General features: G+C 52.2%; 52 protein-coding genes (1 of these 52 cut by a window edge). 23 read left to right on the top strand and 29 right to left on the bottom strand.

The features are described 5' to 3' along the window. Positions 1 to 614, top strand: the 3' portion of a protein-coding gene (locus SIB79_RS11080) for a Crp/Fnr family transcriptional regulator (RefSeq protein WP_063404567.1). Its footprint begins 82 nt before the window's first position; 614 of the gene's 696 nt are visible here — the last part of the coding sequence; the start codon falls outside the window, past its left edge; the stop codon is at positions 612 to 614. Positions 615 to 792: 178 nt separating this feature from the next. On the opposite strand, the gene speA is transcribed toward SIB79_RS11080, so the two are convergent. Beyond that, positions 793 to 2739 carry a biosynthetic arginine decarboxylase gene (gene speA / locus SIB79_RS11075; protein WP_063404569.1) on the bottom strand — a complete coding sequence of 649 codons (1947 nt, stop codon included), beginning with the start codon at positions 2737 to 2739 and terminating at the stop codon, positions 793 to 795. Between the two features lie 660 nt (positions 2740 to 3399). Here speA and ndk point away from each other — a divergent pair. The 3 genes from ndk (at position 3400) to SIB79_RS11060 (ending at position 6298) form a co-directional block, all read left to right on the top strand. Continuing rightward, on the top strand, positions 3400 to 3858 hold the full coding sequence (gene ndk, locus SIB79_RS11070) for a nucleoside-diphosphate kinase (RefSeq protein ID WP_063405348.1): 459 nt from the start codon (positions 3400 to 3402) through the stop codon (positions 3856 to 3858). Between the two features lie 64 nt (positions 3859 to 3922). Continuing rightward, a complete protein-coding gene (locus SIB79_RS11065) occupies positions 3923 to 4108 on the top strand; it encodes a hypothetical protein (protein ID WP_413681106.1) in 186 nt (61 codons plus the stop codon). 738 nt (positions 4109 to 4846) lie between these two features. Beyond that, on the top strand, positions 4847 to 6298 hold the full coding sequence (locus tag SIB79_RS11060; protein WP_081215699.1) for a cyclic nucleotide-binding domain-containing protein: 1452 nt from the start codon (positions 4847 to 4849) through the stop codon (positions 6296 to 6298). A gap of 32 nt (positions 6299 to 6330) precedes the next feature. Here SIB79_RS11060 and SIB79_RS11055 read toward each other — a convergent pair whose 3' ends face one another. Continuing rightward, a complete protein-coding gene (locus tag SIB79_RS11055; protein WP_063404573.1) occupies positions 6331 to 7434 on the bottom strand; it encodes an FAD-dependent oxidoreductase in 1104 nt (367 codons plus the stop codon). Positions 7435 to 7554: 120 nt separating this feature from the next. On the opposite strand from SIB79_RS11055, the gene gatB reads away from it, so the two are divergent. Both gatB and SIB79_RS11045 read left to right on the top strand, forming a co-directional pair. After that, on the top strand, positions 7555 to 9045 hold the full coding sequence (gene gatB / locus SIB79_RS11050) for an Asp-tRNA(Asn)/Glu-tRNA(Gln) amidotransferase subunit GatB (RefSeq protein WP_063404575.1): 1491 nt from the start codon (positions 7555 to 7557) through the stop codon (positions 9043 to 9045). Beyond that, complete coding sequence (locus SIB79_RS11045; protein ID WP_063404577.1) at positions 9042 to 9872, top strand: prolyl hydroxylase family protein; 831 nt, start codon at positions 9042 to 9044, stop codon at positions 9870 to 9872. The genes gatB and SIB79_RS11045 overlap by 4 nt, the downstream gene beginning before the upstream one ends. On the opposite strand, the gene coaE is transcribed toward SIB79_RS11045, so the two are convergent. Continuing rightward, a complete protein-coding gene (coaE, locus tag SIB79_RS11040; protein ID WP_063404579.1) occupies positions 9832 to 10494 on the bottom strand; it encodes a dephospho-CoA kinase in 663 nt (220 codons plus the stop codon). The two genes, SIB79_RS11045 and coaE, sit on opposite strands and share 41 nt — an antisense overlap. Between coaE and argJ the strand changes: the two genes are divergently transcribed. From argJ to SIB79_RS11015, 5 genes are all read left to right on the top strand, one after another. Further along, positions 10493 to 11776, top strand: a complete 1284-nt coding sequence (gene argJ, locus SIB79_RS11035; RefSeq protein WP_081215719.1) for a bifunctional glutamate N-acetyltransferase/amino-acid acetyltransferase ArgJ — start codon at positions 10493 to 10495, stop codon at positions 11774 to 11776. The two genes, coaE and argJ, sit on opposite strands and share 2 nt — an antisense overlap. A gap of 894 nt (positions 11777 to 12670) precedes the next feature. Next, positions 12671 to 12907: a Nif11-like leader peptide family natural product precursor gene (locus SIB79_RS11030; RefSeq protein ID WP_063404583.1), complete on the top strand. Its 237-nt coding sequence runs from the start codon at positions 12671 to 12673 to the stop codon at positions 12905 to 12907. A 284-nt stretch (positions 12908 to 13191) separates the two neighbouring features. After that, entirely contained in the window at positions 13192 to 13611 is a 420-nt protein-coding gene (locus SIB79_RS11025) for a DNA methyltransferase (RefSeq protein WP_236072698.1), read from the top strand. After that, positions 13611 to 13883, top strand: coding sequence for a hypothetical protein (locus SIB79_RS11020; RefSeq protein WP_063404586.1), 273 nt, complete (start codon positions 13611 to 13613; stop codon positions 13881 to 13883). Before SIB79_RS11025 ends, SIB79_RS11020 begins: the two co-directional genes overlap by 1 nt. Positions 13884 to 14103: 220 nt before the next feature. Next, entirely contained in the window at positions 14104 to 14328 is a 225-nt protein-coding gene (locus SIB79_RS11015) for a hypothetical protein (RefSeq protein WP_063404590.1), read from the top strand. A gap of 374 nt (positions 14329 to 14702) precedes the next feature. Here SIB79_RS11015 and SIB79_RS11010 read toward each other — a convergent pair whose 3' ends face one another. After that, on the bottom strand, positions 14703 to 15020 hold the full coding sequence (locus SIB79_RS11010) for a hypothetical protein (RefSeq protein WP_063404592.1): 318 nt from the start codon (positions 15018 to 15020) through the stop codon (positions 14703 to 14705). Positions 15021 to 15644: 624 nt separating this feature from the next. On the opposite strand from SIB79_RS11010, the gene SIB79_RS11005 reads away from it, so the two are divergent. Together SIB79_RS11005 and SIB79_RS11000 are read left to right on the top strand one after the other, a co-directional pair. Continuing rightward, entirely contained in the window at positions 15645 to 15824 is a 180-nt protein-coding gene (locus SIB79_RS11005; protein ID WP_063405354.1) for a hypothetical protein, read from the top strand. 114 nt (positions 15825 to 15938) lie between these two features. Further along, on the top strand, positions 15939 to 16094 hold the full coding sequence (locus SIB79_RS11000) for a hypothetical protein (protein ID WP_155724695.1): 156 nt from the start codon (positions 15939 to 15941) through the stop codon (positions 16092 to 16094). Between the two features lie 1632 nt (positions 16095 to 17726). Here the strand turns inward: SIB79_RS11000 and SIB79_RS10995 are convergent. The 3 genes from SIB79_RS10995 to SIB79_RS10985 all read right to left on the bottom strand — a co-directional run bounded on the left by SIB79_RS10995 (position 17727) and on the right by SIB79_RS10985 (position 22540). Further along, a complete protein-coding gene (locus SIB79_RS10995) occupies positions 17727 to 19208 on the bottom strand; it encodes a protein adenylyltransferase SelO (RefSeq protein ID WP_063404594.1) in 1482 nt (493 codons plus the stop codon). Between the two features lie 782 nt (positions 19209 to 19990). Beyond that, positions 19991 to 20164, bottom strand: a complete 174-nt coding sequence (locus tag SIB79_RS10990; RefSeq protein WP_155724696.1) for a hypothetical protein — start codon at positions 20162 to 20164, stop codon at positions 19991 to 19993. Positions 20165 to 20209: 45 nt separating this feature from the next. After that, on the bottom strand, positions 20210 to 22540 hold the full coding sequence (locus tag SIB79_RS10985) for a RelA/SpoT family protein (RefSeq protein ID WP_063404596.1): 2331 nt from the start codon (positions 22538 to 22540) through the stop codon (positions 20210 to 20212). 55 nt (positions 22541 to 22595) lie between these two features. Here SIB79_RS10985 and SIB79_RS10980 point away from each other — a divergent pair, with 55 nt between their 5' ends. Next, positions 22596 to 24212, top strand: a complete 1617-nt coding sequence (locus SIB79_RS10980; RefSeq protein WP_063405356.1) for an ABC transporter ATP-binding protein — start codon at positions 22596 to 22598, stop codon at positions 24210 to 24212. Positions 24213 to 25012: 800 nt separating this feature from the next. Further along, entirely contained in the window at positions 25013 to 26635 is a 1623-nt protein-coding gene (locus tag SIB79_RS10975; protein ID WP_063404598.1) for a cellulose binding domain-containing protein, read from the top strand. A 724-nt stretch (positions 26636 to 27359) separates the two neighbouring features. On the opposite strand, the gene SIB79_RS10970 is transcribed toward SIB79_RS10975, so the two are convergent. From SIB79_RS10970 to SIB79_RS10960, 3 genes are read right to left on the bottom strand one after another with little or no spacing between them, the layout of a single operon-like run. Beyond that, positions 27360 to 28334, bottom strand: a complete 975-nt coding sequence (locus SIB79_RS10970) for an RluA family pseudouridine synthase (protein ID WP_063404600.1) — start codon at positions 28332 to 28334, stop codon at positions 27360 to 27362. Further along, the gene (gene ylqF / locus SIB79_RS10965; protein WP_063404602.1) at positions 28331 to 29200 is read right to left on the bottom strand and encodes a ribosome biogenesis GTPase YlqF; all 870 of its coding nucleotides are present in this window, start codon (positions 29198 to 29200) and stop codon (positions 28331 to 28333) included. The genes SIB79_RS10970 and ylqF overlap by 4 nt, the downstream gene beginning before the upstream one ends. Further along, the gene (locus SIB79_RS10960; RefSeq protein WP_063404604.1) at positions 29197 to 29580 is read right to left on the bottom strand and encodes a universal stress protein; all 384 of its coding nucleotides are present in this window, start codon (positions 29578 to 29580) and stop codon (positions 29197 to 29199) included. The genes ylqF and SIB79_RS10960 overlap by 4 nt, the downstream gene beginning before the upstream one ends. A gap of 134 nt (positions 29581 to 29714) precedes the next feature. Between SIB79_RS10960 and SIB79_RS10955 the strand changes: the two genes are divergently transcribed. From SIB79_RS10955 to SIB79_RS10940, 4 genes are all read left to right on the top strand, one after another. Further along, positions 29715 to 30920, top strand: a complete 1206-nt coding sequence (locus SIB79_RS10955) for a phosphoglycerate kinase (protein WP_011131470.1) — start codon at positions 29715 to 29717, stop codon at positions 30918 to 30920. Between the two features lie 343 nt (positions 30921 to 31263). After that, a complete protein-coding gene (locus SIB79_RS10950) occupies positions 31264 to 32175 on the top strand; it encodes an NAD(P)-dependent oxidoreductase (protein WP_063404606.1) in 912 nt (303 codons plus the stop codon). A 308-nt stretch (positions 32176 to 32483) separates the two neighbouring features. Further along, complete coding sequence (locus SIB79_RS10945) at positions 32484 to 33485, top strand: DUF952 domain-containing protein (protein WP_063404609.1); 1002 nt, start codon at positions 32484 to 32486, stop codon at positions 33483 to 33485. Then, positions 33482 to 34126 carry a DUF938 domain-containing protein gene (locus SIB79_RS10940; protein WP_063404611.1) on the top strand — a complete coding sequence of 215 codons (645 nt, stop codon included), beginning with the start codon at positions 33482 to 33484 and terminating at the stop codon, positions 34124 to 34126. Before SIB79_RS10945 ends, SIB79_RS10940 begins: the two co-directional genes overlap by 4 nt. Before the next feature lie 72 nt (positions 34127 to 34198). Here the strand turns inward: SIB79_RS10940 and SIB79_RS10935 are convergent, their stop codons facing one another. Further along, positions 34199 to 34882, bottom strand: a complete 684-nt coding sequence (locus tag SIB79_RS10935; RefSeq protein ID WP_063405358.1) for a hypothetical protein — start codon at positions 34880 to 34882, stop codon at positions 34199 to 34201. 119 nt (positions 34883 to 35001) lie between these two features. On the opposite strand from SIB79_RS10935, the gene murG reads away from it, so the two are divergent. Continuing rightward, positions 35002 to 36087 carry an undecaprenyldiphospho-muramoylpentapeptide beta-N-acetylglucosaminyltransferase gene (gene murG, locus SIB79_RS10930; RefSeq protein WP_063404613.1) on the top strand — a complete coding sequence of 362 codons (1086 nt, stop codon included), beginning with the start codon at positions 35002 to 35004 and terminating at the stop codon, positions 36085 to 36087. Here the strand turns inward: murG and SIB79_RS10925 are convergent. Further along, complete coding sequence (locus tag SIB79_RS10925) at positions 36068 to 37150, bottom strand: pyridoxal phosphate-dependent aminotransferase (RefSeq protein WP_063405360.1); 1083 nt, start codon at positions 37148 to 37150, stop codon at positions 36068 to 36070. The two genes, murG and SIB79_RS10925, sit on opposite strands and share 20 nt — an antisense overlap. 110 nt (positions 37151 to 37260) lie before the next feature. Between SIB79_RS10925 and SIB79_RS10920 the strand changes: the two genes are divergently transcribed. Further along, positions 37261 to 38070: a pentapeptide repeat-containing protein gene (locus SIB79_RS10920; protein ID WP_063405362.1), complete on the top strand. Its 810-nt coding sequence runs from the start codon at positions 37261 to 37263 to the stop codon at positions 38068 to 38070. 34 nt (positions 38071 to 38104) lie between these two features. On the opposite strand, the gene SIB79_RS10915 is transcribed toward SIB79_RS10920, so the two are convergent. The 6 genes from SIB79_RS10915 to rnhA form a co-directional block, all read right to left on the bottom strand. After that, complete coding sequence (locus SIB79_RS10915; RefSeq protein WP_063404616.1) at positions 38105 to 40429, bottom strand: type II and III secretion system protein; 2325 nt, start codon at positions 40427 to 40429, stop codon at positions 38105 to 38107. Positions 40430 to 40505: 76 nt separating this feature from the next. Next, positions 40506 to 41261 carry a hypothetical protein gene (locus SIB79_RS10910; RefSeq protein ID WP_063404618.1) on the bottom strand — a complete coding sequence of 252 codons (756 nt, stop codon included), beginning with the start codon at positions 41259 to 41261 and terminating at the stop codon, positions 40506 to 40508. After that, positions 41258 to 41956: a PilN domain-containing protein gene (locus tag SIB79_RS10905; RefSeq protein ID WP_063405364.1), complete on the bottom strand. Its 699-nt coding sequence runs from the start codon at positions 41954 to 41956 to the stop codon at positions 41258 to 41260. The genes SIB79_RS10910 and SIB79_RS10905 overlap by 4 nt, the downstream gene beginning before the upstream one ends. Next, positions 41956 to 42954 carry a hypothetical protein gene (locus SIB79_RS10900; RefSeq protein WP_236072731.1) on the bottom strand — a complete coding sequence of 333 codons (999 nt, stop codon included), beginning with the start codon at positions 42952 to 42954 and terminating at the stop codon, positions 41956 to 41958. Before SIB79_RS10900 ends, SIB79_RS10905 begins: the two co-directional genes overlap by 1 nt. A 38-nt stretch (positions 42955 to 42992) precedes the next feature. Further along, positions 42993 to 44171, bottom strand: a complete 1179-nt coding sequence (locus tag SIB79_RS10895; RefSeq protein ID WP_063404622.1) for a quinone-dependent dihydroorotate dehydrogenase — start codon at positions 44169 to 44171, stop codon at positions 42993 to 42995. Between the two features lie 11 nt (positions 44172 to 44182). Beyond that, entirely contained in the window at positions 44183 to 44956 is a 774-nt protein-coding gene (gene rnhA, locus SIB79_RS10890) for a ribonuclease HI (protein ID WP_063404624.1), read from the bottom strand. Positions 44957 to 45017: 61 nt separating this feature from the next. Between rnhA and SIB79_RS10885 the strand changes: the two genes are divergently transcribed. Then, positions 45018 to 45755, top strand: a complete 738-nt coding sequence (locus SIB79_RS10885; RefSeq protein ID WP_063404626.1) for a DUF3747 domain-containing protein — start codon at positions 45018 to 45020, stop codon at positions 45753 to 45755. 280 nt (positions 45756 to 46035) lie between these two features. Here SIB79_RS10885 and rplL read toward each other — a convergent pair whose 3' ends face one another. The 8 genes from rplL to gloA all read right to left on the bottom strand — a co-directional run bounded on the left by rplL (position 46036) and on the right by gloA (position 52844). Then, positions 46036 to 46428, bottom strand: a complete 393-nt coding sequence (gene rplL / locus SIB79_RS10880; RefSeq protein WP_063404628.1) for a 50S ribosomal protein L7/L12 — start codon at positions 46426 to 46428, stop codon at positions 46036 to 46038. 49 nt (positions 46429 to 46477) lie between these two features. Further along, positions 46478 to 47005, bottom strand: coding sequence for a 50S ribosomal protein L10 (rplJ, locus tag SIB79_RS10875; RefSeq protein ID WP_063404630.1), 528 nt, complete (start codon positions 47003 to 47005; stop codon positions 46478 to 46480). A gap of 236 nt (positions 47006 to 47241) precedes the next feature. Continuing rightward, the gene (gene rplA, locus SIB79_RS10870) at positions 47242 to 47949 is read right to left on the bottom strand and encodes a 50S ribosomal protein L1 (protein ID WP_063404632.1); all 708 of its coding nucleotides are present in this window, start codon (positions 47947 to 47949) and stop codon (positions 47242 to 47244) included. A gap of 85 nt (positions 47950 to 48034) precedes the next feature. Then, positions 48035 to 48460, bottom strand: a complete 426-nt coding sequence (rplK, locus tag SIB79_RS10865; protein WP_063404634.1) for a 50S ribosomal protein L11 — start codon at positions 48458 to 48460, stop codon at positions 48035 to 48037. A 109-nt stretch (positions 48461 to 48569) separates the two neighbouring features. Continuing rightward, on the bottom strand, positions 48570 to 49241 hold the full coding sequence (nusG, locus tag SIB79_RS10860) for a transcription termination/antitermination protein NusG (RefSeq protein ID WP_011131451.1): 672 nt from the start codon (positions 49239 to 49241) through the stop codon (positions 48570 to 48572). A 69-nt stretch (positions 49242 to 49310) separates the two neighbouring features. After that, positions 49311 to 49583 (bottom strand): preprotein translocase subunit SecE, encoded by a 273-nt coding sequence (gene secE, locus SIB79_RS10855; protein WP_063404636.1) that lies wholly within the window; start codon positions 49581 to 49583, stop codon positions 49311 to 49313. Between the two features lie 73 nt (positions 49584 to 49656). Next, complete coding sequence (locus tag SIB79_RS10850; RefSeq protein ID WP_063404638.1) at positions 49657 to 52437, bottom strand: ATP-dependent Clp protease ATP-binding subunit; 2781 nt, start codon at positions 52435 to 52437, stop codon at positions 49657 to 49659. Positions 52438 to 52442: 5 nt separating this feature from the next. After that, positions 52443 to 52844, bottom strand: a complete 402-nt coding sequence (gene gloA / locus SIB79_RS10845; protein ID WP_011131448.1) for a lactoylglutathione lyase — start codon at positions 52842 to 52844, stop codon at positions 52443 to 52445. 145 nt (positions 52845 to 52989) lie between these two features. Here gloA and eno point away from each other — a divergent pair, with 145 nt between their 5' ends. Further along, positions 52990 to 54285, top strand: a complete 1296-nt coding sequence (eno, locus tag SIB79_RS10840; RefSeq protein ID WP_063404640.1) for a phosphopyruvate hydratase — start codon at positions 52990 to 52992, stop codon at positions 54283 to 54285. Between the two features lie 45 nt (positions 54286 to 54330). Here the strand turns inward: eno and SIB79_RS10835 are convergent, their stop codons facing one another. From SIB79_RS10835 to SIB79_RS10825, 3 genes are all read right to left on the bottom strand, one after another. After that, positions 54331 to 56010 (bottom strand): ABC1 kinase family protein, encoded by a 1680-nt coding sequence (locus SIB79_RS10835; RefSeq protein WP_063404642.1) that lies wholly within the window; start codon positions 56008 to 56010, stop codon positions 54331 to 54333. Beyond that, positions 56010 to 56324, bottom strand: a complete 315-nt coding sequence (locus SIB79_RS10830; protein WP_063404644.1) for a hypothetical protein — start codon at positions 56322 to 56324, stop codon at positions 56010 to 56012. Before SIB79_RS10830 ends, SIB79_RS10835 begins: the two co-directional genes overlap by 1 nt. A gap of 129 nt (positions 56325 to 56453) precedes the next feature. Then, entirely contained in the window at positions 56454 to 57116 is a 663-nt protein-coding gene (locus tag SIB79_RS10825; protein ID WP_236072700.1) for a hypothetical protein, read from the bottom strand. Positions 57117 to 57671: the final 555 nt, after the last annotated feature.

The raw sequence follows: 57671 nt of genomic DNA, 5'->3' as shown, positions 1-57671 counted from the left end.
ATCGCCATCTTGAGTCCAGTCATGGTGCTGAACAGGTGTTCGTGATGGAGCAAGACTGGGGGGAGTCGGTTTTTCTGTTGTGCTCAGGCATGGCCAAAGTCCGCAGTTATACGACTGATGGCGATGAAGTTGTGATGTCAGTGCTGGGGGAGGGAGATCTGTTTGGTGAGATGGCTGCTCTTGATGAAGCACCCAGGTCTGCTGATGTTGTGGCCTTAACGCCAGTGAAACTTTTGAAGATGAGAGCGTCGCCTTTTGTGGCTTTGCTGCACAAGGAAGTGGGCTTTGCACTTGCCCTTGCTCAGCTTGAGGCATCTCGCTTGCGGGATCTCAATCAGCGTTTTGCAATCCAGACCAGTGATGCCACGACGCGCTTGCTCAATGCATTGGCTTACTTGGCTCGCAAGAGTTCTTCTGCCGATGATCCCAAATCAGCGATTCCACCTTTAGCCCAAAGGGAGTTGGGGCTCATGGCAGGTTTGTCCAGGGAGACTACCTCCCGGACATTGAGCAAGCTGCGCAGTCGTGGAACACTTGAGGAGATCGAAGGCTGCCTGCGTTTGCTGGATCTGCAGCCGCTGGTCAAACGAGGTCTGTTGCCGATTGGCTCTTAGAGCTTTTGAGTACGGTGACGGGTTGAATTGACCAGCCAGAACCGTCTTTAATTTAGGAGCCTTTGGAAAGCTTTCAGAAAAACAAGTTGCTGATCTCCATGGATGCGACTCTTCAGAACTCAATGAGTTGCTGAGATCACAGTTGCTCATGTCTCCGATATAGGAATGATGTCAAGTCCTAGCCTTGAAGGTACGTGGTCTGACGCAGGCTCGCTTCTAGATGGTCCATCAGCCGGCGCACATCGTTGATCTTTAGCTCACCTCGTTGAATCGCAAGTTCACTAGCCAAGCGCAGCCTCTCTAGCAGGAGCTCAGGGTTGTGCTCCATTGCTTCGAGCACTTCGGAATTGGTGTTGCCTCGCACAACGTGGTCTATTTGGTAGCCACCACCAGTTGTCAGCCGGATGTGCACTGCATTGGTACTGCCGAACAGGTTGTGCAGATTGCCCATCACTTCCTGGTAAGCACCGGTGAGAAACATGCCAATCATGTAAGCCTCGTTTTGGCGCAGGTTGTGAAGCTCCAACAGAGTTTTGCTTTGCCCATTCCCGATGAAGCGGTCCAGTTTGCCGTCGGAGTCGCATGTGAGGTCAGCGAAGTGCCCTAGCTGAGTTGGTTCTTCATTCAATCGATGAATCGGCATGAGCGGGAAGAGTTGTTCGATGGCCCAGGTGTCTGGGGCTGAACGGAATATTGAAAGGTTGGCGTAGTAGGTGCCAGCGAGAACAGCTCTTAAACTTTGTAAGTCGTCGGGAATTGTTTCGTTGCAAGGCAATTGGCCCATAATTGCTTCGGCGCAAGCCCATGTGAGTTGTTCTGCCAGAGCTCGCTCTGGCAGACTGATGTAACCCAAGCGGAAGGCAGCGAGGGCATCGTCTTTGAATTTAATTGCGTCGTTCCATGCTTCCTGTAGGCGCGATGTCTCAGACACATCACCCTTGTGAGTTGCCATAACTCCTGCGAGCGTCTCCCTAAGGTTGTGAATGGTGATGGGCTCCGCTCCTATTTGATTGGGTACAGCTCCTGGGACAGTTCCTGTACCAAGGACATCGAACACGAGTATTGAGAAATGACTGGCGATCGCGCGTCCGCTCTCGCTCACCAGGATAGGCAAAGTGATGCCATGGGGTTCACAGCATTCGCGCACCGTTGCGACCACATCATTGGCGTAATTTTGTAGGGAGTAGTTGGTCGATGCTGCGCTTGTGCTGCGGCTGCCGTCGTAGTCGACACCCAGACCACCCCCAACATCCAAATACCCCATGGGGGCTCCCAGCTTGGTCAGCTCTACGTAAATTTGCGCTGCCTCTTGAAGCGCGTCTTTGAGTACGGCGATGTCGTTGATTTGGCTGCCGATGTGGAAGTGCAGTAGGCGCAGATCGCTGAGGAGATCAGCTTGTCTTAAGGCTTCCACTGTGGCTAGCAGATCCGGCACTGAGAGACCGAACTTGGCTTTCTCGCCTACTGAGCTACTCCAATGACCCGTGCTGCGTGTCGTTAGCTTTGCTCGTACACCGATGAAGGGTGCTGCGCCAAGTGTTTGGCTGGAGCGGATAATCCGTTCCACTTCATCGGGTTGTTCAATCACTACCACAGGTTGGCGACCAAGCCTGCGGGCCAGGATCGCGGTTTCGATGTAGCGCTGATCTTTGTAGCCGTTACAGATCAGTAGTGCCTCTGGGTCGTTGACGAGTGAAAGAGCAATCAATAGCTCAGCCTTGCTGCCAGCCTCTAGGCCAAAGTGCCAGTGGTGACCACTTTCCACCAGTTGTTCTACGACGTGGCGCTGTTGGTTGCACTTCACCGGGAATACGCCTTGATATCGACCGGCGTATCCGTATTGGGTAATGGCCTGTTCGAAGGCGCTGTGCAGCCTCTCTAGCCGGTCTTCGAGGATGTCATCAAAGCGGATCAGCAGAGGCAAGTTGAGGTTACGGCTTTTGAGCTCCTCTACCAGTTCCACCAGATCGAGGCAGCTGCCTTGATCGCCGCGTGGCTTGACCTGTACGTGGCCGTTGGCGTTGGCTGTGAAGTAGGGCTCACCCCAGCGATCGAGGCCATAGAGGGCTGCGCTATCTGCAACGGTCCATGACTTGTTGCCCTGGCTTGGGTCGGCTGCCGACATAACGCACGCAGAAGGATTACTGCAGGGGATGCCAAGGAAATCTAGGTGTGCTTTGGCTTTGCTTCCGAATAAGGGTCTAAGCCAATGCTGCTGAGGCCAGTGGTCGTCAAGGGATTGATGGTATTAAAGAGCTGTCGGTCGTCAATTGGCCAGCCAAGTTAATCGCTGTTCGATGCATTGATAAAGATCATTGTGATTGGACCCTCCTCTTTAGAGCGGCTTGGACCTGCCTCACTCACAAGGTCATAGATGATTAGGTCGAATGATTGGATTAACTTGATCGGCCAAAAAGTGTTAGTGCTGAATAGAATAATTGCTTATGGAATAAGGCTTCCGCTCCAGTGCATCATTAGGCCATTGTCAGTTTTGTAGCCATGGCGCTTGCCTGGGATTGCAGCAGCGTGGAAAATTTTTAGGCTTGATGATTTAGTTATCCTCTCGGCAATAGGCTTTCCTGAGATATCAAGAGCCCAATGCACTGCTGTGCAGGTGAAGCACCTTTACTCCTGGTGGATTGGTCTGTTGAAAGGCCTCGATAGAGAGCAGTTCAGTTGAGGGTTAGGGCATTGCTGCGTGTCTGATTCATATCTTGGGCCATTGGTTGGCTTGCCAAGCGGTAACTCCAACAAGGACGATGGCGGCAATAACGGACTGATCAGCATGGCCATGGAACGCACCTTTGTTGCAATCAAGCCCGATGGCGTTCAGCGTGGTTTGGTGGGAGAAATTCTCGGTCGTTTTGAGCGCAAGGGCTTCAAGCTCGTGGGGCTCAAGCAGGTCACCCCCAGTCGTGAGTTGGCTGGTGAGCATTACGGTGTGCATCGTGAGCGCCCTTTCTTCGCTGGGCTTGTTGATTTCATTACCTCCGGTCCAGTGGTTGCAATGGTCTGGGAAGGTGATGGTGTGATTGCGAGCGCTCGCAAGTTGATCGGTGCCACTAAGCCTCTGGAGGCTGAGCCAGGTACCATCCGCGGAGATTTAGCTGTGAACATCGGTCGCAATGTGATCCACGGTTCGGATGGTCCAGACACGGCTCAGTTTGAGATCAACCTTTGGTTCTCTTCTGAAGAGCTCAACGCATGGACTCCTTCAGATCAAAGCTGGCGCATTGAAAGCTGAGGTTGCAAGATTTTGAGTGCCTGATTTGGAGCAAAATGATTGTGCTTTTGATCAGGCTTTGGTGATGGTTGGGACTGACATCATGCTCTTGCCGTCAGTGGGTCTATTCACTGGCTTCAGTTTGATCGCCATGACGCTTTCGAGCTCGGTTCAAGCTGCAGAGACTGCAATGGTTCAGGAGATCGATCCTCCATGGCAATTAGTTGTACATCGATTCCCAACAGGCGAAAGTGAATCAAAAGGCTACTGAGCCTCAGCAAGTCAGCACGCGAGATAGTCGTGGCCAGCTGCTGTTCAATTCCGGATCATCTGGTCGCCTTAACCGTTTTTCTAGGATGCAATTAGGAAGTTGTTGTTATTAACTTAGCCAGGGGCAGATTTTGGAGTTCGGCAAGTAAGATGGATGTACCCGTTCAGCCCGCCTGAGTGTTCGTGGCACCAATTACCTTCTGGAGGTTTCGGCCGACGGGGCTACTGAGGTTTCTTTGTTGGAGGGTGATGGGCTGTTAAACGTTGAGTAGGCCACTCCCGCCAAGAGCTTCTGGTAGGGGGAGTTTGCGACCTTATTCTGAGCAGGTTCCCCAGAATTTCGATATAAAGCTTTCTGGTTTAAATCTGCCAAGTTTTAGATCTTGTTCGGCTACCGGAATGGGATTTTGTTGCTACGACTACCGCCGTAATGGTCAATATTCGGTGGTTACGATTCCGTCGGCTACTAGTCGGCGTTCTGTTGGAATGGTTGAGCGCTGGTGGTGAACTGGCACTTTGAGGGTGTTTGACTATAGTGTTATAGAAATATTTTCATCTTGATTTGAAGTTATGTGATCCATAAAGGTTTTCATCGCAGGGCTTTAGATGGATTCGGCTTGGCTATAGGGGTCAAGCTAGAAGGCATCAGCTCTGTCTTGATCAAGGCGATGACAGCTTTTTTGCTGCCAGGTTCATTCATCATTAATAGGGTGTTGGTTAGTGCGATATCCGTAGCGGCATGAACTCTGAGTCGCTGATGTTGCTGCAAGCCATCGACGATGGCATGGACCAAGTGTTCGAGGAGCTTCGGCCTCGCCGTTTCTTGGCTGGGGAGGAGATTGTTGCTGAAGGTGCTCCGCTGTCGAGTTTGTTGCTGCTGTCTTCCGGCGTGTGTCAGCTGCGTTGGCAAGGCCTTCCAGAAGAGCAAGAACCTCGAGTGGGTCCCGGCAGCTTGCTGGGGGATGTGTCTTTTTTATTGGGCGGTACCGCTAGAGCTCAGGTGGTGGCACTTGAGCCGGTGGAATGTCTCGAGTTATCTCGTGATGCGTTGGAGCGCGTGGCGGAGGAGTCTCCAGCGCTGGCGGCCCGGATCTATCGCGCCCTTGCTGCGATCAATGCTCAGCGGTTGATTGGCCAGACTCATCAGCAGGGTTTGCTTGAGGTTGTGCTCTATGGCAAGGCTCAACGGTTGGATCCAACTATCAGCCAGGTGATTGACCGTTTCAAGCATGCAGCAGCTGCTTTTGAGGTGAACTTACGTCGCACTAGCCCTGACACTAAGGTTCAGCAGGATCTAGCAGCCGCGTTTAGTGCTGTAGTGCAGACGGTCCATGAGGCTTTCCCGGCGCGCTCAGGTGCGGAGCCTGCTACTGAGTGCGCTTCTCTGCAGCTTTTGAGAACGGAGCTGCTCCCTTATTTGCTGCTCACTCGCTCCGCGGAGCGGATGTATCGCAAACCTCGCGGGTATGCCGGAGATTTCTTGACTATTGAGTGGATGTATGCCGACCAGCCTGGTGGTGCTGGGGAGCTAGGGCGGTTTCTGGATCGCTGCTTTCTAGATGAACCGGCTGCGCAGGCAGTTAGAAACCGCCGTGGCCTGCTACAGGAGGAGTTGGAGACAGCACTGCGGCTCACCGAGGAGCGGCCTTTGCGAGTCACCAGCTTGGCTTGTGGACCTGCTGCTGAAGTCTTTGATCTTTTGATAAATCCCGAGCTTGCAAGGCAGCTGGAGTTGACCCTGGTTGATGTTGATCAGGAGGCTCTTGACCATGTGCAGTCTCGCTTGGCGCAGCAAGGGGTGGATCAATACTTCTCGCAGCCAATCAGATTGGCGCGCCGCAATTTGCTGCATCTTTGTGTCGGCCGCCAGACTTTGGATTTACCTCCTCAACATCTGATCTATTCGATCGGTCTTATTGATTACTTCGACGATCGGATTGTCACCCGTTTGCAGCGTTGGATCCATGATGCCCTGGCCCCAGGCGGTCGGTCGATTCTTGGCAATTTCCATACCAGCAACCCCACCCGCGGGCTGATGGATCATTTGCTCGACTGGCGCCTGATCCATCGAGATGAGGTCGCTATGGAATCGCTTGCCAAGAAGGCTGGTTTCGTTCCTGATCAGACCCATTTGCGCTTTGAGCCAGCGGGTGTGAACTTGTTTGCGATCTCCAGGCGCTCAGTTGAGTGATGCTCATCGCTCTATAGATGTCAGTGTTCCGCCTAAAACCGGTCCCAGCGAAAGGCGTGAAGTAGTTGCTGTTGTTTAGTGCTGAGCGGTTCATTACTTAGGCAGTTCTCCAACATCTCGGCTGTGATTGCTGCTAGCAGAACGCCGTTGCGATGATGTCCGGTCGCTAGCCAGAGTCCATCCACGGAAGAGCGACCAAGTAGGGGACCCTCGTCAGGTGTGCAAGGTCGGAAGCCCCACCAGCGCTCCATCGGTGGCCATTGGTTTGCCTGCGGTAGCAGTGAAGCAATGCCTGCTTGCAGTTGTCGTTGGCCAAAAGGGGTGAGGCCTTCTGTAAAGCCTGCATCTGGTTCGCTGGTGGCTCCCACCACGAGTAGGCCATCTTCTCGTGGCACTAAGTAAGTACCTGGGCCAAACACAATTCGCGTTAAGGCATTGCGTGGCCCTTGTAGCGAAAGCATTTGGCCTTTTACAGGGTAAATAGATAGCTCTGGGAGCAGTTGGACGCTCCAGGCACCGCAGCAGAGCACAGCTTCTTTACTAGTAAGTGTGTGTAGCTCTCCTTCAGCGTTGCGTACTCGCACTCCCTTAAAGGTATTGCCATCTTGAAGGAGTTCTTGCACGTTCACCCCTTCCTGGAAGCGAACTCCAAGGTTCACGCAGGCCGTTTCCAGGGCCCGCATTAATTGCCTTCGGTTGTCGATTTGTCCGTCTTGGCTGAAGAGCAAGCCGGCCTGCCAGTTAGGTCCAATGCCTGGTACTTCTCGCTCCAGGCCCGAACGATCGAGGGTCTCACCTAAGTAGGCGGTGGGATAGAGATCTCGCTGCGTTGCCGTGGCGAAGGGCACTACGATCCCGCAGGGTCGTAAACCGCAACAGAGGCCGCTGTCGGCTTCGATTTGCTCTACCCAGGAGGGAATGCTCTTCAGGCTCAGTTGTCCTAGTTGCAGCTGCTCTTTGCAGAGTCCTTCTGCGTGGGGAGCGAGCATGCCCGCTGCCACGAAACCGGCAGCCTCATTGCGGCGGCGGCTTAGTACTTCTACAGAGCGGCCGCGGCGAGCCAATTTATGTGCCACAGCTAGGCCCATCAAGCCGCCTCCCAGGATCAGAACTGATTCAGTACGCATTGCTGCCATGGTCAACTGAATGAACAGTCCAGATCAGTTCAGTGTTTCAGCCTGTTGACCCAACTTCGGCCATGTGAGGGAACCTTTCCATAGGATCAAGGACATGTACCCAGTCATTGGAGATCGGTAATGAAAGCGGCCACCAGCTCGGCTAACGGCGCATGGGAAGCCGTGATCGGTCTGGAGACACACGTGCAGCTAGGCACCAATAGCAAGATCTTCACATGCGCTTCAACGACCTTTGGCGATGACCCCAACACCCACATCGACCCTGTTGTGTGTGGTCTTCCCGGCACGTTACCGGTGCTTAATCAGATGGTGTTGGAATACGCGGTCAAGGCGGCAATGGCACTCAACCTCAATATTGCCGAGCACAGCAAGTTTGATCGCAAACAGTATTTCTATCCCGATCTACCGAAGAACTATCAGATCTCTCAATTTGATGAGCCGATTGCAGAAGAAGGCTGGATTGAGGTGGAAGTTGCGGAGAAGGGGAAGGACACTTACCTCAAGCGTATTGGCATCGAGCGTCTCCATATGGAGGAGGACGCCGGCAAGCTCGTTCATGCTGGCAGCGATCGACTCGCTGGCTCCACCCATTCCCTGGTGGACTACAACCGGGCCGGCGTGGCGTTAGCTGAGATTGTCAGTAAGCCTGATCTGCGCACTGGTCGTGAGGCGGCGGAATATGCCTCGGAGATTCGCAGGATCATGCGTTATTTAGGGGTCTCTGATGGAAATATGCAGGAAGGCTCTTTGCGTTGTGACGTCAATATCTCTGTGCGCCAAGGGGCCGACGCTCCTTTTGGCACCAAGGTTGAGATCAAAAACATGAATTCGTTTTCGGCCATCCAGAAAGCTTGTGAGTACGAGATTCAGCGCCAGATCAAGGCCTATGAGGCCGGTGAAGCAGTGGTGCAGGAAACCCGCCTTTGGGATGAGGGCAAGCAACTCACCAAGAGCATGCGCTCGAAGGAAGGCAGCAGCGATTACCGCTATTTCCCGGATCCTGATCTAGGTCCGATTGAGGTGATTGCATCTGTACGTGAGGGTTGGCGTACTGAGTTGCCAGAGTTGCCGTCGGCGAAGCGTCATCGCTATGCCGAAGAGTTTGGTTTGTCGGTGTATGACGCCAGGGTGCTCACTGATGAGTATGTGATGGCGGAATACTTCGAGGCGGCCGTGGCGGCAGGTGCCGAGGCCAAGGGAGTGGCGAATTGGATCCAGGGCGATATTGCTGCTTACGTGAATGCCAATCGTCTTTCTTATTCCACGTTGCCATTTCGACCGGAGCAGTTGGCAGAGATGGTGCAACTGATCGATGGCGGCAAGATCAGCGGCAAGATCGCTAAGGAAATCTTGCCTGAGTTGCTGGAGAAGGGCGGCTCAGCGAAGGCGATTGTTGATCAGCGCGGTCTGGGGATGATCAGTGATCCGGCGGCTATCACAACGATTGTGGAGGAACTGTTGGCGGCTCACCCTCAGGAAGTAGAGGCCTTCCGCGGCGGTAAGACCAAGCTGCAGGGTTTCTTTGTTGGGCAGCTCATGAAGAAGACTGGCGGCAAAGCCGATCCCAAGCTCGCCAATCAGATCCTCAGCAAGCAGTTGAAGGGAGGATGACTACGACCGACGCTATCCCTGAGATCTGGCGCGAGTGGTTGCTCCACAACCGCGACCGAGGTTGTGCTTGGAAGGAGTTGATTGAGCAGGCCATGGAGCAGGGTTATCAGCTGGATGCGATCAAGGCGGTGCTTTCGTCATCGGAAGTCAGCGCTGGTTCGATTAGTGATCGACCCCCGCTGGCGGGATCCTGGCTGCAATGGTTTCAGGCACCTTTGACTCAGCCGACGTCTCAGCCACGGGCTTGGCGGCTTGATACCCCATTGGCACAGGTCTATGAAATTCCTGAACTGCTGTCTCAGGACGAATGCAGGGAGGTGATCGAGGCGATTAACGACACCCTGGTGCCTTCCACGGTGACGGTTGGTAGCAGCTCCTACCGCACCAGCCGTACCTGCCATCTGTGCGAGAACCACTCTGATATCTCTGCGCTTCTGGATCAGCGGTTCGCAGATTTGCTTGGTGTCCATCCGAGCTTATCCGAGCCGATTCAAGGGCAGCGTTATGACCCTGGCGAGTACTTCAAGGAACATACCGATTGGTTCACACCAGGCACCAAGGAGTTCGACGAACACACCCGAAACGGTGGTCAGCGCACCTGGACGCTGATGATTTATCTCAATGCGGTGGATCGGGGCGGTGAGACTTGTTTCAAACGCCTTGGGCGCTGCTTTACGCCGGTGCCGGGATTGGGGCTGGCTTGGAATAACCTGCAGGCAGATGGAACGCCCAATCCTTTCACCCTGCATGAGGCGATGCCGGTTGAGGTCGGGAGCAAGTGGGTCATTACCAAGTGGTTCCGAGCTCAGATGGGGCGTAACGGCTGAGCTGCTCAGCTAGCTGCTGCAGTGTGCCTCGGTTGTCGATAACGACATCTGCTAGTGGACGCTTGCGGTCTAGTGGCCATTGAGTAGCGATGCGTTGCTCTGCTTCTTTGAGCGTTATCTCATCCCGGGCCATCAGCCGTTGATATTGCTGGGCTGGACTGCAATCCACCAACCACACTTCACTGCAGAGGTCTGTGAGCTTGGCTTCGAATAGCAGCGGCACCATCAGCACCACTACCGGCTCTGCTGAGAGATCCCCCAGAGCCACATCAAAGCGCTTTGCAACGATGGGATGAACGAGCTGCTCCAGCCAGCGGCGTTCGCTGGTATCGCTAAATACGATTCGCCCTAGGGCTGAGCGATCGAGGCTGGCTCGACTGCGTTGGCCTGCTTCACCTACTGCGCTTCCATAGCGTGCCAGCACGGCTATGGTGGCTGCGCTGCCAGGGGCTAGGGCCTCTCGGGCGTACACATCTGCATCCAGCACAGGCAGGGCGTGTTGCTCCGCGAGGTAGTGCCCAACGCTGCTTTTGCCAGTCGCAATTCCGCCAGTGAGGCCGATGCGACGTTGCGGGCCATGCCAGCGTGGCAGTGGCACCCTGCTGGAGGGCTCGGTGGTCATGGCGTTGGTGGAGGATGTATTTAGTTTGTCTCCTAGGGCCGTGAGCTCTACGCTGGATTCCCTTTGGCGCCCCATCCAAGGTGGTTTAACGGCACCTTTGGGCTTTCAGGCTTCAGGGATCACGGCTGGATTGAAGGACTCTGGCAAGCCTGATCTTGCTTTGCTGTTAGCTCCAGAAGGTGCTGTTTGTGCAGGTACGTTTACTACTTCATTGGTGCGGGCTGCCTGCGTCGATCTTTGCGCGGACCGTTTGAAGGCTTCTGCTGGCAAGGCACGGGCGGTGTTGATCAATTCTGGTCAGGCGAATGCCTGCACCGGCAACCGTGGCTTGCTCGACAGTGTTCGAGCCACTCAGGCTCTGGCCGACCGACTTGTGCTACCAGTTGACCAGGTTTTGATTTGTTCAACCGGTGTAATTGGTGTACCTATCCCCATGGATACCTTGCTTGCAGGCTTGGATCCCCTTGTGGAAGCACTGAACGATGAGGGTGGTGCTGAGGCGGCCGGCGCAATCCTTACGACCGATTTAGTAGAGAAGCAGTTTGCGCTTGAAGCTGAAGTAGGTGGTCGACGTGTACGAATTGGAGGCATGGCGAAGGGATCAGGAATGATTCATCCCGAGATGGCAACGATGCTGGGCTACCTCAGTTGTGATGCCGGTGTTTCGGTAGATGTTTGGCAGGGGATGGTGAAGCGGGTTGTTGATCGCTCCTTTAATGCGATCACGGTTGATGGTGATACCAGTACGAATGATTCGTTGTTGGCCTTTGCAGCCGGCGAGCCTCTTGAGCTTGAATACCTGGAGGCATTAGAGGTTGGGCTTATGGCGGTGGCTCAGCACCTAGCCAAGGCCATCGCACGTGATGGTGAAGGTGCAACCTGTTTGTTGGAGGTTCATGTGGAGGGTGTTGCGAGCGATGTTGAGGCCTGCTGCATCGCACGCACGATTTGTGGCTCTTCTTTGGTAAAAACGGCCGTGCATGGGTGTGATCCCAATTGGGGACGAATCGTTGCAGCTGCAGGGCGTGCTGGTGTGCCTTTTGATCCTGCATCAGTAGCCCTTTGGTTGGGCCCTCATCAGTTAATGGAATTCGGCGAACCCTTGCCTTTTTATCGGCTAGCTGCATCTCGCTATATGCAAGAGCGTGTTGACGGGAGTTATTTAAGCGATGACACAGTTCAGATTCGTTTGGTTGTGGGTGATGGATCGGGCGATGGCATAGCTTGGGGCTGCGACCTTTCGGATCAATATGTGCGCATCAACGCCGATTACACTACGTAATGCAAAAAGCTAGTGTTAGCAGCAGATTGCAGCGATCGCTTCCTTGGCGGCAGTATACTGCGGACGGGACGGACGGAGAGATTTAGAGGATGTGAGTTTTGACTAGCAACACTGGCGCCAGAGTAAGTGAAAAGTGAGAGATGTTGGAGGAAAGAGTGAGGTGGTCGAAGGAAGGAGATGTGAAGCTTACACACTCAAACCCCCCTGCTATTGCAGGGTTTTTATTTCTTTAATCACCTTGCTATTGGCTTAAACGCTATCCGATACCTGGCATTCTCTTGAGGCTACTGAATCCGATGCATTCTGGAGGCCAAGGACTTTACGTCAAAAAATAATTATTTTGGCTGTGAGAGGTCAAAAGTGTCTATAGCATTCATCATAAATTTAACAATCGAATCTCCAATAATATCAATGCCAGGTATAAAAATTATTATTAAAGGGATGATGAAAAATATTAGAGTCATCAACAATACAAATTTTAAATCTGCCTCACTTCTTAAATCGTTTTGATTTTTGATCATTTGTCCTAATCAGTAGAAAACTATGGATATCAACACTCTATAACGCTCAACGTCAAGTGCAAAGAAGTTGCCAATATCGCTGTTTTTCCAGGCTTTAATGACTATTTATCTGTCTCAAAACCAGATAGACCCAGCTGCTGGACAGCGATTTAATAGCCTGGCTGGATTAACTTAAGGATGTAGTTGGACTAACAAGCCTTAATTCCAGAGAAACTATGTTTGAAAGGGGGTGCATGCGTTGCAGTCAGGGCGTTGTCATAGCGTTATATCGCTTCAGGCATATTTGTCATAAAAGCTTGACCCCTTTCTGAAATTATCTTTTCTTGTAATTCCTTTGAAGGATAGCTATGCTAACAAGAGTTAAATATAATCAATGTCAGAAGAACAACTCAGGGCATTCATCGCTAAAGTTCAAGCAGACACCTCTCTTCAAGAGCAGCTAAAGGCAGAAGGTGCCGATCCTGTTGCTATTGCTAAAGCTGCTGGGTTCACGATTACAATAGAAGACTTAAATGCACATCGTCAAAACCTCTCTGATAGCTGGCAGGTGGCAATGGTCCAAGGAGTTCTGCGAAGGAATGGCTGGTGGCAGCGTTTTGCACCAAAATAGTGCGCGTACCCTGGCCCCTACCCACTCACTCAAAGTAAATGCTTCTGTAAGTGCTTTTTATTTTTTCAACCACCTCACTAATGGCTTAAAACGATATCCGATACCTGGCATGATCTCAAAGAATAGAAGCTAGGCAATCTCAGGTAGATTCTTACAATGCTACAGTTGTAGTAATTCCTCCAAAGTTAACTATGCTTACATAAGAATATTTACACCTATGACTGACCCTAAAGACACAACAGTCAAAGATTGGAATCAGAGAAATGAATCATAGAGACGATTGGATGGCTGACAAACGAGACAGGATTATTGAAAGTAGTAAAAGGATGGAATTCGATGAGGGATCAGTCTCTGTTGGTGTAAGAAGCCTGATTGGTAATATTCGTTTCTTGTTCAGTGTTCTTGATGAGTGTAGTTACATCAACATCAAGATAAGAGATAAGCTGATGACGGTAACTGTAACTATTCCTGATTACAATTTTGTCATCAACCCCTATCTCGAAACTGATGAATGTCTCAAACAACCAGACGGAGAGGAAGATTGGATTACTTATGACTGGTTGAAGTCATTTGGATTGGTTGAGTTGATGGATAAGGAATGGAGGAGGTTTAATGAGGAGAAAGAAAAGATAGAGAAGGTGAGGCAAAGACTTATTCAGGCAGTAGATTGGACTAATGAAGTTCCACGATCAGGAGATGACTGATGACAGAACCGCCTCTACGTTTAGTTCCGACTGAACAAATGAAGAAGTTGAGAGATTTAGAATTTGAACTTAGGTTTAATAAGTTATTGATGTGGCTTATTCTGCTCCTTGCGTTATTCTTTTTTGGTTATAAATGGGAGGCGTTGGGAATTGCTCCGATTGTCTACTTTCTGCTAGGTTGTAGTTTTAGTTGGTCTGTTGAAAGAGGAAAAGAGAAGCACAAAGAAGTTTTGAGGTTGAGGTTGATTGTCAGCCCTAGCGTCGAAAAGTAGGATAAATTATGGGACTGATAAACGGCCACCTTATATGACTTACCATTTGTTGTATTACATAGACGACCTTCCTAAGAAACTAAAAACTGAGTTGTCTTTAGAGAAGGGAGAGGAGATGTTTCACTTCTATGTGGATGATGATGATTTCAATGATGAGGTTATAGAGTTGGTTAAGGATGGAACAAATAGAGTCATTCTTCATTACGCCCCTAACTAACTTATGAGTTACCTACTCAATATCTACGATACTCCTGGACACCCTCCTACAAATCACGAGAAGATTGAAAACCTGCAGGATGGTATCCGTGTGTTTAATAAATATGTTAACGATGACGATTATAAAGGTTTCGATATGGAGTTGATAACAGAAGAATATGATGAAGTCCGATATTATGATTCAATTGAAGGAGAGGTTGAAACCTTTAACGACAAGAGACCTGAGTGATCTATGTTTACTGTTCTCTCGGGTAATACAACTGTTGTAGCCGCGATACTTGTAGGGACGATAGTTTTATGGCTCTACCTGTATAACAACCGCAACATTGATGAGGATTGATAGGATTCATGAATCAGAACTCCTTCTAAACACTCTCATCTCCATCAGCTGTTTCTTTAGATCCTTCTTCGGAGTAGGACTAGTACTAACGCCGATTACACCACCTAGACCGAGATTGATTGTTCTGGAATGGATTGAAGCTGATTGTATATGGCTGGTAACGCAGTGGTGAAGAAGAATGAAAAAGGGCGCTAACGTCGGTCAGCGCCCATACCACAAAATCTACTTGAGGGGTGTCGTGTCTTTGTTTAATCGATAACCAATTAATCTTCTGCGTTTTCAAATTGCTTTGCCAATTTGAATGCCTTTCTGATAATCAAATATGCGCCGTATAATCCAGCGATTAAGGGAAGAATAATGAATGGATTAGGACTGTAGTTGGAATAATCCTTGACGCCATCGACGTATTCAATTCCAGAACATTTTAGATAGAAGAGACTCATGAAAATGATCCCCCATCCAAGGATTGAAAGAATTCCTCCTTTTTTATCCCCCTCATAAAACCTATCTAAACCCCATCCCCAGCCAATGCCGAGTAAGACACCTCTTGTGATTGCGTTTTTTTCTTGCTTGCGAAGCATTGGTCAATTAATGGTTAAAGTTCAAACTAACTATAACTGATTCTTTCTGATAGTGTGTAAATAATCAAAATACCCTCTAGGCGCAGGGCGAAAAAGGTCAGTTTAGGTTTTAGGAAAAGTTTTGAGAGTATACCTAAGTTGCGTGCATCAAGGACCATCCGCCAGACCGCCCTTGCTTAACAGTCATCATTGCACTGCCGGATCCTGCCGAGTACTGGAGACCAGAACAGTCGCCATCAGCCGCTTGACCCAAGCAACCCTCTTGAGCTAGTACAGGCGTATTAAAGTGAAGGCTTAGATGGCACGGTTCTCAGGCAGGCAGCTATCACCCATCCCTTCTCCTGACCCAGAGGAGTGGCAGTGCATGGATGAGGGCACGCTCCAATCCTCGCGATCAGGAGCAGTGTGCATGACTTGTAATCACTTCCGCTATGCGGTCGGGAAGCAGTGCCAGACCTTATTGACCTGTCCCATTCATCAACGCTTGATTCCTCAAGGAGAGCACCTCAACAGCAAATGCCATCAATGGATCATCAGAAGGGAGCTGGAGGTTGGATGGGCACCTGAAGTTGCATAGCAGGAGGGATCGGTAGATGATCAGATGCATTGAATCAAGCACCAACCATGTCTCTGGTACCTCGCTGGGAAGTCATGACTGATGAGGCAAAGGCAATCACCAAGCGGATGGCTGTTTCTGCCTTGGTGCTGCTGCTTGCTTTTTGGCTTGTCAGAGCATTGATTCCGTGGGTGATCGTCGCGATCTGCGGTTACTGGGCATATCGGTGGTTGGCGAAGAGCAGTTAAGAAGGTTGGGATGGGATGAGTTACTTCGTGGTCATCGGTATAGGGATCACGCATCCACTCCTTGCCCAATGCACTTTTAAGTCGCTTTCGGCCTGTTGAGGGTGCTTCTGTTGAATGCTTGGCGTCGTAATGGACGTCATGCTCTTGGATGTATTGGATGAGGTGTCGCAGTTATTGCAGGCCGTGGCAATGGATACACCTCGCTATCAGGCAAGCGTGATCCAGGTGTGCCGAAAGCAACTATCAAGTCAAGGTTTTAGCAGTGTGTAAAGCTGCTTTGCGGCAGTTGTTGGAGTCTTCGGCTGACCAGGTAGCGAGTCCAGATTCCACTAACCTTTCAAGAAGTCCATCACGTCAGGCCCGAGAAGTGAATGGTTTGTCTGTACGTTGATTGCAGAGAAACAGGTCGCTCTTCTTCTCTACGTTGAGTCTCAGTATCTGTTGTAGTTGTGTTCGTAGTGCTGCTGAGTTTGTTATTGGCTTAATGTTGCATGTGGGCATGTATGGTGCCTAGCTCAGAGAGCTCTGTTTAGATAATACTTTAGAGATGCTTGCGATAAGATCTTGAGTCAATTTAAAAATATTTTCTCTGGGCCGAACCTTGATACACTTTCAATAGCGTTTGTCCGCTAACTATATACTGGTGTCTTTTTGCCATTGTGTATGGTTAGACTATTGGAGCTTAACAGACAAATGCTTGTACAACACCTATAGCTGGAACGATTTCTTTTCAGGTAATGCCACAATACTTACAGAGGCGGCAGTCGTGTTGGCTACAGTTGCTTGGCTCTGGATCCTGAGGCAGTCACCCAAAGAAAAAGATTAGTATATCTTTCGTTGGATGTGGAGCGCGCTATTGTCATCTCATCAAGGGAGTTATTCGCATTATTGACTCATGATCGTTCTATGATGTTGGGAAATAGTGTCTTTTCTCTTTTGTGTATCGCTGGTTGATCTTTCTCCAGTTTCAATGGCTGACGTGTCTTTTGCCTGTATGCGGGAGTCATGAAAACCCTATTCTGGATGACGCTGAGAGACGTGCAAGAACGGCTCAAGGATGGGGGGGATGCACGCGAAAGAGTCTTTGAAGTCTTACATGCGTCCGTGGAGATATCTGCTGGCTTTATAGAGCTCATGTGGTGATCCTATTTCGGATTGCTTCTTACAACTTATGTTTTTCTATTTGTTCAGACTGTAGAATTCTCTATTCAAGTGAAGGCTTCCTCCGCTGGTATTTTTACAGGTAAGACCCGTTGTTTCCGATTCGCAAATGGTTGAATCGAGTTTGATCCTTTGGCCATATTTAAGCACCGTGCTTTCTGAGCTCCCTTTCAACGAATCGGAAGTGTACCCAGCGTACGATTTGCCAGGATTGTCAAGGTAGAAGCTATGTCCGAAGCAACCACCATTGTCACGCCCCCATGATTTCCATGCATGATTCATGACGTCGCATCTTAGAGACTCTCCTGGGTTGCTATATACACACCAGATGTTTTTGGAAGGAGTATGAAAAAACCTCCATCTTTGCAGCTCTTGTCCGACAGCCGGTGAAGACGAAGAAATTGCGCTGATTAGGAGAATACCTGCTTGGTAGATGGCAAATTTTTTCATTTCTTGAATGAAAGGCCAAATAATTATGCGTTTAAAGTATACCTTTTTACTTTTTTGCCAATAACCTTGTCTTGGCACGCTTCTCCCCGCGGGCTTGAATTATTTTTGAGTGCTTATTCCTTCCTTCGCGTTAAGGTAGGCAGTATGCGTTTCTAGATGACTCAGATGTAGCTAACTGCAATCAGCAGCTAGAAACTCATGTTTGATCACATCAAGGCTTCTTTGGAAGCGACCAGGCAAGCATGAAACAAAGAACCACTCCTACAAGAAAATACCCCTGTGAAATTAGTGTTAATCCACACAGATTGCTTTCAACCAAGCCTGCAAGGGCTGCCAATCATCATGTTGATCGATCGCTTGCCAAAACTCCTCAATCACAGATCGAATTGGTGTTTTGACAAGATTCCAGCGCTGCAATCGCGCATTGATGGCTTGTGCCTCAGTCGGCTCAGCAGAGACAGCTTCCCGTTGCTGTGTCCACCAACGATCTCTCCAATCCAGCCAGGCATCCCTTGCAGGTTCAGCACCATCTAAGACCACTGGCAACAAAGCTTCTGGCTCTTCCGGTAACCCCTTGGTCGATATTTGAGCAGCAAGGCCTGCAAAGAAGGCGCCATAACCAACAGGCCAAGCGGCGAGGAGTGCAAGAGTTTTACGCACGGCGTCATCACCACCATCATCATGGTCATTGCGACCAGAACTACGCGGAAGACCGAGACGACGCTGCATGCAAGCTCTATACTGAGATTGGTAAATTGGAGCGAACGTCTCTAAAGACTGTTCCATTGGCTGCCGTGGCAGCAGCATTGCCAATGGTTCTTGCAGCAGGCGCAAGTTGTTGTGGCATATCCCAGGTTGTCGGCCATAGGCATAGAGGCCTGTTTGATCAAAATAAGCAGCAGTAAATCCAGGCTCCCATTGATCCAAAAAGGCGAATGGTCCGTAATCGAAACTTTCTCCCAGCAGAGACATGTTGTCGGTATTGAGAACACCATGGGTAAAACCTGCTGCCATCCACTCCGCCGTTAACCTGGCCACCCGTTCAACGAGTTCTGCGTAGAAAGCCAGCAACTGAGCTTCGATCGCGCCAGCAGCATTGCCTTCTTGAACAGGATAGGCAGCGGCAATCTGCGGATAATAGACATCAACCACATGACGCAACAAACGCTCTAGGCTCTGAGCATCCCGCAAATGCAGCAGCCGCTCACAAGTGCCAAAGCGCAGATGCGTGCGTGCCATACGCATCATCACTGAACTGCGAGTAGGAGAAGGCTCATCACCACGCCAAAGCTTTTCACCGGTTTCCACCAAGCAAAGAGTTCGGCTCGTGGTGACGCCTAAACGGTGCAGCGCCTCACTGGCGATGATCTCCCGTACACCCCCTTTGAGGGTCAGCCGACCATCCCCTCCACGGCTCCAGGGAGTTGTACCAGATCCCTTAGTGCCAAGATCCTGAAGCTGTCCAAATCGATCACGCAGTTGACCATAAAGGAAGCCACGTCCATCCCCAAGCAATGGATTGTATGTACCGAATTGATAGCCGTGATATCGCAGAGCTAATAACGGAGTACGAGCCTCAAAACAACCATAAGCCTGCTCCAGATGATGATCCTCTACGGCGTCAGGCTCAATCCCAAGCTGCCTAAGCAAGGCATCATTACGGAAACGCAATTCAGTGCGCGGAAATCGTGCGGCATCGACCACATCCCAATATTCAGAGCCCAGACTTTCAATCTGCGGCTCAAAGTTCAATGCGAGTAGCAAGTTAGTCAAGCCAACACAAAGCTGTCGTTAAAGCTTTTTCTCAAATTCATAGACAGCCCTCTTGCATTCATGGCCAATATTTTATTCCCCTGTTTAGCCCCATAGCAGCGGTTGAATGAGACCCCATCGTTGTATCGCTAAAAATACCTGCCACAGCAAGGCAGTGTAGCCTTGGCAGTCTTGATGCTAACTCAAGGCTTTTGCCTGATAGATTGTAGAGCATGATTCTAAAATCTAATTCACAAGCTCTGCTGATATAGAGGGTGCTAAGACAGTCTTCGTTGACAGGGATCGCGGAAAACTTGCTATCAATCAATTGATCTTAAATATGACTCCAGCACTAAAGAATTGGCCAGTAGCTCATCGGCAAAGCCTTGCAATTCCCCCCTGTGCTTAGGGTTGCTCTAATCGTTGGCTAGCATCGTTATCTTGTGATCATCATTGGTAGAGTCAGTGACTAAAATTGCGAACAACGCAAGATCGCTTAGCGGCCGTAGAGTTCTATTCATTAAGCGTGCATATATTCAGTAAGATAATATTGACATTGGCCATCAGAACCTGTACCCCTGGCAAGCAGGGTTGACGTGAGCGATTGCAAGAAGATCTAAGATTAAGTGGACCGATCAAAAGCATCGCTTACGACTCCATTGCTCTGATCTCATTTAGATATCAGAGCAATCGCCGTAGAGATAACAATCCCCAGGCTTCTTCATGCGCGCTGTATTACATGCAGTCATGTTTTAGGAAACAGCACGTAGAGACCACCTCTAAGCCATTAGGCAAGCAATAGATTAGCCAAGACGCTTGAGGGTCTGAAACAGCAACACAGGGGAACGGCTATGTAGAAAGGGCATGGAGCTAGACCCATAAAGGAATGGCACGATACGAAACAGTTGCTGATACAACAGAGATGCCTCACGGTAGTAGACGTATAGACAAAACTCACTCAATAAAGGCACAGCCACTAAGAGACATCCCAGTCGACTTTTGCCTGCTTATATCGTTCTCCCCTAGCTCAAGCCAGTGCGGGCGATATCGAGAACATCGGCCATCGAGCGAATCTGATCCATCATTGAGACCAGCTGAGCAGCACTGTTGAGCTCAACCCGCAAATCAATGCAGGCGGGTTTGCCATACGATGTTTTAACCCTGGCATCGCTCACATTGATGTGGTTATCTGAAAGACGCATCAGGATGTCTTTCAGAATTCCCACTCGGTCAATCACTTCAATACGCAACTGCACGGGGAATCTCTCGCCTTCGATGAAGGCACCTTGATTCCAGCGCACCGGCAATCGTCTTTCACTGGGGATCGAGCCAACATTGACGCAATCCTGCCGGTGAATCGTGATGCCGTGATTACCAAGAGCAACCGTGCCAAGGATCGCTTCTCCTGGTAGCGGGCTACAACAGCCGCCCAGGCGGTAATCAAGGCCCTCCACGCCAAGGATCGGTACGCGATCAGACGTAGGCAGCCTGGCTGGGCTTGACTCCACTTGAGCCACAAGCCGTTTCGCAACATTGATATTGCTGAGTGGTTGCTCAGGCTCGACAGTCTGAAGACGGATTTCTTCTCGCAAACGATTCAGCACTTGCTGCAAGGTCAAAGCTCCAAAACCAAGCGCCGCAAGCAAATCCTCTGTAACCGGTAAATTGCAGCGTTCTGCCACGCGAGTCATCGCTTCGCTATTGAGTAGCGCATCAAAACCATTGCGACCGAGTTCACGCTCCAACAGGTCTTTCCCCCGTTGGATCGTTTCATCACGATGGCTTCGCTTATACCACTGACGGATGCGATTACGGGCTGTGGGAGTAGCCACAAAGTTCAGCCAATCGAGGCTTGGATGCGCTGTTTTGCTGGTGAGAACTTGCACGAAATCACCGTTCTGTAATGAGGTGGACAATGGACAAAGCCGATCATTAATGCGCGCACCATGGCAATGGTTGCCAACCTCTGAATGAATCCGATAGGCGAAATCAACAACTGTTGAGTCTTTGCGCAAGCCCACTACATCGCCTTTAGGAGTGAATACAAACACCTCCTCATCAAACAAGTCTTCTTTGATCGAAGCAAGGTAGTCGTTGTGGTCATCATTGCCTCCTTCCTGTTGCCACTCGACCAGCTGACGAAGCCAATTAAACCGCTCCTTATTGGCGGCAGCTGGTGAACCACCTTCTTTGTACTCCCAATGAGCCGCAATGCCGAATTCAGACACACGATGCATCCCTGGAGTACGAATCTGCACCTCAATGGGCCGATGCTTGCCGATGACCGCCGTATGTAGCGATTGATAGCCATTGGGCTTGGCTAAACCGATGTAATCCTTGAAGCGTCCGGGAATAGGCCGGAAGGTGTCATGCACGACAGCCAAGGCGCGGTAGCAAGTCTCCACACTGGGAGCGATAATCCGCAAAGCCGCCACATCGAAGATCTCATGGAATGCCTTTTGCTGGCGTTGCATCTTGTTCCAGATGCCATAGAGATGCTTCGGTCGCCCACTGACTTCACAAGCATCAAGACCCGCAGCCGCCAGTCGTTCCGTTAACAGTTCAACCGTGGTCGCCAGACGGTTCTCCCGTTCACTGCGCTTGGTAGCCACCTCTTGCTGAATCTCTCGGAAAGCCTCAGGTTCAAGAAGCTTGAAGGCCAAATCCTCGAGTTCCCATTTGAAGCGACCAATGCCGAGGCGATTGGCTAGAGGTGCATAAATCTCGCGGGTTTCACGAGCAATGCGCTGCTGCTTATCAGCCTGCAATGAGCCAAGCGTGCGCATGTTGTGAAGCCTATCGGCCAATTTCACCAGCACCACGCGGATGTCGCTGGCCATTGCCAGAAACATTTTGCGCAAGTTCTCAGCTTGGGCCTCAGTGTGGTTCGTGAAATTAATCCCCCCCAGTTTGGTGACGCCTTCCACCAGTTCCCGTACCTCAGCGCCGAAATAATCTTCCAGTTGCTCCGGGGTTAAATCGGTGTCTTCCACCACATCGTGAAGGAAACCTGCAGCGATCACGCTGGCGCTAGCGCCGATATCTCGCAACAGATCAGCCACTGCCACGGGGTGAACGATATATGGGTCACCACTGGCTCGAAATTGCCCCTCATGCAGCTGAAAGGCCAAATCAAAAGCTGCTGCAAGCAGGGCTTCTGAATCGATTGGGCAACTCTGCCCAAGCCCAGGAGGAATGTGCTTAATACAGTCTTTCAACCATTCCGGCAAGGCAATGCCGTAGTCATCAACACTGCTGAACGGATGTGGCCTGATCTCAGGCAAACCACACACCTCTGAACCACAGTCAGCATTGGCCTGTGTTGACTTTGGGGCAGTGGTGACGTTGAGCATCCGACCCAGCGGATCAATCCATGGTATTCAGTCTCAAGACTCCGTGCTACTAACGATGCCCAGCTCTTCAGAGCAGGTACTCGAGCTCAGCCAACTGCGCATGCGCTATCCCCGCAGCGCTGATTGGACACTGGATGGACTCAGCCTAAGCATCAAGTCAGGAGAGAGGCTCGCCCTGGTGGGGCCTTCAGGCTGCGGCAAGAGCACCGTGGCCAAAGCCGTACTGCATCTACTTCCCCCTGGCAGCATTTGCCAGGGGGGGTTGCTACTGACCGGCCAAGATCCAAGACCATTGCAACAGAAGCGATTGCGGCAACTGCGTGGTGAAGCGGTAGGTCTGGTTTTTCAGGATCCAATGACCCGCCTCAATCCGTTGATGACGGTGGGAAAGCATTTGCTCGACACTCTCAACGCCCACCAACCAGAAGCTACCCCCAGCTGGCGAGAGCAGCGGGCAGAGGAACTCCTGGAGCGAGTGGGAATCGGGGCGAACCGGTTCCGCGCTTACCCCCATGAATTCAGTGGTGGCATGCGTCAGCGGCTGTCCATTGCTCTAGCAATCGCCCTTAATCCCCCTCTGGTCATCGCCGATGAGCCCACCACCAGCCTTGATGTCGCCGTGGCTGGTCAGGTTATGGCCGAACTCAGCAACCTCTGCGAGGAGCTCGGCAGTGCCCTCATGCTGATCAGCCATGACTTGGCGATGGCAGCTCGCTGGTGCGAGCGCATGGCCATTCTCGATGGGGGACGCATGGTGGAAGAGGGACGGAGCGAAGAGCTGCTTTCTCATCCCCGCTCAGCCATCGGCACTCGGCTCGTGGGTGCCGCCAGGGAGCGTGAAGGCGGAAGCACTCCAACTTGCTCGCATACCGCTGCCATCGTTCTAGAAGTCAATGCTTTGCGCTGTTGGCATGCTCTGGGAGGCTGGCCCTGGGCACCGACCTGGCTCAAAGCTGTTGATGGAGTGAGCTTCAACATCCGTGCTGGCGAGAGCCTTGGTGTGGTTGGAGCATCTGGCTGCGGCAAAAGCACACTCTGCCGGGCTCTCATGGGTCTTGCGACGATCCGGGGTGGTCAGGTGCATCTCCAAGGCCACAACCTGCTCAGCTTGCAAGGACAGCCATTAAGGCAAGCTCGTCAGGCCTTGCAGATGGTTTTTCAAGACCCCCTCGCCTGCCTCAATCCAAAAATGACGATCGCAGAAGCCATCGCCGACCCACTGCTCATCCATGGAATGACAAGTCGAGCCGAAGCAAGGCAAAACGCGCGGAAGTTACTTGAGCAGGTGGGCCTCAGCCCAGCGGAGGATTATCAAAACCGACTGCCTCGCCAGCTCTCTGGCGGTCAGCAACAACGCGTCGCCATTGCCCGAGCCCTCGCCTTAAAACCGAAGGTGCTGATTTGCGATGAGAGTGTCAGCATGCTGGATGCGGAAATCCAAGCCGAGGTGTTGGCTCTCTTGCGTCAGCTTCAGAAAGAATTGGGGCTAGCGATGCTGTTCATTACCCACGACCTCTCGGTTGCCAGTGGTTTCTGCCACAGAGTGATCGTGCTTGATCGTGGGCAAATCGTTGAGGAAGGACCCGGCGATCAGCTCCTTCAGGACCCCCAAGCAGCGATTACCCGCACACTCGTAGAAGCCTGTCCGAGACTGCCAACCGAAAAGGCTTAGAGGTATGTAAAAGACCACAAGACGACACGCTTGAGCCTTTAAGAACTCTAGTGAAATCTTAAAAATTGAACATCTATTGCGAAGTCAACATGCCTCAGAATGTATTTATCTTTGATCATTTGCCATTAAAAGCATGGCCAAAATTGCAGGAATGGATGTTAAAAGGAGGTGTTTCTTTAAGTCTAAGACTCTGACGGGCATGAGATGAAATGCCTAACCGACCCTTGGAACATTTCCTGGTCATGATAATCGCGCTTACTCAAGAGGAGGTAGGCTCTCAGCGGAATAAAACAGCAAAAGTCAAAATAAAGTCATCAAAGATTTAGCTTATATTGACGCAAAACTATCAAACAAGCAAGAGGCTAGCCTTCGAATCTTGAGCAGATGCATCCATTATGTGATAAGACTTGGGAAGAGAATCTTGCCTTGCATCTGCTCCTCAATCCTTCTCAAAATGAGCTCTTGTCTTAACTCGTGGATATAGCTTTTCCGCGAGTTATTAATGCAGAGTCTCTGTCGAGGCTTTCACCTCCTTGAATTGAAGTTTAAAATTTAAAAGCCTAGAGATGTAGCAGCTAAATCATTTCCAATCGTCCATAGGTCTCCATGAAAATAGGCGGTGATCACATGTAATGCACCCTGTAACACGTTGGAGAAAAAGCTTAACTCCTTTTATGGAAGGTTAAGGCATGGACTTCTTCAATAGACAAAATCTGAGCTCGAGAGCAAAAACCCTTCATCTGAAGGGTTGAGAAATACAAGCATCACTCGTAGACCTGAACCAACAGATCAATGAGGTCATGACATCACCATTACATGTCTCAATTGGAGGCCAACTCTGGTGGAACGGCTTTACCGCTGAACTGAAAATCACTAATAATTCAAGTGAATCTCTCGTATCCTGGAGTTATAGCTTTACGACACCCCACACCATCTCAGGGGTGCCATGGGGTGTCACCACATCAGCCGAACAATTCGCTAACGGACAAACAAAGTACACATTGATAGGAAGCGACTGGGCGCAGTTAATTCCTGCTGGAGGCTTCGTCACAGCCGGATTCAATGCACAACAAGGTAAACCAGTGGGTAACGCAGGAGCACTGACCGCTGAACTGTTGATAAGCACTGCCTCAGAGACGGCTACTAGCGTCGAATCATCGAGCCCGGTGAGCGATTCAACAGAAGTTGAAATGCAAGCACATGAACAGACCTACAACTACTCTTCTGACGATATCGACATCGCCATGAACCATGGCGATCACGAGCATATGCATATAACGGAGATCAGCAGCGACTATATCGATATCACCAGTTGGGGAAGCTTCCATGGATCGAACCATAATTCCGAGCACAATGAATTGGTGGGTGGCCGCACGGCAATCACCACAGAAGCGCTTGAGGCTTACAACGCTCTGCGCATGTTCAGCGGCCTTGAAGCTGTGCCTATTGAAGCAGTAGGGGAATGGGCGTTTGCGAATGGTCTGACCAACAACAGCCAAGCCTGGGGTAATGACGAGCAAGGTGTGGGCCTGTGGTACGCGATGCAGGGGGCGAAGGTGGGCTGGATCGCTGATGAGGCTTATGACCCTCAGATCCTCGCTGATATTCAGAGGACAGCGCGGCTAGGTGATCCTGCTGAGGTAATGGCAATGGTGGAGGAGTTCGGTCATCAGGGATTTGCTGAGTATTTGCAGAGCAATCAGCTTGTGGAGACCTTCATCAACACGCTGAAAATGGAGGCGCATTACGGCGGCTGGATGCATGGGCGAACCCATGGATTTCTTGATATCGAGGCTGGGGCAATTGCCCACGACATTAACCATCTGACGGTACTGGGCTGGGATCAAAGTGAGCCGTTCATGAATGACACCTTTGATTGGCCGCAATGGCCTGCCTTAGAGGTCTCCGATCAGGTCGTCATCGACTACTTCCAAAGCATGGTGAGCCTAGGGGACCCACTGGGATCAAACTTGGAGGCTCTAGATACACCGATTAATGCGGAGGATGAGAAACCTCAACAGCAACCAGTTGTTCTCGTTGAGCAAAGCCAGGTTTCAAAGATTGATCCAATCACCGGTAGCGCGGTGGATGTTGAGGTGTCTGGTGATCTTTGGTGGGGTGGCTTCACCGCGGAGATCACCATCACCAATAGCAGTGATCAGCGTCTGGAGAATTGGGCGGTAGGCTTCAACAGTACCCATCACTTTTACGGCGAGTCCTGGGGTGTTGATGTCATTACCGAAGAGGTCGCTGATGATCTCTATAGTTATAAAATCTATGGAGCTGACTGGGGTCAGTCGATCGGCGCTGGTCAATCGATGACTGTGGGCTTCAACGCGCTAACGGGTATGGAGCTGGAGCGTAGCGGTTCTCTCACCGCCGAGAGCCTATTTGCTGAGGGCAGCGAGCCTGTACTGCTCTAACGGTTGCATAGCCTCAGCTCACTAAACAGCATCACCATTAGCGCAGCGATGGGGGCCAGCGCCAGTGGCCTGCTTTCGAGGCTAGGAGCTGCATTGTCATGAAAAAATCAATGCTTATGTTCCTTCTATCGATAATCTCTTATCTAGCCACTGCTAGATGAGCCTCTCAATCTCACGATTTTGCTTATAGAGAGATGAGGCCTGAGCACGTCTCAAATCAAGTTTGAGTCGACGGTAAAATTTTTTTCTGCTAACTTGATCTTGAGGCATTAGAAAGCTTGACTTGTTCAATCAAAATACTCACGCTAAAATTTACGAGTTTTTGCCGGTCAATTTTGCTGCATTGAATTGTATATATAGCCCATTGCCGATGAATAGAATTCAATCCTAAGCCAATAGTCAATGATTTAAGTCCCTGCCTTTTCAAGCCAAACCATTAAATGGTGGAAGCTATGTCTTGAATCTAGCTCGTATCATCAAATTATTGATTTCATGTGACAGCAAACAATGACGACTTCAAAAAGTGATCCAGGCGATAGCTGGCCTGACATCATAGATCAGGCAATTACTTGAGTGTTATAGGTAGAAAGAAAAGGCTGAATCTCAATTCGAACCTGGTCTCGTTAGACATGAAAAGTTTCAGCTGGAGATATTTTCATGAAGCATCTTCTTTGCAAATCATGGATGTCCATTTCCGATGCAATTATCTCGCACCATTCAAGACTTAGTTTGTGCCTGTTCGTCGACGCAACACAGTCAAAAGCTTCTCAAATAGATCTGGTAAAGGTGCCTCAAAGATCATCCGCTCACAGGTGAGTGGATGATCTAAGCCAAGCTGCACTGCGTGAAGGATCTGGCCAGGTAAATCCATCGGCAATTTGCGGCAGCGGCTGTAAATGGGATCACCAACTATTGGATGACCAATGTGTGCACAATGAACACGAATCTGATGGGTGCGCCCCGTATCAAGCTTGAAACGCAGCAAGGAATAGTCAGCTAATCGTTCAACCAACGTCCAATGGGTGCAAGCATGACGGCCTCCTTCTTCAGTGACCACGGCATATTTTTTGCGATCCACCGGATGGCGACCAATCGCTGCCACGATCGTGCCTTGGTCTCCAGAAGGAGCACCATGCACGACAGCCAAATAGTTGCGCGATGCAATGCGTTTCTGAATCTGTTCCTGCAGTTTCACCAATGCCTCCTGACTCTTGGCAATCACGATGCAGCCAGTGGTGTCTTTATCGAGACGATGCACAATGCCTGGTCGCAACTTGCCACTGATGCCAGGCAGGTCCGAGCAATGATGCAAAAGACCATTCACTAACGTGCCGTTGCGATTGCCTGGAGCTGGATGCACTGTGAGGCCCGCAGGTTTGTTGATCACGATCAGATGTCTATCTTCAAACAGCACATCCAGCGGCATCTCCTCCGGCTGCAGATAGGGCAGCGGTTCCGGCGGTGGCATCCACAACTGCACCTCATCGCCTTGACGCAAAGGAGTCTTAGCTCGCCCGGTGATGCCGTTCACACGTACAAGACCAGCCTCAATAAATTTTTGGATGTGTGAACGGCTCTGCTCCGATCGCTGGCTCACAAGCCAACGATCCAGTCGCATCGGCAAGGGCTTGGGGTAGTGCAGCTTCAGCAATTCACCCTCACCTTCCCCGAATGCCAATGTCCGTTCGTCCAATGTCATGGCAACGGCAACTCCAGTGCGATCGGCCCTAACAGTGCTCTGCGAAAGTCATCCAAAAGCCTTTGGGCCATTCGCCCTGTATCACCTGAGGTGTGGCGTTCGGCAACAGTCATCAACCAAGCATGGGCATCAGCTTGATCACCGGCCAAGTTGATGCCGTAACGCTGCTTAAGGATCCCTGCAACCACCCCAGCCGCCGCCTGCTTCTCCAACACAGTCAGTGTCTCCAGCAACGCGAGGGCCACCAACTCAACGTCATAGGCGGCTTGGCCGATGTCATCGCAAAGGGCGAGATGCAAAGCCGCCTGTTGGTCATCGAGGCGGGGTGGCAAAACGCCGGGGGCATCAAGTAAGTCAAGGTCTTGACCCAAGCGCACCCAGCGCAGGGTGCGGGTCACGCCAGCGCGACGAGCACTCTCCACAACTTTCTGACGGACCAAACGATTGATCAGGGCGGACTTGCCCACATTGGGAAACCCCAAAGTGAGGGCCCTTACAGGGCGTGGTCGCATACCACGGGAGCGGCGGCGTTGATTGAGCTGATCTCCAGCTCGTATGGCTGCTTGCTGAACCTGCTTAACACCTGTGCCAGCCTTGGCATCGCACCACCAGGGGGTTTGGGCTTGGTCACGGAACCAACGATCCCAAGATTGTCGAGCCGCAGAGGAAATCATGTCGCGGCGGTTGATCACTAGCAAATGCTGCTTGCCCTTAATCCATCGCTGCAGCTGCGGATGAGCAGTGGCTATCGGGATGCGAGCATCCCGCACCTCAATGACAAGGTCAATTTTGTCGAGATTCTTGCTGAGTTGTTGTTCCGCTTTAGCGATGTGGCCTGGATACCACTGAATTGTTGGAGTGCTCACGGCACTACCAGCACCGGACAAGGGGCCAACTGGATCACCCGGGCTGCTGTGCTCTCGCTATCGCCATCCAAATTGACACCGCGTGTGCCCATCACGATCACATCCACATTTAATTCATCAGCCACATCGCAGATCACGAACGCAGGCTTACCTTCTCTCTCCAACATTTCACAAGCAATCCCAGCCTGCTCGACTTGCTCTCGAGCCCGTTTCAACAGAACTGCTACAGCCTCAGGATCATGCATTTCAGGCCGCTCAGCCTGGACCACAGACAGGATGATCAAACGGCTGTTATGGCTTCTAGCGAGTTCCAAAGCCTTGCTGGCTGTTTCCATCGCTTCCCGGCTCTGATCAATCGGGAAGAGAACGGTTTCAAACATGTGTTTGAACTAAATGCTTGCTTCAATCTTGTCTTAGCGCCAACCAGATCAGTGCGCCGGCCCATCAAGCCAACCAGCCAAACAAAACACGGGTTAATGTCAGCGGGTTTTTCTTACCGTACGGCACAACCCCCATGGCGAAGCGTTCACTGTCCAATCTCAGCGCAGCGGACCTACGCAGTAAGCGTGTGCTGGTTCGGGTTGATTTCAACGTGCCTCTCAACGAGAACGGCGCCATTACCGATGACACCCGCATCCGCGCCGCCCTGCCCACCATCAATGACCTGATCGACAAAGGTGCTCGGGTGATCCTCTCAGCCCACTTTGGCCGACCAAAGGGTCAAATCAACGAAGGAATGCGGCTCACACCAGTAGCAAAACGCCTCAGCGAATTACTGGGTAAAAACGTGACAAAAACCGAAAGCTGCGTTGGTAGCGACGCCGAAGCAAAGGTTAATGCCATGGCCGATGGAGATGTCGTACTGCTCGAGAATGTGCGCTTTTTCTCAGAAGAAGAAAAAAACGACGCCAACTTCGCCCAAAAGCTCGCAGCACTTGCTGACGCTTATGTCAATGACGCCTTCGGTGCTGCACACCGCGCCCACGCCTCTACAGAAGGGGTCACCAAATTCCTCAACCCCAGTGTGGCAGGCCACCTGATGGAGAAGGAACTGCAATACCTGCAAGGTGCCATCGACGACCCCAAGCGACCCCTTGCAGCGATCGTGGGTGGGTCCAAGGTCAGCAGCAAGATCGGCGTGTTGGAAGCCTTGATCGACAAGTGCGACAAGGTGCTGATCGGCGGCGGCATGATCTTCACGTTCTACAAAGCGCGTGGCCTTTCAGTCGGCAAGAGCCTGGTGGAAGAAGACAAGTTAGAGCTGGCCAAGGAGCTAGAGGCCAAGGCGAAGGCCAAGGGGGTTCAACTGCTTCTGCCCACTGACGTTGTGCTAGCCGATGACTTCGCCCCCGCCGCCAATAGCCAGACCGTATCCATCGACGCCATTCCCGATGGTTGGATGGGACTGGACATTGGCCCCGACTCAATCAATCTCTTCCAAGACGCACTGGCTGACTGCCAAACCGTGATCTGGAACGGCCCCATGGGCGTGTTCGAGTTCGATAAGTTTGCCGCCGGCACCAACGCAATCGCCACAACCTTGGCGGACCTCAGTGGCAAGGGTTGCTGCACAATCATTGGTGGTGGTGACTCCGTAGCTGCTGTTGAGAAGGCCGGCCTCGCCGAGAAGATGTCTCACATCTCCACCGGTGGTGGCGCCAGCCTTGAGCTGCTGGAAGGCAAGGTGTTGCCAGGTGTCGCCGCTCTCGACGACGCCTAAGCAAAGACCTCGCTTGTCTTATCGGGCCATTGCTTGCATCACTGCAATGGCCCCGGCATTCATTAGCTCTGATAAGAGCTCTCGAGCAAACTTCCGGCGGAATACCGATCTATCAGCGAACTTTCATCCCAGCAATCGCAAGGCGCATTAACAGCGAAGGAGATTGCAATTGGCTAGACGATTCAGCGCCTTGCGAGCTTTGAGCTGCCCGAGTGCAAACCTGCAAATTCTTGTAGGTCAAACTCGTCGAGCATCACGAGGCAAGATCCTCAGGTTGCAGGTTTGAAGTAACTACCAATGTTGAGCTGAAGCAGTAAAAATCGAAGCAGCTCTACTGACAAACATGAGCAAAGCGCAGCTAAGCCCAAGGTCGAGCCTTGCCTTTGTTGGCCTCGGCGCATTGGGTTTACCAATGGCTGCCAATCTGCTGGCTGCGGGCTATGAGCTGAAGGTTCACAGCCGCAGTCGTGCGGCTGAACAGAATTTGGCTTTGCAAGGTAGCCGTTCCTGTAGCTCACCAGCAGAAGCTGCAGCAGACAGCCAGGCTCTACTGATTTGCGTTAGCGATGATGAAGCAGTAGAAGAGGTTCTTTTTGGTTCTCAGGGAGCAGCTTCTATGCTCAGCTCCGGCGCCGTTGTGGTGGATTTTTCGACGATCGCCCCAGCAACGTCGATCACCATGGCTGAGCGACTTGCTGATCAAGGTGTGGCTTATTTGGATGCACCGGTAACTGGAGGCACTGAAGGGGCCAGAGCAGGAACTCTTACCGTTCTAGTGGGTGGCAACACACAAGTTCTGGTAAGGGTGCAGCCACTGCTGGAAGTGATCGGCGAGAGCATTCATCACTTCGGTTCGGTGGGACGGGGCCAGCAGGTGAAGGCGCTCAACCAAGTGCTGGTGGCTGGCAGTTATGCCGCGTTAGCAGAAGCAATCGCGCTAGGGCAGCAGTTGGGTCTACCGATGCAGGAGGTGATCACAGCCTTACAGCATGGTGCTGCAGGCTCATGGGCCCTCAAGCACCGATCAACAGCGATGTTGGAAGATCACTATCCGCTCGGCTTCAAGCTGGCTTTACATCACAAGGATCTCGGCATTGCCCTGGAAACGGCAGAACGCGCGGGACTACAACTGCCAATTACAAGCCAAGTGAAATCCATGGAGGAGAGCTTGATTGAACACGGCCATAGCGAGGAAGATTTATCAGTGCTGAGGCGGTGGTTTGATCACCAACAGGCAGAAGCTCAGCCATTCTGATCGAGCCTTCGATAGTCTGAATCAGTTGTTGATACCACTTCAATTGAAAGTTAGTATTTCATTCAAATAAAAGCCAATATATTCAGCCCGAATGCTTATTCATGGCCTACTATTGCACCAATTTTAACTGATTCGTGTAGAGGGGACTAGTGATGGTATCAGCACTATTTGATTGATCAGTTAGGCTACACAAATCAATTCACTGCAACGACTAAAGGCACGCAAGATGCACCTGAAATCTCACTGATCACCATGGTAAAAAATGACAGCCTGCATAACCAATCAAGTTGTCCAGTGCCTTTGGCTTGATGTCGAATCCGTTGTTGTATAGCTTCCGTCGCTGCCCTTATGCAATGAGAGCTCGATGGGCTCTTTTGGTTTCTGGTCTTTTGGTGAACTTGCGAGAAGTGGCCCTAAAAAATAAGCCGCCAGAGCTGCTGCAGGCTTCTCAAAAAGGAACCGTGCCAGTTTTGATTACTGCAGACGGGACAGTGATTGACGAAAGCATGGATATCATGTACTGGGCGCTTCAGCAAGCTGACCCCTTCGATGGGCTACGCAGCGGAAAAGTCGGAGAACAACAAACCATTCAGCAGCTTATCGAACAGAATGATGGCCCGTTTAAATATCATTTAGATCGTTTTAAATATGCCTGCAGGTTCAAAGGAGAAGATGCCGAAGAACATCGCAACATGGCTAGAGACATTCTTTTGGAATGGAATGCGCGACTAGCACAACAAGAATCAAGTGATTGCTATGGTTGCTTAATTGGAGAATCTCAGAGCTTGGCAGACTGGGCTCTATGGCCTTTTGTGCGTCAATATCGTCTCGCTGATCCATCAAGCTTTGATTGCGATCAAGATCTTCAAGCCATCAAAAGATGGTTGCAAGCTTTTCTGCAACATCCACTGTTTGCAAGATTGATGCCACCAGTCAAGCCTTGGTTGCCAGAACATCAACCGCGGACTTTCCCTGCTGATTCAAGTTTAGTTAAAACAGATCAACCATTGTTTCATCTGGCTTTGATTGAAGACTGGCAAGACGCATGCAATCAAGGGGTTTATCAATTCTCTACTCGCGGATTAAAACTCAAAGAGATTGGATTCATTCATTTGAGCTATCAGCATCAACTTGAGTCTACTTATCATCAATTTTATCGTGATCGAGGCCAAGTGCTTAGCTTGAAATTAAATGCAGAGCAACTGTCAATGCCGCTTCGAGCCGAACCCTCATCAGCAGGGGAGCTTTTCCCTCATCTTTTTGGAGTCCTGCCTTTGAGTGCTGTAGAACTTGTGGAAACTTATCCATGAATGAACGCGTTGATGCCTGTCAAGATCGTCTTCACTTTGCCGCGACAGAGAGGAACCGTGATGCAATTGCTGCTGTTCTGAGCAAAGTGCTGCCGAGCGATGGGAGAGTGTTGGAACTTGCAAGTGGCAGTGGCGAACATGCCGTTGCTTTTCAAAAACTGTTCCCCAAGCTCATTTGGCATACCAGCGACATTGATCCAATACATCTTCGCAGCATCAATGCTTGGATCCACTTTGAGCAGCTTGAACAGACCATGCCCCCACCCCTCAAGATCGATGTCAACGCACGCCCCTGGCAATTGCCTGATGGATTAACTGACCATCTTTCTGGGGTTGTTTGCATCAATATGATTCATATCTCTCCTTGGAATTGTTGTGAATCTTTAGTCCAAGAAGCTGCTCAATTACTGGGCAGCTCTGCGCCACTAATTCTCTATGGACCATACAAGCGCAATGGTCTTCACACGAGTGAAAGTAATGCCAGATTTGATGATTATCTGCGCACGCAAGATCCAAGTTGGGGAGTGCGTGAACTCGAAGATGTAGAACGTCTTGGTGTCACTGCAGGCCTCTTGTTGAATGAGGTGATTGAAATGCCTGCCAACAACCTCTCCTTGATCTTCACGCCTAGGCAATCATGACTGGATCACGCCAATCAAGAGATCCCATCTCTACCGCTGACGGCAATGAAGAAGATTTACGCCAACCAAAACTCAAGGGATCAGTTCGTCTTCATGGCTTACCACCCGCACACGCTTGGTCACTGTGATCACGCCATCAGGATGCACCAACATCGCTGCCCATGTTTGGCTGCCGGGCGTGAATGGGGCCTGCACTGATTTAAAGATTCCACCACCATGCATCGGTGCCAGCTGGATATCAGGAGTGCTTTGGAGACTCACCTGTGCAGGCGTAAGAGCAATCAAGCCACCGGCAACCATCGCATGGCCCAAGGGCTGATCAAAGATCACGTCAACGTCATAACGACTACCTGTGAGCACAGCATCAGGAATCAACAGGCTGATCGGCAAAGGTTTGCTGGCGCTACGCAGGATCGATTGCTCGCTGATCACTTCTTCACCAGTGATCAGTTTGCCTTCAGTGAGCAATGCCAAGCGTTGGTTGGCCTCAAGGGCATAGCTAAGGCTTTCCGCTTCACGACGACCACGCACTTCAACTGCAAAGGTCGGCTGTCCATTCTTTAAAGGTTTGGCAGGACGAACAGACCAACGGGCATCAGGAAACTTGGCAGAGAAAATGCGAAAACGATTTTCCAGATCAGATGCATATTCGTCTGCGAGCAGACCTCTGAGGGCTTCATCTCCAGGTGTATTGAGAGCCTGTTGCAATCGGCTACTGAGATGCACAGCATCTGCAGCCCTGCCAATCAATGGCATCAACCCTGAACACAATGCCAGCAGACTGGAGGCCAAAGCGATTGGCTTGAGATGACGCACTGGAGGCTTGAGGGCACTGCCGATAAGTTAGGCCGCACCTTCATGCTCTGCCCACTGCCATGCCCAGGCTTCTGATTGCTGCAAGCGGCACCGGTGGCCATCTTTTTCCAGCACTGGCTGTTGCGGAAGCCTTGCCCGGCTCCTGGAGTGTGTGCTGGCTGGGAGTGCCAGATCGCCTAGAAACCCAACTGGTGCCAGAACGCTATGAGCTGACCACTGTGCGCGCCGGCGGTCTACAAGGTCGCGGCCTGCGCAAGTTGGTGCAGTTGTTGCAATTACTCGCTGCCACTGGCCGGGTCAGAAAGCTACTGCGAAAGCAAGGCATCCAGACTGTTTTCACCACTGGGGGCTACATCGCCGCACCAGCAATCTTGGCGGCTCGCTGGTGCGGAATCCCTGTGGTGCTGCACGAATCCAATGCCATCCCCGGACGAGTGACGCGCTTATTGGGCCGCTTCTGCCAGGTCGTGGCTGTAGGCCTCTCTGTTGCTGCTAAGCGCATCCCAGGCAGCAAAGCTGTGGTCACAGGAACACCGGTGCGCTCGGCATTCCTTTCGCCACAGCCCTTGCCGCGTTGGGTTCCTTGCGGTGATGGCCCATTGCTGGTGGTGATTGGTGGTAGTCAAGGGGCCGTCGGACTCAACCGCATGGTGCGAGGCGCACTGCCATCGCTGCTGGAGGCCGGTTGTCGCGTGGTGCATCTCACCGGCAACAACGATTCAGATGTAGGAGAACTCGATCACCCCAACCTGGTGGAACAGCCTTTCAGCCATGAGATGCCTGGTTTGCTGCAACATGCCGATCTCGCCATCAGCCGTGCGGGCGCCGGCAGCCTGAGTGAATTGGCCGTCTGTGGCACCCCAGCCATCTTGGTGCCCTTCCCCCAAGCGGCAGACCAGCATCAAGAGGCCAACGCAGCCTGCGCCGCTGCGCTTGGGGCTGCCGTGATCGTGCATCAACATGCAGCCGAACATCGGGCTCTTGGTCATGCTCTGGAACAACTCATGGGACCTCGCCTACGCGGCAACGCTGCTGCCAGCAACCCTTTAATTCCCATGAAGCAAGGCATGATGAAGTTGGCAGTGCGTGAGGCAGACCAGCTGCTGGTGACATTGCTGAAGCAACTCATCGGAGCAGGGCTTTGAACGCAGCAAGGATGCGGCGATTGCCTGACCTCTGCTGCAAACCAATGCGCAACCAGCGCTCCCCAAGTTCTGCAAAGGAGCGGCAGTCACGTAACAGCACGCGCCGATGAGCCATTCTCTCTCGTAATGGCACAAGGGAGACATCGCCACGAATCAACAAGAAGTTGGCGGCAGATGGATAAGACCGGATCCCTGGTAGGCAACGCAGTTGAGTTTGCATCCAAAGACCTTCCTGAGCAACCCATCCCTGGACCCGCGCTATCCAGCGCTCGAAGGCAGGACGATCCGCCATCAATGCAATCCCTGCAGCAATCGCTAACCCATTAAGAGGCCATGGATCTCGCCATTGCTGCCAACGTTGTAAACGCTCAGGCGTGCCAATGGCATAACCCAAACGCAATCCGGCCACAGCAAACAACTTTGTCAAACTGCGAATTACCACAAGATTGGGGTGGTTGACCACCAGCGAAACAAGAGACTGGCGCTCCCCATCGGGCACCAATGGCAAAAACGCTTCATCACAGATGACCAGCTGATAACGCGCTAGCAACGGTTCAAGCGATGCTCTGCTCCACAACTGACCAGTAGGGTTATGGGGATTGGTAATCCAAAGAACATCGCTATTCGATAGCAGCGGAAAAGGTTGAGGCATCTCACCAGACCAGGAGAGGGGCAGTGGCAAAGCTTGCTGGCAGGCTTGCCAGCACCTCAGAGCCCTGCCGTAATCAGCAAAGCCTGGACTAGGCAGGCCACTCACGCCCTCAGTCGCCGCATCACGAGCGGCCCAGGTGAACAGTTCCGCCGCGCCATTTCCCGGCAACACCATCAGGGGATCAACCCCATGCCAGTTGCTGATCACTTCTCGCAAGCGCTGATGGCTGCGATCCGGATAATCCCTCAGCGTGTTGTCAGTTAGAGCCCTTCTTAAACACCCTTGTAAAGCTCGCGATGGAGGGAAAGGCACCAAAGAGGCACTGGCATCCAAAAGCTGCTCCGGTCGACAACCCAGCCGTTGCGCCTCATCAATGCGATTGCCACCGTGAAGGGAGGGAGCGGAGCTCAAGTCAATGGCGACCCATAACAACAATCCATCCTGCCGAGTGGGAGGGAGTCGACTTGCTCAAAAAAGCCGATAGAAAGCAATGGCATAGCAAATTTCTAATCGCTCAAACGATGCGCCGTCGTCTCACCGCTTTCATGGTGATCCTGGTTGGCAGTACTGCAATCCTTGGCATTGCTCAACGCAGTGGAGCTGACAACAACTTCAAGCATCTCGTTCAACTGCTGGAGACAGGCACCTGCATGAGTTGCAGTCTTGAGGATGCCGATCTGATGCATGCCGATCTGCGTGCTGCCAACCTTGAAAAGGCCAAGTTGCAGAGAGCCGATCTCGGTCGCGCTCAGCTTGATGGAGCCAACCTAAACGGGGCTGATCTGAGCTTTGCCACCCTTCGCCATGCCTCATTACGTGGGGCTGATCTCAGAGGCGCCACGCTCACAGGCACTGATCTGATCGGAGCCGATCTCAGTGGCGCAAAACTGGACGAAAACGGATTGTCTAGTAGTCACTGGAAGGATGCCAAAGGAGTGCAAGCAGTGGCTAGCGACTATGCCTCCCTCCATAACGCTGGTGTGGAGGAAGTTTTGCAAGGTCGCTATCCAGAAGCAGAGGACTACTTCAATAAAGCGCTAATGCGTCGACCGGATGCAGCAATCACATGGGTTGCCCGCGGCATCACTCGAGCCGAACAAGCGAAACGAGAATTGGCCTCAAGAGATTTTGCCTTCGCCGCTGAGCTCTACGAACAACAAGAACAACCTGAAATTGCCAAGCAACTACGAGACGGTGCAGAACAAGTGAAACAAGATCCAGCCCAACGAGGAGGCAATGGAGTTGGTAGCTCGATACTTAACAGTGCAACTGGTTTGTTTCAACAGTTGCTACCCATAGCAGTTAAGTTTTTATCACCCCTCGCCTTTTAAAAGCACAAAATGAAAGACGATTAATTATGTTGAACTACTGGGAATAAATTAAATTGCGTGTTGCTTTGGTAGAAGGTTGATAACCATAGCCGTAAGCCCCCCCCCGCTCGTCATTAATAATACGAGGCGTAACCATGATCACCAGCTCATTCTTCTTTCTCGATCCAGACGACGACCTGAAGAACTGACCAATTAAAGGTATATCTCCCAAAATCGGCCATTTTGTGACCACCTCCGTATCCGAATCGCTAATCACACCAGTAAGAATCAATGTTTGACCATCACGAACGCGAACGGCACCCGTTTCCAGGCGCCTTGAGTTAACAGTTCGAACGTCCCCACATTTGCCTCCAGTGCTGATTGGCTGGCCCACAACTGCTGAAAGATCAGGCTCAAGCGTAAAGGTAACGAAGCCATTGTCATCTATTTTGCTAACCATGGCCCCTAAAGTTAAACCGGCATTATCAAAACCAGCCTCGCAATAAGCATTGCCATTGCCGTCTTGGACTATTTTGTATGATGTAATAATTTTATCGCCAATTGTAACCTGGGCCTCATTCGCTTTTGAACGTCCAATCTCGCTAGAAATAGATTCAGGACTCTCCGAGAGTATCAAGGTTGGCGAGGCCATAACTTTGGTATTGGACGATATAATTTGTGCTCTCAGGAAATCATAAAAGGCTTGGTCTGGGTAATTTAAAGCTGGGTTTGGTGTCCTTGTTGCGGCAGCGGGAGTTGTTGAAGACTCGGCCGTAGTAACGTCATAATAAATTGGCCCTCTGCCTTCATTAGTAGCGATTGAACCATCAGGATTGAACTGCATTCCCTCTGCCCTTACAGCTCTTCCTTCATCATCAGTCTCAATGATTCCTGTAGAAAAACCTTGAGCATCAACAAGATACATTAAACCATAGTCAACAGCCTGAGTTTTAGTAGTGCTAACTCCACTTTCAGTTTCCACTGGTGCAGAGCTAAAAGTCTCTTCATTGGCTGGTATATTGCTACCGAATGCTGCCAATAATTCACCATTATCGTTGACAATTAAGTTATCTCCAAACCGCACCGAAAAGCTATTATCCATTTCGCTATTATTGTTTAAATTAACATCTAATATCTTCACTGACAACGCCACTTGCCTCGAGCGCAGATCGATCTGCTTGAGATAGCTCTCCGCCACAGCAACCAATTGCGAATCCCCTACCAATGTGATTGTCTGCAAGCGAGAATCAGTTGTGCCCGTTAACCCTAATAGCGGACCATCAGAAGCCCCGTAGGATTCAATTTCGGTTGTAGTAGATGTAGTTTGAGAAGTCTGATTGCTCAGCTCGGATGTCCCTGCAGATTTCGCATCTCCTGAAGTGATAGTGGTGGTGTTCACACGTTTAATCGATGCCCCAAGGCTGGCCAAGTATTTGGCAGCAGAGAAGGCAGTTGCTTGATTTAAGCGATAAATCTTTGAAACCTGAGGCCCAAATGTTTTACTCGCAACGGCACTGCCAACAAGCAACGTGCGGCCATCAAGCTTTCCCTGTAACCCTGATGCCAACAGCACCCCATTGAGGGCACGGGCATAGCTCTCATTTTGAAATGCCATCGACACCTTCTTATTCCCACCATTGACTGGAGCATCTGCTGATGTGCCCACTCCAGTGGTGTTTCCACTTTCTGAATCATCCCCTACAAAAATGAATCCATAGCCTCCCAATCGAGCAAGAGACATCAAGGCATCTTTCGCAGGAGCATTGTTCAAGGTCAGAGTCACTGAAGGACCACTCACCTGCACAAAACTGCGGTTACTCAGCACCATGGTGCCCACGGCCATATCTCCTAGTGCAGGCGCTACAGCACGTTGTCGCAAAGGCGGTACATAAGACGCCTGAGGCACCCGCCCTGGTGTGCGTAGATCCAATCGTCCAGTTTGCTTAGCCTGAGCAGTCAACCCAGGAAAGCTAAGGATCAAATTGCGGCCGTCGGCACTAACCAATGGTTCCATTAACGGCCTGCCGGCCACCCCTTCAACATTTAATTGATAGCTCTCGCCTGATCCTGCAAGGCTCACAGATTGCAGCCCCAGTTGCGGCATCGACACTTGCTGTGGACCGCGTCGTAGACCAGGTTTGCCCTGGGTAGTCAATCGACCTTCCCAGTTCTGACCAGTCTGTCGCTGCCGCACAACGGGCTGTGGGCCCACACCTTCAATGATGACTTCAACGCTGTCCTGCGAGCGTCGCAACTTCAGCTCCATCGCCCCCTGCTTCTGTGCCTTCACCGGAGCTGGCAGCATCAAGCCACCGCTGATAGACGCGCCATACAAACCAAGAGCTGCAAGCAAAGGAACCAGTCGCTGGGAACGAGACATACGGCGACCCAGGGTCGATCTGGCACACAATCTTCACGGATGGTATCGATCGATTTCCTTGCCAGCCAGGGGCGCTTCAGGCTTCAGGAGAGAATCCTTCCTCAGAATCAAGAATCCTTCGATTGCCTTGCTTGGCAGGAACGGATGTTTTGTCATAGAAGGTTAGTTTCAGCTTGAGCTGCGTGAGTGCTGGTCCTGTTATGACGTCATCTTCTGGCCCCTGCTGAGGGTCGAGTGCTGTGAGCTCAAGATCACTGGGTTGGACCACGAGCTGCAAAGCTTCTATTCCTCTAAGAAAGCCTTGCAGGGCGATAAAAGGTCCACGGGCCTGAAGGAGCACGGCTGTTTTCTCGTAACCACGGCCTGCCAGTGGGTTTTCAGGGCTGATCTCCTCGCCATCTGGATTCGACTTCGTTCCCGGAGGCTCTTGGCTGGTAGCTGCCGATGGTGACGGGGCGACTAAAATAGGTTCATAGAGCTCCAGAACCACCCCTGCCGTCATGGCTTCGCGGCTCAATTGAGCCAAAAAGGTTTGGATTTTGTTCTTACCTGCCACCAGATTCAGCAACACATCTTGCTGTTGTTGAACCTTTGCTAGCTGTTCAGTGGCTGTCTTCAACTGGCCAGGCAGGAAGGGTAATGAGGCCTCTTGGTTGAGCAGTTGTTCCAGGCGTTGCTGCTGGTCTCCCAAGCGAACCAAGCTAGGCGATACAACCGTGAAGACCAATGAGCAAGCCACTATGCCGCCTACCACGAGCGGCACTCCCACCAAGACACGCTCACGTGTGAGTTTGCGTTGCCAGCTCGGTCGCTCTTGGCTGAGATTGGTCATGGTGCTACCCCCTGCTCCTCAAGCAGCCGATAGCGCTCTACCAAACCGCTTGCACCCAACTCACTCAACTCCTGTAGAGAAGGCTTCGCCTTGGGATCCAAAGTCACATCGACGCTGAATTGCACGAATTCCCCATCCTCATCAGCCCCCTCCCTCACCACTTTCAAGACCTTCACCCCATCAGGTTTCACCATCGGCAGGGCCGAAAGTTGCAGAACCAATGCATTGATGCGTTCAAAGGGCCCCGGAGAACCACCGCCCAAGGATTGACCGACAATTTTGATCTGCTGAGTTCTTACCGCAACCTCCTTTAGCTGTATGCCTTGAGGCGTCAGCCGGCGCAATTGTTCCATCAGTGCAGAGCTGGCTTGAACCGCGACCAACTGTTCAGCGATCTGGGTGTTTTCCTTACGTATGACTGCTGTACGTGCCTTTAGCTGCTGCAGTTGCTTCTGATCCAGCCGCAATTGTTGCTCTAGTGGCTGCAAGCGATCAAGCTCAACCTGTTGCTGACTTTCTTGCCAGGCCAACCAAGCGGCCACTGCCCCTACAGCGAGCACCAGCAGACCACCGAGTCCCAGGCCCTTGGCAAGCAAGGAACGCACCTGAGGCATAAGAGCAGGCTGAGCCGTCAGACCCAACTCTTGGCGACGCTCTTGCAACAGATTCAACTCAGCCTTAGTTAATGAAGCCATCAGCGCTGCTCCCAAGCGCCCGCTAGGGCTAAACAAGCCAAAGTTGCGCAGTCACCCTGCCAAAAATCAGGATCTGGCCCTTCAAGGGCGGGTTGCTCTTCACCAACCACCCAAAGCTTTTGCTTGCTTAGGCACTCACCTTGGCCTAGAGACTCCAACGCTAAACAAAGTTGCTGCTGATCAACAGCAGCGGCTGTAATCCACCATGCCAAAGGGGGTGACGCCCCGCCGCTGTGCAAACGCCAAGCTTGCAAAACCTCATTAAGCTCTTGCAAAAAATCCTGCGACAGATCGTCACCATCAAACGAAGCCGAAAGAGCATGGTCGAGCTCAGGTAAACCGCCGCGTAATAGCACCAAACGCCAGTGTCCATGATGCTTCAACAACCAAGCTAGATCTCCTTCAAAGTGTTGGCTGGCCGCACGTACAGCTCGCCAGGCAGCTGTCAGCATCCACTCAAGGTTGAGGAGCGGCAGATCCGCCGCCTCGACGACATCAATCCAGGCATGCACCATCAACCGATCAGTCACAACCGCTAAAGACAGCGGCGTTGGAGTCGACAAAGATCCAGCAAGCTGCACTGATGAAACAGCGCAATAAGACTCCGGTAAGGACAATGGCCAATTCAGCTCAGGGTTGAGTTCTCGCAGGGCCTTTACCTGATCCACCTCTGGTTCACCATCGGGCCAGCAGAGCAAGCGCCATTGACAGGTCTCCATCGGCAACAACATCTCCAGCTGGCCTCCGAGAAGACCGATATCAAGAAGTAGGTCCCCTAACAACTCACCCAAAGCTTGACGCTGGGTCGGCATGCCTGAACGACAAAGGCCCTGAGGTAGGGGTACATGTCGAAGAGTCAATCTCTCCCCCTGTTCCCAGAGCATCACGAGAGCAGACTCATCAACAACAAGCAGCACCCGTTGTTGTAAAAGCCACCGCTCCGCCATGGCCTGCAACTGTTCCAGCTGCGGAAAACGTTCGCGTAGACCAGCCAACACCAAGGAAAGGCAACCCCGCTCTGGATGAAGGGTATCGGCTACTGCCAGGGCACGCCGCTCCCGACAGCCTCCGACACATGCCGGAAGCCATGGCGGTCAAGCTGGCCGATCAGCCCATCCAAAATATTTGGTACCAAATCTGGACCCTTAAAGATCCAACCGGTGTAAAGCTGCACAAGTGAAGCCCCGGCACTGATTCGCTCCCATGCAGCCTCTGGCGAGTCGATGCCTCCCACGCCGATCAAGGGCAACGCTGGACCTGCCGTGGCCCGCAGCCGACGCAGCACCTCCAAGGCCCGTTGACGCAGAGGCGCTCCACTGAGCCCACCAGCCTCCTCCGCGAGGGTGCGACCCGTTTTGGGAAGGACCCGCCCGTCGAGGCCGAATCTGTCGAGGCTGGTATTCACAGCAATGACACCTGCCAAACCCTCCTCATAAGCCAAGCGAGCCAGGCCATCAATGGCATCATCCTCGAGATCCGGAGCGATCTTCACCAGTAGTGGCGGGCATCCTGGCAATCGTCGCAATCGCTCCACCAGACGCCTTAACTGGCTGGCATCCTGGAGATCACGCAAGCCTGGTGTATTAGGAGAGCTGACATTGATCACGGCGTAATCCGCCAATGGTGCGAGCAACTCAAGCGATAAGGCGTAGTCGTCTGGGGCCTGCTCCAATGGCGTGATCCTGGATTTGCCCAAGTTGAGACCCAGCACAGCTGGACGCTGGCCAGGTGAAGGCAAAGCCTGTTTCTCCAAAGTGCGACGCATTACCTCAGCACCGTTGTTGTTGAAACCCATCCGGTTCAAAGCGGCCTGCTCAGCAGCAAGGCGAAAGAGTCGGGGCCGAGGGTTACCGGTCTGCCCATGCCAAGTCACAGTGCCGAGTTCGGCGAATCCAAATCCAAAGCGATCCCAGATACTGGCCGCCACTCCGTTTTTGTCAAAGCCAGCTGCCAGTCCAACTGGATTAAGAAATCGGCAGCCGAACAACACTTGCTCAAGCCGCAGATCATGGCGTTGCAAATCCAAGGCTATAGCTGCCAGGACAGCTGATACGCCTGGCCAATCTCTACGTAGGGACGTCTGGCTAAGGGCACTCAATGCTGCTTGAGTCAACTGTTCCGGATCTAAGCCCTGATCATTCGCGAGTATTGCTCCCAGCCAACGGCGATACAACTCACCGGTGGAGTACACCTTTGCAGGTGATGGCTCAGCCATCCTGGGCCTCCTCAGATCTGATCCGATCCTGCCGCGCAGCGGTGCAATCGCCAGCGGTTTTCCCCCACAGGCTCCAATAGCCAATCGCGCCAACGCCAGGGGGCAGTCTTACTCGCAAGCTGCTCGATTGGTTGCTCCACCAATTGGGCCAACTCAACGAGGCTGAGGCCATAGCCACGCACAGCAAAACGATCAGCCAGCTCCAGTCTTGTTAGCAGCCGCTGCAAATCAGAAGGGGCAAAATCTTCGCCATCTCCAGCTTCTTTGATCGGCTCAAAAAGACCGAGTGCAATAGAGGCTGACCCCTGTCCAGACATCAACGCTGGAGCACCACCACCTTTGGAAAAGCTCACTGCGATTTGATCAACCCTTTCATTGTCTGGGTCACCGCTGTGACCTTTCACATAAGCCAGGGGCACATCATCCAAGCGAGCACGGTCTAGAGCTCGCCAGAGATCTTGATTCAGCACAGGCTTGCCAGCCGCCGTACGCCAACCCTTACGTTTCCATCCCGCCATCCATTTGCTCAAACCATCAATTAAATATTTGCTGTCGGTACGGATCTTTAAATCGGGGTGACAAGGAAGCTCTTTGAGCTGCTCCAGCACATGAAGGGCCGCCTGAAGTTCCATGCGGTTGTTGGTCGTGGCCGGCGCATAGCCTCCGAACTCCTCCACGCTCCCATCCTCAAAGCGCAGCAGTGCCCCCCAGCCCCCAGGGCCAGGATTTCCACTACAAGCCCCATCAGTGGCAGCAGCCACAACCCGTCCACGACTATCAGCCATTTGAGAAGTCTGTTGTTGTTTGGTACAACACGGTTCGCTTGGTTCTTAGTAATTAGACGCTATGTCGCGAACCTACCCCGAGCTCCTCATGGCATTGAGAAAGCCAGGCAACAGGCTGTTGGTTTTAGGTCTTGGTTTCTTCACTTTGCTGACGACCTTGCCAGCAATCTCCAAAACGATTTTCAACAGTCAGCCTCTCAACCAAGAACGTTTGGTCGTATTGGCTCAGGCAGTGGGAGGAAATCGCTGGAAACTGCTCGTACTCGAACAAATCAAGCCTCTGCCACTGTGCTGGGAAACCCGTCCAGACGGATTGGTTAACCCAACCCTTAATAACTTCAATTTTGCAGGAATCTGCAATCGTTACTTAGACAGCAACGGCTATTCCTTGCGAAGTAGCGGCGAAGACGTGGCTCACAGCTTTCGGCTGCGCATCAAACAAAACCGAGATCGTCTGGAACTAAAAGCCCTCGATCCTGCGCGGTCGCTTCCAATTACCGTTGCCAGCGCAATACTTCCTCAACGCAATCGTGATGCGTTTGTGAAATTAAACTTGGAACCCGGCTGGAAGCTGGAGCGTCGCATATACCAAGGACGCAAGCTCAGCCACGTCTACTTTGCTCATCCAGATCCTGTGAACCTCTTAATTGCCAAAGCATCAGCTCATCAAGGACCTGCCGTCTTCAAGCAACTAGGCGCTCCCAAGGCACCACTCCCTCCCCCAATTTCAATAGCCAACAACAGCGTCATCCATGGTAAAGGCCCGATTCGACTCCTTGTGATTCCTTATCGTCCCTGACGCAGGCCCACTGCAGAGAGGACAGTTGAAGTAGCGCCCCTTAATACTAGTAATGCTAAAAATTGGCTCATATCATTAACATCGTGAGGGGTGCGAAACAACAGTTCAGGGTCGAAACAAGGAAAGACTCCTGATTCTGTTCCACCTAAAAATCCCTGCCTTTGGCGGGGTTTTTTTTTGCATATTTGCCACGCAAAAAAACACCGGCCCCGAAGGACCGGTTAAGAGTTAAAAAAACGGATGCATAGCAACCAAGCTGAAGGCCGCTATCCGCTGGCCATCACTTGAGACTGACCTTACCGCCAACCTCTTCGATGGCCTTCTTGAGGGCCTCAGCATCATTCTTAGCAATGCCTTCCTTGATGGTCTTAGGAGCTGCTTCGACCATGGCTTTAGCGTCGCCCAGGCCGAGGCCGGTGGCTTCACGAACGGCCTTAAGGACCTTGATCTTGGCTGAAGCGTCGAAACTCTCAAGCACAACATCAAATTCGGTTTGCTCTTCGGCAGCTTCAGCAGCAGCACCAGCAGCAGCACCACCAGCAGCCATCACAACGCCTGCAGAAGCAGCGGCAGAGACGCCAAAAGCATCCTCAATCTGCTTAACCAGCTCAGACGCCTCAAGCAAAGAAAGGGTTTTTAGCGAGTCAAGAATGTCGTCGGTTTTTTTAGACATGGTTTGGATTAAGCAACAGATCAGGGAGAAACAGTCGAATCGAAGACGTTCAGCTCTCGCCACTCTCGGCGTGCTGATGAAGTGCCCGGGCAAGGCCGGAAGGAACCTCGTTGATACCCACAGCAACCTTGGTAGCCAAGGCATTGAGGGAACCTGCGATCTGCGCCATCAGAACCTCCTTGGTCGGAAGATCACCAATAGCCTTGATCTCACCCTGTGAGAGGAGCTTGCCTTCGAAAAGACCACCCTTCGTCTCGGATTTTTTAGTGTCCTTCTGAAAAGCCTGTACGGCCTTAACAGCACCACCAACATCGCCCTTGATCAGAACGAAGGCGTTGGTACCAGTCAGTAAGGATTCGAGATTCGACCAGGCACCATTCCCATTAATGGCGTGGCGCATCAAGGTGTTTTTGGTCACCTTGCACACCCCGTTGCTGGCCTGCAAACGCGTGCGCAGATCAGACATTTCCTTAATGGAGAGGCCCTGATAATCCAGGACCAGTGCCATTTCGGCCTCGCCGAGAAGCTCCTTGAGCTCTTCGACAATCTGTTGCTTGCTCTCCAGAGTGCGGCCCATAGGAATTGGATCGGATCGGGTGAACAAGCTAGACACGCACTTGCCAAGTGCTCAAAAAAGAGCGGAGGCCGCGTGTCGATCCAATCCCAACAGGGAAAAACCTTCGCATCTACCTCGACAGGACTTAAACAACCTCAAAGGATGCATGAAGCATCACTGAAAGATGGCAACCTGTTGTCTTGGGTCGGGCGCGTGCCCGTTGGCTTTCGCCAAGGAGCAACCCTACAGCAAGAAGGTCAAGCGTCTTCTTCGAGGTCCTGAAGAGCAGTTACGTCCACTTCCACTGAAGGGCCCATGGTGGAGGTGATGTACAGACTCTTCCAATAGCGACCCTTGGCACCACTTGGCTTATTGCGATCGATGGTCTCCTGCAAGGTCTTCAGATTCTCGAGCAGGGCGTCTGCGGAAAAACTTGCCTTGCCGAAACGCACATGCACGATGCCAGCACGATCAGCCCTGAATTCCAGCTTGCCGGCCTTGAACTCCTTGATCGCAGCCGCTAAATCCGTGGTTACTGTTCCAGCCTTAGGGTTTGGCATCAGGCCACGGGGACCTAGGACTCTGCCCAGCTTGGCCACCTTCGGCATCATGTCAGGGGTAGCGATCAAAAGATCGAAATCCATCTGGCCTTTGCCGATGCTTTCCACCAAATCATCATCCCCAGCCAACTCAGCCCCAGCTGTCTTTGCCTCAGCTAATTTCTCACCCCTGCTGATTACAGCAATGCGCACGCTCTGACCCGTACCTTGAGGCAGAGCAACAGTGGTTCGCAACTGTTGATCGGTGTATTTGGGATCAATCCCAAGTCGCACGTGGGCTTCGATGGTTTCGTCGAACTTTGCTGTGGCGTTCTCTTTGACGAGCTGAATGGCCTCAATAGGCTGATAAACACGGTCTTCAACTTTGGCGAGAAGACCAGTAATACGTTTAGACAGTTTTGGCATGGCAGATGTGGGGTGCAGGCGACACAACGTGTCTCCCCCGAAAATGGTGAATAGATGAATCTTGAAGATGGACGCTACATCAGTGTCAGTCGCTGATGGAAACGCCCATGTTGCGAGCAGTACCTTCAATGATGCGCATGGCTGACTCAATACTGGTGCAATTGAGATCAGGCAGCTTGGTCTTGGCGATCTCTTCAAGCTGAGAACGGCTTAGGGAGCCGACCTTGCCATGGGCGGACTCACCAGAACCTTTTTCGATCCCGGCAGCCTTCGTGATCAGCACTGATGCTGGGGGAGTCTTGGTAATGAATGTGAAACTACGGTCTTCAAAAACCGAGATCTCTACCGGAATCACTAATCCGGCCTTGTCCTGCGTGCGAGCGTTGTACTCCTTGCAAAACGCCATGATGTTGACTCCATGCTGGCCAAGGGCAGGACCCACAGGCGGAGCAGGATTAGCTTTGCCAGCATGAAGGGCCAGCTTGATCACAGATACAACTTTCTTGGCCATGGACGAGCGGGATTGAACGATTGCGGATGACCTGGCCCTTGGGACAAGTGCGGCAAGATGGTGGCCCACCTCTTTGGCCGCCCTCCGCAGGGAGACGGCCGCCGTTAGCTCAATTCTGTTTATTGATTTGAGAAAACTCGAGTTCCACAGGTGTTTCTCTGCCAAAGATTGAAAGAAGAGCTTTCAGCTTGCTGCGCTCTCCAGAGACTTCGATCACCTCTCCCTGGAAGTCCTTGAAAGGACCCGAGGTCACAAGGATCTGATCGCCCTCCGCGAGATCGACCTTGACGAGTGTCTTTTTCTCAGCAGCACGCTTGAAGATGCGATCCACCTCCTGACGACTGAGCGGTCGGGGTTTGATGTGACCACGAGCTTTACCTGTGGCGCGCCGGTCCTCAGCCCCTACGAAGTTGATCACGTTGGGGGTGCTGCGTACCGCCATCATTGTGTCTTCATCAAGAACCATTCGTACCAACACGTACCCCGGAAAGACTTTCTCCTCAGTGGACTGACGACTGCCATCCTTTTTCAATTTCACCGCTGGGGTCTGGGGAATTTCGATCTCCAGAATCCTGTTGCTAACACCAAGGGTGACAGCTCGCTGCTCAAGAGTTGCCTTCACCTTCTTCTCACAGCTCGAGGCCACCTGAATGGCATACCAGCGGGCTACGGTTGTTCTGGCTGCAGGAGTTGGGGCCTTGGTGCCCTCCTCTCCATCATTAGGAGCCGGCAGTTCCAGAACCTCAGATGGTTCTTGTGGTGTGAGCTCGAGTTCTGACACTTGCGCTGATAAGAAGCTAATGGTTTGGGAAAGACGGTTGAGGCAAGACAGCAAAACCGCCCTACAAAATCAAACGAAAATCTGGGACGACGCCCAGCTATAAAACCGACTCACGGCAGCGATGAATGCAGCCGAGAGACTGACCATCAGGATCACGGCGATGGATTCGCTGAACAGCTGCTGGCGACTGGGCCATACCACCAGGCTCAACTCCTCATATGTTGCTGCAAGAAACCCACTCTGACGGGTCGGTTCTGCCTCAGGAAAATCGCTGGAGTCTGTGGTGTCCTCGGCAGGAGATTCGCTGGAGTCTGTGGTGTCCTCGGAAATAGGGCTGGTCACGGAGCTTAGGCCGGTGGCTATCGCCGGTGCTGAAGCACACGCCGGCAAACGAATACTTTACCGGATACCTGTTTCAATCCTCAGGAAGGAACTGAAATGGTTCGGAGGCCTGAGCACCGGGTATCACGCGCACGGCGCGGGCACCGCTGAAACGCTCTTCCAGCAATTCCGTGGCCAACGGGTTCTCAACCCGACGACGCAGTACGCGCCGTAAAGGGCGAGCGCCATATTCCGGTTCATAACCTTGCAAAGCCAAAGCCTCAACCGCGTCTGCCTCCACACGCAATTCAAGACCTTGCTCAGCAAGCAGGCTGGAGAGATCGGCCAATTGCAGCTGCACAATTCGCTGAAGGTCATCAGCCTTGAGCGGCCGAAAACGGATCACTTCATCGATGCGATTCAAAAATTCAGGCCGAAATTGCTTATTGAGGGCCTGATCCACCTTTTGAGTCAGGCTCTGATCAAGACAATCCCCATCTGTCCCCTCCTGCTGCGCCAAGCGAGACGCATCAAGGATGGCGCGACTAGCCAAGTTGCTAGTCATCACAACCACGGTGTGACGGAAGTCCACGGTGCGGCCCTGCGAGTCAGTGAGACGGCCATCGTCCAAAACCTGCAGGAGCACATTGAACACATCAGGATGAGCCTTCTCAATTTCATCCAGGAGCAACACCGCATAAGGACGGCGACACACCGCTTCGGTGAGCTGTCCACCCTCCTCATAGCCGACATAGCCGGGAGGAGCCCCCAAAAGGCGCGCCACGGCATTGCGTTCCATGAATTCACTCATATCGAGTCGCACCAGCGCCTCTTCCTCATCGAACAAGGAGGCCGCAAGCGCTTTTGCCAGTTCTGTCTTGCCCACGCCAGTGGGTCCTAGAAACAAAAACGAACCAACAGGACGGCGCGGATCCTTCATGCCCGCTCGAGCTCGACGAATCGCTGCCGCCACCGCCTGAACCGCTTCGGGCTGACCAATCACCCGCTCGCCTAAATGGGCTTCAAGATCTAGCAACTTTTGCCGTTCAGCCGCCAGCAACCGCTGAACAGGAATCCCAGTCCAGCGTGCAACGACATCGGCAATGTCTTCAGCCTCCACTTGCTCTCGCAGGAGCGCCGAACCAGATGCCTGGGCAAAAGCCAATGTTTCTTCAAGGTCGGCCCGCCGTTGCTGAACCCTATGCAATTGGTCGTATTGAAGACGTGCAGCCGCCTCTAGATCACCGAGTCGCTCTGCTTCAGCAATGGCATTGCGGAGATCCTCGTCTTGTTGCAACAAATCTCGCAGCTCGGCCAGATGATCCCGTTCGATCTGCCAGCGCTCTTGTAAATCTGTGAGCTGAGATGCCGCAGCAATCCGAGCAGCCTGCAACTGCACCCGTTCAACCTCTGGAGCCTGCTCAGCCGCCAGCAAAGCAAGCTCGACACGACGCAGCTCCGCCTCCGCCTCTTCAACCACCTGAGGCTTCGAGGTGACATCCATCTTGAGCTGGGCTGCAGCCTCATCGATGAGATCGATGGCCTTATCAGGTAAGCAGCGGTCACTGATGTAGCGATCAGCCAAGCGATTTGCAGCAGTCACCGCACCATCGGTGATCGTGACGCCGTGGTGAAGTTCGTAGCGCTCTTTCAGGCCTCGCAAGATTTCAACGCTCAATTCAAGACTCGGCTCCTTGATTAAAACCTGCTGAAAACGCCGATTGAGTGCCTGATCCTTCTCCACTGTGCGGCGATAATTCTCAGGGGTCGTGGCCCCAATGCAGCGGAGGTCTCCCCTTGCTAAAGCGGGCTTGAGCAAACTTCCAGCATCCGCACTGGAACGATCGCTGCTCACCACCGTGTGCAGTTCATCGATGAACAACACCACACCTGCATCTGGATCGCTCACCTCTTTCAACACAGACCGAAGCCGTTCCTCAAATTGACCACGAAACTTGGCACCAGCGATCAGTGCACCAAGATCAAGGGAGACCAAGCGCAAACCCTTCAGGGAATCGGGAACCTCCCCAGCCACAATGCGTTGAGCCAACAGCTCGGCGATGGCCGTTTTACCAACGCCAGGAGCTCCAATTAACACCGGATTGTTCTTGCTGCGACGCGATAAAACCTTGATCAAACGGCGAATCTCTGGATCTCTACCGATCACAGGATCTAGCTGTCCTGCCTGAGCTGCAGCGGTAAGGTCACGACCATAGGCCTCAAGAGCCTGAGGTTCTTGCTGGAGTTGTAATGGAGTTGGCTCCCCAGTAGCGACGGCAGGTTCTTGGATAATCGGCGGGGTAGGAGAGGAGACAGGTCTCGTTTGTGAGGCCACCGATGCAGGTGGCGCAGAATCGGGCGCAGGAGGAGAAGTCTGCGTTGATGTACGCAACTGGCGCCTGCCTTTGGGCAAGCGTCTCAACTCCGCTTCCAAGCGTTCACTGGGCATTCCTAGCTCTTCAAATAGCTCGGCTCCAATGCGCGGATCGCGCCCCAACGCAATCAGCAAATGAGACACGTCAATCAGCCGAGATCCCCAGCGAACTCTGGAACGGTCTGCTTCTTCAAGGAGGTCTTCAAGGTCATCGCCGATGAACAACTCATCACCTCGAGCCATAGGCTGCTCGGCCAAAAAACCTTCCAAGCGATCCAGCAGCGCAGTTGAATCAATGGGCAGAGCCAACACCCAATCGCTGTAACGCCGATCACTGAAAAGCACCTGGATCAAGTGCTCCACATCCAGCTGACCATGTCGCCAACGGCGGGCGACATCCTGACCGACAAGCAACAAATCCCAAGTGTCATCACTGAATCGATCAGGATCACTTGTGAGACTTCCCTGGGCGGAAGCCGCTTGACTGGTCTCAGGATGCATAGGGTTCAGCTCGCGGCCTCACGAGAGGCCAGTTGAATCAGCTCCACCTTGTAGCCATCGGGATCTTCCACAAAGGCAATCACGGTGCTGCCATGTTGCATAGGCCCGGGTTCTCGCACCACACGCCCGCCTCGCTTTGAGATGGCCAAGCAGGTGGATTGAATATCCTCCACGCCCAAGGCGATATGGCCATAGCCCTCTCCCAACTCGTAGTGATCTTGGTCCCAGTTGTGTGTGAGCTCCAGCACAGTGGTGTCACTCTCCTTGCCATAACCGACAAACGCCAAGGTGAAGCGACCTGAGGGGTAGTCCTTTCGCCGCAACAGATGCATGCCTAGAACCTCGGTGTAGAAGCGCAGAGAACGATCCAAATCCCCGACCCTCAGCATCGTGTGCAACATCCGCATCTCGAGCGATCCTGACCTTTAAGACTCAGTTCATTCTGCGTCGTTCTACGACTGACAACAGCCTCAGCATCAGTAAAAGGGCTAGGCGGTACACAGTCCGAGGGATGGCAAACCATAGGATCCACGCAACTTCAATTCGTCACAGGTGATCGATTCCCTCGACTTCGTCATTGACACCATCGTGGCCAGAGAGGTTCTCGACTCTCGCGGCAACCCCACAGTTGAAGCAGAAGTGTTGCTCGAAGCAGGTGCCATCGGTCGGGCCATCGTGCCCAGCGGAGCAAGCACCGGTGCCCATGAAGCGCATGAATTAAGAGATGGCGACAGCCGCTACCTGGGCAAAGGGGTGACTAAGGCTGTGAACCATATCGAGGATCGGATTGCCCCAGCGCTCTGTGGGATCTCTTCCCTAGATCAGGCCAGTGTTGATGGCACCATGCAAGAGCTTGATGGCAGCGACAACAAATCAAGCCTGGGCGCAAACGCGATCCTGGCCGTGAGCATGGCCACTGCCCGCGCGGCCGCCAATGGCTTGGGTTTGCCCCTCTACCGCTACCTGGGTGGCCCCATGGCCTCATTGCTGCCCGTACCGCTGATGAATGTGATCAACGGTGGTGCGCATGCTGCTAACAATCTCGATTTTCAGGAATTCATGCTGGTGCCCCATGGAGCAAGCAGCTTCCGAGAATCGCTGCGCATGGGCGCAGAAGTATTCCATACACTCAAGGGCCTGCTCAGTGCTCAGGGGCTCTCAACGGCAGTTGGAGATGAAGGCGGCTTTGCACCCAATCTGGCCAACAATGATGCAGCAGGAGATCTGCTCATTCAAGCAATCGAAAAAGCAGGCTATTCGCCAGGTAAGGATATTTCCTTGGCACTAGATGTAGCCAGCACAGAGTTCTATCAAGACGGCTGCTATGCCTTCGGGGGTGGTCGTTACACCAGTACCGAAATGGTCAATGAGCTCGAAAAACTTGTTGATCGCTACCCAATTATTTCGATCGAAGATGGACTAGCAGAAGATGATTGGCAAGGTTGGGCTCTACTCACAAAAAAATTGGGGAAGCGTATCCAACTGATAGGTGACGATATTTTTGTAACTAGTACTAAGCGCTTACAGCAGGGAATTGATCAAAACGTAGCCAATTCCATCCTAATTAAAGTGAATCAGATCGGTTCGCTAACGGAAACGCTTCAGGCCATTGATCTTGCTGGGCGCTCTGGTTACACCAGCGTGATCAGCCACCGCAGCGGCGAAACGGAAGACACCACAATTGCAGATCTTGCCGTTGCCACCCGTGCTGGGCAGATCAAAACGGGCTCCCTAAGTCGCAGTGAACGGGTAGCGAAATACAACCAACTGCTGCGAATCGAAGACGAACTCGGTAGCCAAGCGGTCTATGCCGGTGCCACAGGACAAGGGCCACGGGGGCGAAGCTAAGCAAAGGCCTCAAAGGGGCTGGACGGGGATCACTTTGGAAGACTTTCAGCGACTCTGACTCGACACATGATCCATGCGCGACTCACGTCCCAGCTTGATCTGCAATTTGAACCAACCGAAGCCCACCGGGAGAGCCGCGACCAACGGCAAGACAGCCCAAATTGGCCGACTACTTGCCCCCAAAAGAGCAGCTGCAATGCCTAGAGAGCCCAATAACACCGATTGACCAAGGGCCTTCTGAACGCTGATCATGCGCCGCAACTGTCGATCGGATTCACCCATCCGGATCTGCAATTGCAGATCTCCTTGTTCCAGTCGTTCAAGGCTTTCGTCCAGACGCCTTGGCAAGGCTGCCGCCCGGCTGCCAATAGCACCGACCTGACGTCCGAGCTCATTGAGCAAATCGTTTGGACCAGAACCGCTTGAAGTCATCAGTGGCAGTAAATATGGCTTGGCTATAGCCATCAAACTAAAGCCTGAGTCGAGGCTTCGCCCCACACCTTCAAAGGTGGAGAGAGCACGCATCACAAAAATCAGCTCAACTGGCAGCCGAAAGGGTTGGCCATAAACCAACTCGTACAGATCACCGGAAAGTTTCTCGATCACATTGGCGCTGAAGGGGGGCGTCAAAGCGTCTTGAAACATCACTCGCACCAACCGCCGCACAGGCCCAACGTCGATGCCATAAGCAATCAAACCCGCAGCCTGCAACTCCTCAACCAGGGCTGCCGCATCTCTAGCCGCCGCCGCACGAATCATCGAACCGAGCCGACGTCGTAAAGAATCGGAGAGCAGCCCCATCATGCCGAAGTCGTAGTAAATGAGAGCTCCATCAGGGGCCACGGCAAGGTTGCCTGGATGGGGATCGGCATGAAAAAAACCGAATCGCACGAGCTGCTGCAGATAACTGGCGGCTCCAAGCTCCGCTACGGCCGAGGGATCAATGCCGGCCTTCAATAAAGCCTCAAGATCATTCACCTTGATGCCTGGCAAATAATCGAGACAAAGAACACGCCGGGTGCTGAGCTCCCAGACCACTGCAGGCACGCGAATACGAGAATCATCAAGAAATTGTTGACGAAACCGAGCTGCGTACTGAGCCTCTACACGAAAGTCGAGCTCCCTTAACAAGACCCGACGGCATTCCTGAGCAATCCCCACCCAGTCGCGTCCACGTCCCCATTTGGGGTGACGTTGCAGTACAGCAGCGACCTGCTGCATGATTTGCAAATCCAGGCGAAACAATCGCTCCAGGCGAGGCCGTTGAATCTTCAGGACAACTTGCCGACCGCTGCGCAGACTGGCGCGATGAACCTGAGCTAGGGAGGCGGCTGCAAGGGGCTGATCATCAAGATCAATGATCTCTGCACAGCGGTCCCCCAATTCCTGCTCCAGCAGAATTTGAGCTTGCTCAAAACTAAATGCAGGGACCTTGTCCTGAAGATCAGCCAGTTCAGATACCCATTGAACTGGCAAAACATCAGGACGTGCCGAGAGCAACTGGCCAAGCTTGATAAAAGCGGAACCAAGTTGGAGCAATTCTGTAGTGAGCCAACGAGCTCGAACCGTTTGGCGGGCCTGCCGCCGCTCACTGGTACAACCACCTGGATAAGTCCATTCACGGGCATCCCACCAAACAAAGATGATTAACGTCAAAACTGCACGCCAAATACGCAGCGCACGCAGCCCACGCCGAATCGCTACCAGCAGGGACGGACACGCCATTACTGGTTGATCTCAACTTGGCGATTGAGGTCTGCCACCTTTGCCCTAAGACGATCGATCTGATCCTGAGCCTGTTCTTGATTAGAAACTGGCGATGAGGTTGCCTTTGTCTCACTGACCTCGTCAGATTCCTGCTCCAGACGATCGGCCTCTGCAATCACCTCTTGCTGAAAAAGATCCCATTCCTTGCTAATGCGCTCTGGAGCATCCTTCGCCAGCACGGCCAAGCCAGCAGCAGCGTCAGCAAGCCCATGACCCAATCGTGCGGCTAAGCGGTTCAAGGTCGCTCTGAGTAGGGAATCAGGAGAACTCATGACCACAGCACGGATGTCTGAAACTGTGGCAGATCCAACTCGCAATCAAAGCACTGAAGGAGCGTTGGGAGGCCTTGTCAAAGTATGAGGTGGGTCGCTTGGAAATGGGGTGATTACTTTCAAGGGCTTTTAGGGATAGTTCCTCCTAAGAAAGTCTGATACTGGCGAGTGCGGCCGTTGAGGGGAGTCTCCCCTGCGAAGGAAATCTGATGCTGGTGTGTTGGAAGGCTTTGGTTTTGGTGCTACTGGCTGAGGCGGCGTTGGCCTGCCAAAAGAGTTTGATTCTGGTGTGCTGGAAGGCTTGGGTTTTGGCGCTACTGGTTGAGCAGGTCTTGTTCCCTGAGGGTTGATTGGAGCAGCCAGTTCTGGAGCAGCTAGAGCGGGGTTTGCAGAGTTAGCTTCTGTGGCTTGGCGAATCGCTTGAAGTTCCTGTTCACGACGAAGAGCAGCCGCCGCAGCCAACTTCTCTGCTTGCTGCTTTGCCTGCTTCTCAGCCTGCTCTTTGGCCTTACGTTTGGCTGAAATTTTGGCCTCCTTGGCAGCGACATCCGCCTGTAGATCTGCACTGCTGCCACCATGCCGACGACGCAGTCCTTCTAGGCGCTCTCCTGGAAATGGAAAAGGAGTTGGTCCAAAAGACTGTTGCTGAGGCTGCTGCGTGTTGCCACGCAGAATCATGATCCTCTGGGTCATGCCATAGCCCAGAGCAAAACACCCACCCACCAACAAAGGTCCAAGCCAAAAGCGTGGGCGCTTGCGGTTCTTCTGCTCAGTTGGTGATGGTTTGTCCACGTGATCAAGCATATCCAGTCGTCTTGATCAGCTTTAAAGTTCAAACAAGGGCAAAACAATCCCTGATGCCAATCAGTGCTAACTCGATCAAGACTGATCAATCATCCGTATTTAGATGGGTCAAAGTAGATGCAAGCACAAAAGATTGAAACTAGAAGCTTTGAAGAATTTATAGACGTAGAGCAGGATGATCTAAGTGTTGCTAAAAGCTTCCAACTGCTGGCTTCCCACTAATTGCGATCCTAGGTTTATAGACAGAAAGGCAAACTGGCTCCCGATCCCAACCATTCATGACATGGCCTTGTCGATAGCCTGAGATAGAAAGTAAGCAAACAGAAGCCTGATAGGTGTGTAAAACACGACTAACTAGTTTGGATGCCTGCATCACCATTCGCTTCAGCAAGCACACTCAAATTCTTTGTTCAAAAAAGAAATGAGCCATTTCATGGCTGCCAAGTCAATGAACTGGAAAATCCGTTGCTGCATGGCAAGAGACTATGAGATAGAGATTACTGGAGCTTCGGGGAGCTCCAGTGTGCTTGAACCAAGTTCAGC

The sequence above is a fragment of the Prochlorococcus sp. MIT 1342 genome, from assembly GCF_047304495.1.
GTDB lineage: Bacteria > Cyanobacteriota > Cyanobacteriia > PCC-6307 > Cyanobiaceae > Prochlorococcus > Prochlorococcus marinus_D.
Note: the sequence above shows the minus strand (reverse complement) of the source record. Positions and strands in the feature narration are given on the sequence as shown.

What these genes read in the sequence shown, in the direction of transcription:
- speA (WP_063404569.1), bottom strand. Translation starts at nt 2,739, where the DNA reads ATGTCGGCAGCCGACCCAAGCCAGGGCAACAAGTCATGGACCGTTGCA.
- ndk (WP_063405348.1), top strand. Translation starts at nt 3,400, where the DNA reads ATGGCCATGGAACGCACCTTTGTTGCAATCAAGCCCGATGGCGTTCAG.
- SIB79_RS11065 (WP_413681106.1), top strand. Translation starts at nt 3,923, where the DNA reads ATGGTTGGGACTGACATCATGCTCTTGCCGTCAGTGGGTCTATTCACT.
- SIB79_RS11060 (WP_081215699.1), top strand. Translation starts at nt 4,847, where the DNA reads ATGAACTCTGAGTCGCTGATGTTGCTGCAAGCCATCGACGATGGCATG.
- SIB79_RS11055 (WP_063404573.1), bottom strand. Translation starts at nt 7,434, where the DNA reads ATGGCAGCAATGCGTACTGAATCAGTTCTGATCCTGGGAGGCGGCTTG.
- gatB (WP_063404575.1), top strand. Translation starts at nt 7,555, where the DNA reads ATGAAAGCGGCCACCAGCTCGGCTAACGGCGCATGGGAAGCCGTGATC.
- SIB79_RS11045 (WP_063404577.1), top strand. Translation starts at nt 9,042, where the DNA reads ATGACTACGACCGACGCTATCCCTGAGATCTGGCGCGAGTGGTTGCTC.
- argJ (WP_081215719.1), top strand. Translation starts at nt 10,493, where the DNA reads ATGGCGTTGGTGGAGGATGTATTTAGTTTGTCTCCTAGGGCCGTGAGC.
- coaE (WP_063404579.1), bottom strand. Translation starts at nt 10,494, where the DNA reads ATGACCACCGAGCCCTCCAGCAGGGTGCCACTGCCACGCTGGCATGGC.
- SIB79_RS11030 (WP_063404583.1), top strand. Translation starts at nt 12,671, where the DNA reads ATGTCAGAAGAACAACTCAGGGCATTCATCGCTAAAGTTCAAGCAGAC.
- SIB79_RS11025 (WP_236072698.1), top strand. Translation starts at nt 13,192, where the DNA reads ATGGCTGACAAACGAGACAGGATTATTGAAAGTAGTAAAAGGATGGAA.
- SIB79_RS11020 (WP_063404586.1), top strand. Translation starts at nt 13,611, where the DNA reads ATGACAGAACCGCCTCTACGTTTAGTTCCGACTGAACAAATGAAGAAG.
- SIB79_RS11015 (WP_063404590.1), top strand. Translation starts at nt 14,104, where the DNA reads ATGAGTTACCTACTCAATATCTACGATACTCCTGGACACCCTCCTACA.
- SIB79_RS11010 (WP_063404592.1), bottom strand. Translation starts at nt 15,020, where the DNA reads ATGCTTCGCAAGCAAGAAAAAAACGCAATCACAAGAGGTGTCTTACTC.
- SIB79_RS11005 (WP_063405354.1), top strand. Translation starts at nt 15,645, where the DNA reads ATGTCTCTGGTACCTCGCTGGGAAGTCATGACTGATGAGGCAAAGGCA.
- SIB79_RS11000 (WP_155724695.1), top strand. Translation starts at nt 15,939, where the DNA reads ATGCTTGGCGTCGTAATGGACGTCATGCTCTTGGATGTATTGGATGAG.
- SIB79_RS10985 (WP_063404596.1), bottom strand. Translation starts at nt 22,540, where the DNA reads ATGCTCAACGTCACCACTGCCCCAAAGTCAACACAGGCCAATGCTGAC.
- SIB79_RS10980 (WP_063405356.1), top strand. Translation starts at nt 22,596, where the DNA reads ATGCCCAGCTCTTCAGAGCAGGTACTCGAGCTCAGCCAACTGCGCATG.
- SIB79_RS10975 (WP_063404598.1), top strand. Translation starts at nt 25,013, where the DNA reads ATGACATCACCATTACATGTCTCAATTGGAGGCCAACTCTGGTGGAAC.
- SIB79_RS10970 (WP_063404600.1), bottom strand. Translation starts at nt 28,334, where the DNA reads ATGACATTGGACGAACGGACATTGGCATTCGGGGAAGGTGAGGGTGAA.
- SIB79_RS10960 (WP_063404604.1), bottom strand. Translation starts at nt 29,580, where the DNA reads ATGTTTGAAACCGTTCTCTTCCCGATTGATCAGAGCCGGGAAGCGATG.
- SIB79_RS10955 (WP_011131470.1), top strand. Translation starts at nt 29,715, where the DNA reads ATGGCGAAGCGTTCACTGTCCAATCTCAGCGCAGCGGACCTACGCAGT.
- SIB79_RS10950 (WP_063404606.1), top strand. Translation starts at nt 31,264, where the DNA reads ATGAGCAAAGCGCAGCTAAGCCCAAGGTCGAGCCTTGCCTTTGTTGGC.
- SIB79_RS10945 (WP_063404609.1), top strand. Translation starts at nt 32,484, where the DNA reads ATGTCGAATCCGTTGTTGTATAGCTTCCGTCGCTGCCCTTATGCAATG.
- SIB79_RS10940 (WP_063404611.1), top strand. Translation starts at nt 33,482, where the DNA reads ATGAATGAACGCGTTGATGCCTGTCAAGATCGTCTTCACTTTGCCGCG.
- SIB79_RS10935 (WP_063405358.1), bottom strand. Translation starts at nt 34,882, where the DNA reads ATGCCATTGATTGGCAGGGCTGCAGATGCTGTGCATCTCAGTAGCCGA.
- murG (WP_063404613.1), top strand. Translation starts at nt 35,002, where the DNA reads ATGCCCAGGCTTCTGATTGCTGCAAGCGGCACCGGTGGCCATCTTTTT.
- SIB79_RS10920 (WP_063405362.1), top strand. Translation starts at nt 37,261, where the DNA reads ATGCGCCGTCGTCTCACCGCTTTCATGGTGATCCTGGTTGGCAGTACT.
- SIB79_RS10915 (WP_063404616.1), bottom strand. Translation starts at nt 40,429, where the DNA reads ATGTCTCGTTCCCAGCGACTGGTTCCTTTGCTTGCAGCTCTTGGTTTG.
- SIB79_RS10910 (WP_063404618.1), bottom strand. Translation starts at nt 41,261, where the DNA reads ATGACCAATCTCAGCCAAGAGCGACCGAGCTGGCAACGCAAACTCACA.
- SIB79_RS10905 (WP_063405364.1), bottom strand. Translation starts at nt 41,956, where the DNA reads ATGGCTTCATTAACTAAGGCTGAGTTGAATCTGTTGCAAGAGCGTCGC.
- SIB79_RS10895 (WP_063404622.1), bottom strand. Translation starts at nt 44,171, where the DNA reads ATGGCTGAGCCATCACCTGCAAAGGTGTACTCCACCGGTGAGTTGTAT.
- rnhA (WP_063404624.1), bottom strand. Translation starts at nt 44,956, where the DNA reads ATGGCTGATAGTCGTGGACGGGTTGTGGCTGCTGCCACTGATGGGGCT.
- SIB79_RS10885 (WP_063404626.1), top strand. Translation starts at nt 45,018, where the DNA reads ATGTCGCGAACCTACCCCGAGCTCCTCATGGCATTGAGAAAGCCAGGC.
- rplL (WP_063404628.1), bottom strand. Translation starts at nt 46,428, where the DNA reads ATGTCTAAAAAAACCGACGACATTCTTGACTCGCTAAAAACCCTTTCT.
- rplJ (WP_063404630.1), bottom strand. Translation starts at nt 47,005, where the DNA reads ATGGGCCGCACTCTGGAGAGCAAGCAACAGATTGTCGAAGAGCTCAAG.
- rplA (WP_063404632.1), bottom strand. Translation starts at nt 47,949, where the DNA reads ATGCCAAAACTGTCTAAACGTATTACTGGTCTTCTCGCCAAAGTTGAA.
- rplK (WP_063404634.1), bottom strand. Translation starts at nt 48,460, where the DNA reads ATGGCCAAGAAAGTTGTATCTGTGATCAAGCTGGCCCTTCATGCTGGC.
- SIB79_RS10850 (WP_063404638.1), bottom strand. Translation starts at nt 52,437, where the DNA reads ATGCATCCTGAGACCAGTCAAGCGGCTTCCGCCCAGGGAAGTCTCACA.
- gloA (WP_011131448.1), bottom strand. Translation starts at nt 52,844, where the DNA reads ATGCGGATGTTGCACACGATGCTGAGGGTCGGGGATTTGGATCGTTCT.
- SIB79_RS10835 (WP_063404642.1), bottom strand. Translation starts at nt 56,010, where the DNA reads ATGGCGTGTCCGTCCCTGCTGGTAGCGATTCGGCGTGGGCTGCGTGCG.
- SIB79_RS10830 (WP_063404644.1), bottom strand. Translation starts at nt 56,324, where the DNA reads ATGAGTTCTCCTGATTCCCTACTCAGAGCGACCTTGAACCGCTTAGCC.